47 protein-coding genes and 1 pseudogene (2 of these 48 cut by a window edge) are annotated in these 57,671 nt (G+C 69.9%); 23 read left to right on the forward strand and 25 right to left on the reverse strand.

Annotated features, from left to right (window positions below; genetic code table 11):
• Positions 1-219: the start of a solute symporter family protein gene (locus tag H1226_RS21180; protein ID WP_224957831.1), read on the reverse strand. It extends 1,395 nt beyond the left edge of the window; only the first 219 of its 1,614 coding nucleotides appear in the window; the start codon lies at positions 217-219; the stop codon falls past the left edge of the window.
• Complete coding sequence (locus H1226_RS21185; RefSeq protein ID WP_258342204.1) at positions 219-635, reverse strand: DUF485 domain-containing protein; 417 nt, start codon at positions 633-635, stop codon at positions 219-221. Before H1226_RS21185 ends, H1226_RS21180 begins: the two co-directional genes overlap by 1 nt.
• Before the next feature lie 440 nt (positions 636-1,075).
• On the opposite strand from H1226_RS21185, the gene H1226_RS21190 reads away from it, so the two are divergent.
• Positions 1,076-2,578: an L-lactate MFS transporter gene (locus H1226_RS21190; protein ID WP_258342205.1), complete on the forward strand. Its 1,503-nt coding sequence runs from the start codon at positions 1,076-1,078 to the stop codon at positions 2,576-2,578.
• Between the two features lie 10 nt (positions 2,579-2,588).
• The gene (locus H1226_RS21195; RefSeq protein WP_224957903.1) at positions 2,589-2,726 is read left to right on the forward strand and encodes an MFS transporter small subunit; all 138 of its coding nucleotides are present in this window, start codon (positions 2,589-2,591) and stop codon (positions 2,724-2,726) included.
• 137 nt (positions 2,727-2,863) lie between these two features.
• Here H1226_RS21195 and H1226_RS21200 read toward each other — a convergent pair whose 3' ends face one another.
• The gene (locus H1226_RS21200; RefSeq protein WP_224957835.1) at positions 2,864-3,067 is read right to left on the reverse strand and encodes a cold-shock protein; all 204 of its coding nucleotides are present in this window, start codon (positions 3,065-3,067) and stop codon (positions 2,864-2,866) included.
• Between the two features lie 354 nt (positions 3,068-3,421).
• Between H1226_RS21200 and H1226_RS21205 the strand changes: the two genes are divergently transcribed.
• Together H1226_RS21205 and H1226_RS21210 are read left to right on the forward strand one after the other, a co-directional pair.
• Positions 3,422-4,735, forward strand: a complete 1,314-nt coding sequence (locus H1226_RS21205; RefSeq protein WP_258342207.1) for a sensor histidine kinase — start codon at positions 3,422-3,424, stop codon at positions 4,733-4,735.
• Positions 4,732-5,394: a response regulator gene (locus tag H1226_RS21210; protein ID WP_258342208.1), complete on the forward strand. Its 663-nt coding sequence runs from the start codon at positions 4,732-4,734 to the stop codon at positions 5,392-5,394. The genes H1226_RS21205 and H1226_RS21210 overlap by 4 nt, the downstream gene beginning before the upstream one ends.
• A gap of 100 nt (positions 5,395-5,494) precedes the next feature.
• Here H1226_RS21210 and H1226_RS21215 read toward each other — a convergent pair whose 3' ends face one another.
• Positions 5,495-6,385, reverse strand: coding sequence for a CPBP family intramembrane glutamic endopeptidase (locus H1226_RS21215; protein ID WP_258342209.1), 891 nt, complete (start codon positions 6,383-6,385; stop codon positions 5,495-5,497).
• Between the two features lie 186 nt (positions 6,386-6,571).
• Here H1226_RS21215 and H1226_RS21220 point away from each other — a divergent pair, with 186 nt between their 5' ends.
• From H1226_RS21220 to H1226_RS21235, 4 genes are read left to right on the forward strand one after another with little or no spacing between them, the layout of a single operon-like run.
• Positions 6,572-7,303: a GntR family transcriptional regulator gene (locus H1226_RS21220; protein WP_258342210.1), complete on the forward strand. Its 732-nt coding sequence runs from the start codon at positions 6,572-6,574 to the stop codon at positions 7,301-7,303.
• Entirely contained in the window at positions 7,300-8,322 is a 1,023-nt protein-coding gene (locus H1226_RS21225; RefSeq protein ID WP_258342211.1) for an ADP-ribosylglycohydrolase family protein, read from the forward strand. The genes H1226_RS21220 and H1226_RS21225 overlap by 4 nt, the downstream gene beginning before the upstream one ends.
• On the forward strand, positions 8,319-9,797 hold the full coding sequence (locus tag H1226_RS21230) for a purine-cytosine permease family protein (RefSeq protein ID WP_258342212.1): 1,479 nt from the start codon (positions 8,319-8,321) through the stop codon (positions 9,795-9,797). Before H1226_RS21225 ends, H1226_RS21230 begins: the two co-directional genes overlap by 4 nt.
• Positions 9,794-10,738 carry a PfkB family carbohydrate kinase gene (locus tag H1226_RS21235; protein ID WP_258342213.1) on the forward strand — a complete coding sequence of 315 codons (945 nt, stop codon included), beginning with the start codon at positions 9,794-9,796 and terminating at the stop codon, positions 10,736-10,738. The genes H1226_RS21230 and H1226_RS21235 overlap by 4 nt, the downstream gene beginning before the upstream one ends.
• 16 nt (positions 10,739-10,754) lie before the next feature.
• Here H1226_RS21235 and H1226_RS21240 read toward each other — a convergent pair whose 3' ends face one another.
• Both H1226_RS21240 and H1226_RS21245 read right to left on the reverse strand, forming a co-directional pair.
• Entirely contained in the window at positions 10,755-11,468 is a 714-nt protein-coding gene (locus H1226_RS21240) for a haloacid dehalogenase type II (protein ID WP_224957845.1), read from the reverse strand.
• Positions 11,469-11,634: 166 nt separating this feature from the next.
• Positions 11,635-12,525, reverse strand: a complete 891-nt coding sequence (locus tag H1226_RS21245) for a LysR family transcriptional regulator (protein ID WP_225044105.1) — start codon at positions 12,523-12,525, stop codon at positions 11,635-11,637.
• A 77-nt stretch (positions 12,526-12,602) separates the two neighbouring features.
• On the opposite strand from H1226_RS21245, the gene H1226_RS21250 reads away from it, so the two are divergent.
• On the forward strand, positions 12,603-13,760 hold the full coding sequence (locus H1226_RS21250) for a DMT family transporter (protein ID WP_258342214.1): 1,158 nt from the start codon (positions 12,603-12,605) through the stop codon (positions 13,758-13,760).
• Positions 13,757-14,545 (forward strand): alpha/beta fold hydrolase, encoded by a 789-nt coding sequence (locus H1226_RS21255; RefSeq protein ID WP_258342215.1) that lies wholly within the window; start codon positions 13,757-13,759, stop codon positions 14,543-14,545. Before H1226_RS21250 ends, H1226_RS21255 begins: the two co-directional genes overlap by 4 nt.
• Before the next feature lie 232 nt (positions 14,546-14,777).
• Here H1226_RS21255 and H1226_RS21260 read toward each other — a convergent pair whose 3' ends face one another.
• Positions 14,778-15,707, reverse strand: coding sequence for a quinone oxidoreductase family protein (locus H1226_RS21260; RefSeq protein ID WP_258342216.1), 930 nt, complete (start codon positions 15,705-15,707; stop codon positions 14,778-14,780).
• A gap of 173 nt (positions 15,708-15,880) precedes the next feature.
• Here H1226_RS21260 and H1226_RS21265 point away from each other — a divergent pair, with 173 nt between their 5' ends.
• Entirely contained in the window at positions 15,881-16,825 is a 945-nt protein-coding gene (locus H1226_RS21265) for an AraC family transcriptional regulator (RefSeq protein ID WP_258342217.1), read from the forward strand.
• Positions 16,826-17,178: 353 nt separating this feature from the next.
• Here the strand turns inward: H1226_RS21265 and H1226_RS21270 are convergent, their stop codons facing one another.
• Positions 17,179-17,751 carry a TetR/AcrR family transcriptional regulator gene (locus H1226_RS21270; protein ID WP_258342218.1) on the reverse strand — a complete coding sequence of 191 codons (573 nt, stop codon included), beginning with the start codon at positions 17,749-17,751 and terminating at the stop codon, positions 17,179-17,181.
• Positions 17,752-17,839: 88 nt separating this feature from the next.
• On the opposite strand from H1226_RS21270, the gene H1226_RS21275 reads away from it, so the two are divergent.
• On the forward strand, positions 17,840-18,805 hold the full coding sequence (locus tag H1226_RS21275) for an NADP-dependent oxidoreductase (protein WP_258342219.1): 966 nt from the start codon (positions 17,840-17,842) through the stop codon (positions 18,803-18,805).
• 242 nt (positions 18,806-19,047) lie between these two features.
• On the opposite strand, the gene H1226_RS21280 is transcribed toward H1226_RS21275, so the two are convergent.
• Both H1226_RS21280 and H1226_RS21285 read right to left on the reverse strand, forming a co-directional pair.
• Positions 19,048-19,374 carry a winged helix-turn-helix domain-containing protein gene (locus H1226_RS21280; RefSeq protein ID WP_224957854.1) on the reverse strand — a complete coding sequence of 109 codons (327 nt, stop codon included), beginning with the start codon at positions 19,372-19,374 and terminating at the stop codon, positions 19,048-19,050.
• Positions 19,371-19,835, reverse strand: a complete 465-nt coding sequence (locus tag H1226_RS21285) for a hypothetical protein (protein ID WP_258342220.1) — start codon at positions 19,833-19,835, stop codon at positions 19,371-19,373. The genes H1226_RS21280 and H1226_RS21285 overlap by 4 nt, the downstream gene beginning before the upstream one ends.
• A gap of 201 nt (positions 19,836-20,036) precedes the next feature.
• Between H1226_RS21285 and dnaE the strand changes: the two genes are divergently transcribed.
• Positions 20,037-23,627: a DNA polymerase III subunit alpha gene (gene dnaE, locus H1226_RS21290; RefSeq protein WP_258342221.1), complete on the forward strand. Its 3,591-nt coding sequence runs from the start codon at positions 20,037-20,039 to the stop codon at positions 23,625-23,627.
• A 677-nt stretch (positions 23,628-24,304) separates the two neighbouring features.
• On the opposite strand, the gene H1226_RS21295 is transcribed toward dnaE, so the two are convergent.
• The 3 genes from H1226_RS21295 to H1226_RS21305 form a co-directional block, all read right to left on the reverse strand.
• Positions 24,305-24,460 (reverse strand): hypothetical protein, encoded by a 156-nt coding sequence (locus H1226_RS21295; protein WP_258342222.1) that lies wholly within the window; start codon positions 24,458-24,460, stop codon positions 24,305-24,307.
• Positions 24,457-25,251, reverse strand: coding sequence for a M24 family metallopeptidase (locus H1226_RS21300; RefSeq protein ID WP_258342223.1), 795 nt, complete (start codon positions 25,249-25,251; stop codon positions 24,457-24,459). The genes H1226_RS21295 and H1226_RS21300 overlap by 4 nt, the downstream gene beginning before the upstream one ends.
• A gap of 135 nt (positions 25,252-25,386) precedes the next feature.
• The gene (locus H1226_RS21305) at positions 25,387-26,247 is read right to left on the reverse strand and encodes a helix-turn-helix transcriptional regulator (protein WP_258342224.1); all 861 of its coding nucleotides are present in this window, start codon (positions 26,245-26,247) and stop codon (positions 25,387-25,389) included.
• Between the two features lie 314 nt (positions 26,248-26,561).
• Here H1226_RS21305 and H1226_RS21310 point away from each other — a divergent pair, with 314 nt between their 5' ends.
• From H1226_RS21310 to H1226_RS21335, 6 genes and pseudogenes are all read left to right on the forward strand, one after another.
• The gene (locus H1226_RS21310) at positions 26,562-26,696 is read left to right on the forward strand and encodes a hypothetical protein (RefSeq protein ID WP_258342225.1); all 135 of its coding nucleotides are present in this window, start codon (positions 26,562-26,564) and stop codon (positions 26,694-26,696) included.
• The gene (locus tag H1226_RS21315) at positions 26,672-27,499 is read left to right on the forward strand and encodes an SDR family NAD(P)-dependent oxidoreductase (RefSeq protein ID WP_258342226.1); all 828 of its coding nucleotides are present in this window, start codon (positions 26,672-26,674) and stop codon (positions 27,497-27,499) included. The genes H1226_RS21310 and H1226_RS21315 overlap by 25 nt, the downstream gene beginning before the upstream one ends.
• A gap of 604 nt (positions 27,500-28,103) precedes the next feature.
• Positions 28,104-28,541: an SseB family protein gene (locus tag H1226_RS21320; protein ID WP_258342228.1), complete on the forward strand. Its 438-nt coding sequence runs from the start codon at positions 28,104-28,106 to the stop codon at positions 28,539-28,541.
• A 35-nt stretch (positions 28,542-28,576) separates the two neighbouring features.
• The gene (locus tag H1226_RS21325; RefSeq protein ID WP_258342229.1) at positions 28,577-28,906 is read left to right on the forward strand and encodes a hypothetical protein; all 330 of its coding nucleotides are present in this window, start codon (positions 28,577-28,579) and stop codon (positions 28,904-28,906) included.
• A 39-nt stretch (positions 28,907-28,945) separates the two neighbouring features.
• Positions 28,946-30,139, forward strand: a pseudogene (locus tag H1226_RS21330) (putative T7SS-secreted protein); the annotation flags it as partial.
• Positions 30,136-30,513: a hypothetical protein gene (locus tag H1226_RS21335; RefSeq protein WP_258342231.1), complete on the forward strand. Its 378-nt coding sequence runs from the start codon at positions 30,136-30,138 to the stop codon at positions 30,511-30,513. The pseudogene H1226_RS21330 and the gene H1226_RS21335, both read left to right, overlap by 4 nt.
• Positions 30,514-30,563: 50 nt before the next feature.
• Here H1226_RS21335 and H1226_RS21340 read toward each other — a convergent pair whose 3' ends face one another.
• From H1226_RS21340 to H1226_RS21365, 6 genes are all read right to left on the reverse strand, one after another.
• On the reverse strand, positions 30,564-31,241 hold the full coding sequence (locus tag H1226_RS21340) for a GntR family transcriptional regulator (protein WP_258342233.1): 678 nt from the start codon (positions 31,239-31,241) through the stop codon (positions 30,564-30,566).
• 83 nt (positions 31,242-31,324) lie between these two features.
• A complete protein-coding gene (locus tag H1226_RS21345; RefSeq protein ID WP_258342234.1) occupies positions 31,325-32,710 on the reverse strand; it encodes an MFS transporter in 1,386 nt (461 codons plus the stop codon).
• 51 nt (positions 32,711-32,761) lie between these two features.
• Positions 32,762-33,682 carry an amidohydrolase family protein gene (locus tag H1226_RS21350; RefSeq protein WP_258342235.1) on the reverse strand — a complete coding sequence of 307 codons (921 nt, stop codon included), beginning with the start codon at positions 33,680-33,682 and terminating at the stop codon, positions 32,762-32,764.
• 60 nt (positions 33,683-33,742) lie between these two features.
• Positions 33,743-34,426 (reverse strand): 4-carboxy-4-hydroxy-2-oxoadipate aldolase/oxaloacetate decarboxylase, encoded by a 684-nt coding sequence (gene ligK, locus H1226_RS21355; protein WP_258342236.1) that lies wholly within the window; start codon positions 34,424-34,426, stop codon positions 33,743-33,745.
• A gap of 31 nt (positions 34,427-34,457) precedes the next feature.
• A complete protein-coding gene (locus H1226_RS21360) occupies positions 34,458-35,483 on the reverse strand; it encodes an amidohydrolase family protein (protein WP_258342237.1) in 1,026 nt (341 codons plus the stop codon).
• The gene (locus tag H1226_RS21365; RefSeq protein ID WP_258342238.1) at positions 35,480-36,661 is read right to left on the reverse strand and encodes a 4-oxalomesaconate tautomerase; all 1,182 of its coding nucleotides are present in this window, start codon (positions 36,659-36,661) and stop codon (positions 35,480-35,482) included. Before H1226_RS21365 ends, H1226_RS21360 begins: the two co-directional genes overlap by 4 nt.
• 235 nt (positions 36,662-36,896) lie before the next feature.
• On the opposite strand from H1226_RS21365, the gene H1226_RS21370 reads away from it, so the two are divergent.
• Entirely contained in the window at positions 36,897-37,631 is a 735-nt protein-coding gene (locus H1226_RS21370; RefSeq protein WP_258342239.1) for an SDR family NAD(P)-dependent oxidoreductase, read from the forward strand.
• Positions 37,632-37,874: 243 nt separating this feature from the next.
• Here the strand turns inward: H1226_RS21370 and H1226_RS21375 are convergent, their stop codons facing one another.
• From H1226_RS21375 to H1226_RS21385, 3 genes are all read right to left on the reverse strand, one after another.
• Complete coding sequence (locus tag H1226_RS21375; protein WP_258342240.1) at positions 37,875-38,462, reverse strand: TetR/AcrR family transcriptional regulator; 588 nt, start codon at positions 38,460-38,462, stop codon at positions 37,875-37,877.
• Positions 38,463-38,681: 219 nt separating this feature from the next.
• Positions 38,682-39,107, reverse strand: coding sequence for an HIT family protein (locus H1226_RS21380; RefSeq protein WP_258342241.1), 426 nt, complete (start codon positions 39,105-39,107; stop codon positions 38,682-38,684).
• 36 nt (positions 39,108-39,143) lie between these two features.
• Positions 39,144-39,806: a stage II sporulation protein M gene (locus tag H1226_RS21385; RefSeq protein WP_258342242.1), complete on the reverse strand. Its 663-nt coding sequence runs from the start codon at positions 39,804-39,806 to the stop codon at positions 39,144-39,146.
• A 554-nt stretch (positions 39,807-40,360) separates the two neighbouring features.
• Here H1226_RS21385 and H1226_RS21390 point away from each other — a divergent pair.
• From H1226_RS21390 to H1226_RS21400, 3 genes are all read left to right on the forward strand, one after another.
• Positions 40,361-41,110: a response regulator transcription factor gene (locus tag H1226_RS21390; RefSeq protein WP_258342243.1), complete on the forward strand. Its 750-nt coding sequence runs from the start codon at positions 40,361-40,363 to the stop codon at positions 41,108-41,110.
• Positions 41,111-41,115: 5 nt separating this feature from the next.
• Positions 41,116-42,219 carry a sensor histidine kinase gene (locus H1226_RS21395; protein WP_258342245.1) on the forward strand — a complete coding sequence of 368 codons (1,104 nt, stop codon included), beginning with the start codon at positions 41,116-41,118 and terminating at the stop codon, positions 42,217-42,219.
• 741 nt (positions 42,220-42,960) lie between these two features.
• Positions 42,961-44,178 carry a hypothetical protein gene (locus tag H1226_RS21400; RefSeq protein ID WP_258342246.1) on the forward strand — a complete coding sequence of 406 codons (1,218 nt, stop codon included), beginning with the start codon at positions 42,961-42,963 and terminating at the stop codon, positions 44,176-44,178.
• Positions 44,179-44,378: 200 nt separating this feature from the next.
• Here H1226_RS21400 and H1226_RS21405 read toward each other — a convergent pair whose 3' ends face one another.
• From H1226_RS21405 to H1226_RS21415, 3 genes are all read right to left on the reverse strand, one after another.
• Complete coding sequence (locus tag H1226_RS21405; protein ID WP_258342247.1) at positions 44,379-44,999, reverse strand: type VII secretion system-associated protein; 621 nt, start codon at positions 44,997-44,999, stop codon at positions 44,379-44,381.
• Positions 45,000-45,029: 30 nt separating this feature from the next.
• Positions 45,030-46,310: a YrhB domain-containing protein gene (locus H1226_RS21410; RefSeq protein ID WP_258342248.1), complete on the reverse strand. Its 1,281-nt coding sequence runs from the start codon at positions 46,308-46,310 to the stop codon at positions 45,030-45,032.
• 276 nt (positions 46,311-46,586) lie between these two features.
• Positions 46,587-57,671 carry the end of a DnaJ domain-containing protein gene (locus H1226_RS21415; RefSeq protein ID WP_258342249.1) on the reverse strand. Its footprint extends 21,756 nt past the window's final position, so the window shows 11,085 of its 32,841 coding nt (coding positions 21,757-32,841); its start codon lies beyond the right edge, outside the window — the gene reads right to left on this strand; it ends in the stop codon at positions 46,587-46,589.

Consider the following 57,671-nt stretch of genomic DNA (forward strand, 5'->3'; position numbering starts at 1 on the left):
GACGCCGAGGAACGAGGCGGCGGAGAGCCAGTCACCGGCCAGCGCGATGCCGTTCTGCGCACCGGTGAGGTTGCCGCCCGCCACGTAGTAGTCGGAGGCGGTCGTGTTCCGGTTCGACACCCGGTACACCACGAACAGCGTCAGCAGCACGAATCCGGCGAAGACGCTGACGGTGGTCGTCGGGTCGCCGACGGCCCCGGCCGCGATGGTGGTCGTCATCAGCGGTCGGCCCCTTCCTGCTCGCGCAGCTGGTCCACCAGCGGATCGATGCGCCTGCGCACGTACCGCCCGTAGAGCACGGTGACGATCGCGGTGGTGACGAACTGGAGCAGGCCCAGCACGATGCCCATGTTCACGTAGCCGTACACCTGCCGGCTCATGAAGTCCTCGGCGTAGGCGCCGAGCGCGACGTAGGTGAAGTACCAAGCGAGGACGAGCAGCGTCACCGGGAACACGAACCACCGGAATCGACGCCGGACCGCGACGAAATCGTCGCTTTCCTGAATTGCGGCGAAATCGGTTCCACCCGAGTTCGCGGGGCGCCGGAGGCTGTGTTTCGAGATGTTGCCGAATCGTGGCTCGGCGTACTGACCGTCAAGCCGGTCTCGGCTTCGGTTCTCCGACGTTCGGGGCATGCTGTGGATCCTTCGGGCTTGCTCGCGCGTCAAGGAATCCGGAGTCTATCCCCTCGGGGCCAAAGAAACACGCGCGGGCACTATCCGAACTTCCAGCTACATCAGCGCAAATAATTGGTCTCGAAATGGTCACAACATTGGTCACGGGACCAACACGATGCGCTACACGGCGTAACCGAGACTGAGGCGTTTTGTAATTAATACGTACGTTTCGCCCGACTCGAACGGGCACTTTCCCGTGCGTAGCAAGGCCCTTCCCGCCCACCAGCAGCGATCACGAATCGTGACGGGTGATCCGGACCGCAGCGCACCCCGCCTCGATTGTTCGCCAATTTCCCGTTTGACCAGGCAGGTAGCATCTCGAATTCGTGCGCCCCTCACGTGCCGGGGCGCGTTTCCGGTACCAGCCACCGGAACCCTTGCACCAAGGAGGTTTACTTGTGACAGTGCGTGACGGATTCTCGGTCGTTGCGCCACCGACCTGGAACCGTTGGCTAGTCCCACCCGCCGCGCTGGCCATCCATCTTTCCATCGGGCAGGCCTACGCGTGGAGCGTTTTCAAAAGCCCGCTGGAATCGAGCCTCCAGATTTCCGGGACCGGTAGCGCGCTGCCGTTCCAGGTGGCCATCTTCTTCCTCGGGCTGTCGGCGGCGTTCGGCGGCAAGTTCGTGGAGTCCCGCGGCCCGCGCTGGGCCATGCTGGTCTCCACCATCGCCTTCGCCTCGGGCTTCCTGATCTCCGCCCTGGGCATGTACCTGGGGCAGTACTGGCTCGTCGTCGTCGGGTACGGCGTGGTCGGTGGCATCGGCCTCGGGATCGGGTACATCGCACCGGTGTCGACGCTGATGAAGTGGTTCCCGGACCGCCCAGGTCTGGCCACGGGCATCGCCATCATGGGCTTCGGCGGCGGCGCGATCATCGCCTCGCCGTGGTCGACCGCGATGCTCGACGCCTTCGGCAAGACCACCAGCGGCATCGGCAGCACGTTCCTGGTGCACGGCATCGTCTACGCCGTGTTCATGACGCTCGGCATCCTGCTGGTCCGGGTTCCCCCGCCGGGCTGGACCCCGCCGGGCTGGACCCCTGCCGCCGCGGCCAAGAGCACCAACCCCATCAAGGTCTCGGCCAACAACGCGCTCCGCACGCCGCAGTTCTGGCTGCTGTGGATCGTGCTGTGCCTGAACGTGACCGCGGGCATCGGGATCCTGCAGAAGGCCTCCCCGATGATCCAGGACTTCTTCGCGGGGACCAGCACTCCGGTGGCCGTCGCCGCGGCGACCGGGTTCGTGTCCCTGCTGTCCCTGGCCAACATGGGTGGCCGCTTCGCGTGGTCGGCGCTGTCCGACCGCACCGGGCGCAAGAACATCTATCGGGTCTACCTCGGAGTGGGTGCGCTCGCGTACCTGCTGCTGCTGTTCGCGGGAGACAGCAGCGTCGCGCTGTTCGTCGTCGCCGCCATGCTGATCATGTCGTTCTACGGGGCGGGCTTCGCGACGATCCCCGCCTACCTGAAGGACCTGTTCGGCACCTTCGAGGTCGGCGCCATCCACGGCAGGCTGCTCACCGCCTGGTCGGTGGCGGGCGTGCTCGGGCCGGCCATCGTGGACGCGCTCGCCGACTCCGGCGAGGCCGCGGGCAAGTCCGGTGCGGACCTGTACACGGTGTCGTTCTACCTGATGACCGGCGCGCTGGTGATCGGGTTCGTGGCGAACGAGCTGATCCGTCCGGTGCACTCCCGGTTCTACGAGCCGGAGCAGGCCGCGGCGGAGGCCGAGTCCGGTTCCGGCGACGCGGCGGAGACCGCCGAGTCCGAGTCCGCGGACTCCGCGAAGTCCGAGCAGGCCGACGCGGACGACTCCGCGGCGGAGAAGGCCGACGAGTCGACGGACGAGTCGACGGACACCGCGAAGGCGTCCAGCACGTCCGGCGAGCAGAGCAGCTGAGGGGCGAGAGATGACCGAGCAGAAAACCGCACCCGAAGGCGGGATCGGGGTCAAGGCCCTCCTCACCGTGTCCTGGCTGTGGGTGGGCGTCCCGTTCGCGATCGGCGTCTACCAGCTCGTGATCAAGGCGGCGCAGCTGTTCGCGTGAGCGGCGCCGCCCGGTGATCGACCGGGCCCGAAAAGCACTGAGGCCGACCGTCCAGCTGGACGGTCGGCCTCAGTTGTGATCACCCCCGGATCGCGGGGAGTCCCCGGCCCGGGTTCACATCGCCTGGAAGGCGAAGATCAGACCACGCGCACGGACTCGGCCTGCGGGCCCTTCGGGCCCTGCGTGACCTCGAAGGAGACCGTCTGGTTCTCCTCCAGGGTGCGGAAGCCGGCGGCGTCGATGGCCGAGTAGTGGACGAAGACGTCGGGTCCACCCTCGGACGGCTCGATGAAGCCGAAGCCCTTCTCCGAGTTGAACCACTTCACGGTGCCCTGTGCCATGTTCCTGCTCCATCCTGGTAGCTGGTCGGTTCCGGTGCCAGGTCCGGCACCGGGGTCGCGGATCTCAGACGGCGACTACTCCAGCTACTCCCAAGACAGCAGCTCGCCCGCATCAGCACTCCTGCGAGCGTGCGAAAAACACGAACCCAGAAACAACGACCGCCATCGAGAATACACGTCGGCCCGCGGAGGTCCGAGCCCTCGACGGCCCCGCCCGCGCCGCGCACCAGGCGGAGGCCGGTCTCCGCTGCGGATTCAGCCCGTGGCGAACCCCCGATCGTGGCGGAGAACACCGCCCGCCGAGCCGCGATCCGCGCTCCCCCGGGCGGCTCGGGCCCCCGCTAAGATCGCCGCGTGCCGCCGATCGGCGCGGACGCCGGGCCGCGGATCGTCCGCCGCGGCGCGGAAGGAGCACGGATGCGCATCCCGCCGAGCGCGCCGCGGCCGCTGAACCCGATGGCCGCCGCCGGGTGCGGAGTGGTCTCGCTGGCCCTGTTCCTCGCGATCCCGCTGGCCGGTGCCGCGGACCCGACGCTCGGCGACCTGCCTTCGCCCGGCGAGGGCCGGTGGTGGCTGCTGGGCGCGGTGCTGCTGGTGCAGGCGGTCACCGCGGTGCAGGTGAACCGCCGCCCCGAGGTGGTGCTGCCGCTGGTCGCCGGGGTTCCGCTGGTGGCGGCCTGGTTCGGTCCGAACGCGGCGTTCAGCACCACCGCGGTGACCTTGATCGCGTCGGTGTACCTCGCGGTCGTGGCCCGGATGCGGCGGCCGCGGGTCGTGCTGCCCGCCGCGTGGCTGCTGGTGGCGACCGCCCAGGCCTGCAACGAGGTGCGCGGCGGAGCGCTGGCGTTGCCGGAGGCGCTGCTGGCCGGCCCGGCGCAGGCGCTGGTCGTCGTCGGGCTGCCGCTGCTGGCCGGGTCCGTGGTCGCGGCGCAGCGGGACGCCCGCGACGCCCGCGAGCAGGAGGCGCGGGCGCTGCGGCGCGAGCAGGGCGCGCTGCTGGAGGCCGCGGTGTCGCAGCAGCGCGCCGCGATGTCCCGGGAGCTGCACGACATCGCCGCGCACCACCTGTCCGGGATCGCGCTGATGGCGGCGGTGATCGACCGCCGGATCGACTCGGACCCGGCGGCGGCGAAGGAGGCGGCCCGCGAGATCCGGCAGCAGAGCACCGCGGTCCTCGACGACCTGCGGCGGCTCGTCGGGCTGCTGCGGGAGGATCCGGGCGCGGAGTCGCCGGTCGCAGCGCTGGAAGCGGTGCCGGAGCTCGTCGCCCAGCGCCGGGCCACCGGTGCGGAGATCGACCTGGTGCTGCCCGAGTCGGGGACCGACGGCGTCGGCCCGCTCGCCCAGCTCGTCGCCTACCGCGCCGTCCAGGAGGCGCTGGCCAACGCGGCGGCGCACGCGCCGGGCGCGCGCTGCGCGGTGGAGATCGGCGCCCGGGACCGGGACCGCGTGCAGGTCGTCGTCCGCAACGGCTCCCCCACCGCCGCGGGTGCGGGCCCGGGCGGCGGGTACGGCCTGCTCGGCATGGCCGAGCGCGCCCAGCTCGTCGGCGCCGACCTGGACTACGGCCCCACTGCGGGCGGCGGCTGGGAAGTGCGCCTGCTGCTGCCCCGCGAAGACCCGTCCCTCGCGGCGTCCGCGCCGCCGATCCCGGAGGCAACGGCGTGATCCGCGTCCTCGTCGCCGACGACCAGCACCTGACCCGCGCCGGGCTGTCGGCGCTGCTGGGCGGCGAACCCGACATCGAGGTGGTGGGCCTGGCCCGCGACGGCACCGAGGCGCTGGCGATGGCCCGCGAACTGGTGCCCGACGTGGCGTGCCTGGACGTCCGGATGCCGGGTCGCAGCGGCATCGAGGTGGCGGCCGAGCTGTGCGCCGCGGACGCCGACCCGCAGGTGGCGGTGCTGGTGCTGACCACGTTCGACCTGGACGACTACGTGTTCGGCGCGTTGGAGGCCGGCGCCTCCGGGTTCCTGCTCAAGGACGCGGAGCCGGACGCGATCGTCGGCGCGGTCCGCCAGGTCGCCGCCGGGCAGGGCACCATCGACCAGAGCCTGACCCGGCGGATCCTGCGCGAGTTCGTGCACCGCCGCCGCCTGCAACCGGTGACCGCGCGCCGGGCCGGGGACCTGCTCACCCCGCGGGAGCACGAGATCCTGCTGCTGCTCGCGCAGGGCATGTCGAACGAGGACATCGCCCGCGCCCTCGTCGTCGAGGTGTCCACGGTGAAGTCGCACCTGGCGCGGATGCTGCCGAAGCTCGGCGTGCGGTCCCGGTTGCAGGCGGTGGTGTGGGCGTACCAGAACCACGTGGTCGCGGTCCCGTGACCGGCTCCCCGGTCGCGGGCCGGGACAGGTCCTCGGCGGCGTCCGCGCGGGAACGCCGCCGAGGACCCGCTGGGGCGCAGCGAGCACCCGTCGGCCCGGGTCAACCCCGGTAACCGAGCCTGCCCTTGGTGCCGACCAGCACGAGCAGGGAGGCGACGACCGTCCCGGAGGCCATCGCGATCATCGCGAGGTCCACGTCGATCGTCGGGAACATCTCCGACCACACGAGCGTGGAGAAGTTGTTCGCGCTCACGTGCAGCAGCATCGACAGCGGCAGGCTCTCCCCGGTGCGGTTGAACACCCAGGTCATGACGATGTTGAACGAGATGCAGAAGACGGCGAACGCCACCGGCAGGGTCCAGTGCGCGTGCGGCCAGCGGCCCCATTCGGTGAAGAACAGCGGCAGGTGCCACACGGTCCACAGCGGGCCGAGCACCATCGAGCCGGCCAGCGGCCCGAACCGGCGTTGGAGGCGGGGCAGCGCGAAGTCCCGCCAGCCCGGTTCCTCCGCCAACCCCGTCGTGATCATCTGGATGAGCAGTCCGGGCACGTAGGCGGCGACCACCATCATCGACGGCGCGTGCACCTGCCCGCCGGAGAAGGCGTACCCGGCGGCCAGCATCGTCACCGGCACGCCCAGCAGCGTGATCGCGTACCAGTGCCAGCGCACCCGCCACCGCCACATCCGGCCGACCCAGCGGCGCAGCCCGGGGCGCCCGTCCGCGATCGCCGTCACCAGCAGCGCGGACCCGATCGGTCCGAGGTAGGCGCCGGGCAGCATGCCGAGGAGCTGGCTGGTGCCCAGCACCTCGGGGAAGCGGAAGTCCCACACCCCGATCCCGTTGCGGGACAGGATGTAGGGCACCCAGGCCGACCAGCTCAGGCCGTTGGCGAGCAGGAAGAAGCTCAGCATCGGGCGGCGCCGGATCAGTCCGCGCAGCCCCTTCGTCGGTTCCGCGGTCTCCCGCGTGGTGATGTCCGTCGTGGTCACGTACTGGAGCCAACCAGCGGAGCCCCGCCCGCTTCGAGTCCCGGAAGGTCGAACCCGGGCCCTGCCATCGAAAGTTGCAAGCGGTGTCCACTGCGGACGGGCCGCCGCCGGGAGCCATCGGCCCGGCGTCCCAGGTCGTCGGACTCGCGGTTGCCGGCACCTCCGGCATGCTGTACATGTACCTACATGTATAAACAGGTCTCGCCGGGGAAGCGGCAGCAGATCGTCGACACCCTCGCGCAGCGCATCCGCGACGGCCACTACCGGCTCGGCGAGAAGCTGGACGGGGAACTGCGGCTCGCCGAGGAGTTCGACGTCTCGCGCGGCACCGTCCGGCAGGCGCTCAACGAGCTCCAGCACCTGCGGCTCATCGCCACCGAGAGCGGGCGCGGCTCGTTCGTCATCTTCAACGGGCACCAGCTCAGCCAGGACCGCGGCTGGGCCCAATCGCTCGCCGACACCGGCAGCGAGATCACCGTCGCCGTCCTCGGCCTCGAACGCGTGGCGCGCGCCGACGTGCCGCTGCTGCCGCCCGAAGTGCGGCTCGACCGGGGCATCGCGATCCGCCGCGTCCGCATCCTCCGCTCCGCGGACGGCGTCGAACCGATCTCCTTCGAGCGCTCCACCGTGCCCGCCGAAGGCACCCTCGACCAGCTGCCGGAGACCGGACTGGTGAAAGGCTCGATCTCCCAGACCCTCGCGCAAGCCGGGTACCTGCTGACCCGCGGCACCCAGCGCGCGGACGTGCACTGGCTGGACGAGCGGGAAGCCGGGATCCTGCACCGCGAAGCGGGCAGCGCGTTCCTGCGCACCGCCCGCACCTCGTTCACCGACGACGGCCGGTTCGCCGAACACGTCGTCTCGCTGCTCGACCCGCGGTACTTCACCCTCGCGCTGAACTTCGGCGACCAGCGATGAACGCCGAGCACGACCCGGCGTTCGACCGCGCGCACGGCGCCCTGCTCGGCCTCGCCATCGGCGACGCCCTCGGCATGCCCACCCAGTCGATGCCGCGGGACCTGGTGCGGGCGCGCTACGGCCGGATCGAGGACTTCGTCGACGGCGCCGCCGACCAGCCGATCGCGCCCGGCATGGCCGCGGGATCGGTCACCGACGACACCGACCAGGCGATGATCGTCGCGCGGCTGGTCGCGGACGGCGACGGGGGCATCGATCCGCACGCCTTCGCCGCGGAGCTCATCGCCTGGGAGCAGGTGATGGTCGAGCGCGGCTCGCTGGACCTGCTCGGCCCCTCCACCAACGCCGCCCTGGCGAAGCTGCAGGCGGGCGCCCCCATCGAGGAGACCGGCCGCTACGGGACCACGAACGGCGCGGCGATGCGCATCGCCCCCGTCGGCATCGCGCACACCCCGGGCGAGCGCCTGCTCGACGCGGTCGTCGAAGCCAGCCGCGTCACCCACAACACCGGGCTCGGCATCTCCGCGGCCGCCGCGATCGCCGCCGCCGTGTCCGCGGGCGTCGACGGCGCGGACGTCCCCGGCGCCCTCGCGGCCGCCGCCACCGCGGCCCGCGACGGCGAATCGCGCGGGCACTGGGTGGCGGGCGGTTCGATCGCCGCCCGGCTGGAGTCCTTCCGCGCGCAGGCGCGGCGGCTCGGCACCGCGGAGTTCGCGACCTTCCTCTACGAGGTGGTCGGCACCTCGGTGCAGTCGCAGGAATCGGTCGTCGCGGCCCTCCTGCTCGTCGAACGCGGCGCCGACGACCCGTTCGCGGCGCTGTGCACCGCTGCTTCCCTCGGCGGCGACACCGACACCGTCGCCGCCATGGCCGGAGCGGTGCTGGGTGCCGTGCACGGCGCCGCCGCCTTCCCCGCAGCGGCGGTCCACCGGGTCCTGGCGGTCAACGCCCTGGAACCGGCACCACTCGCGCGGCGGCTCCTCGCCGTGCGGCGATCGTCAACGGAGATGATGAGATGACCCCTGTGTCCGAGACCAGATCCCCGGCGGCGAGCGCGCCGGAAGCACCCCCGGCCGGCGCGCTCGGAGCGGTGGAGCAGCGCGGCATCGAACCGGTGCCCGCCGCCGAACGCACCGGGAACCCGCTGCAGCTGTTCTGGGTGTGGTTCGCGGCGAACATCTCCGTGGTCGGCATGCCCCTCGGCGTCAGCCTCGTCGCCCTCGGCCTGTCCGCGTGGCAGGCGGTCGTCGTCGCGTTCCTCGGCTCGTTCGGCTCCTTCGCCGTCGTCGGCCTGATCTCCGTCGCCGGGCGACGCGGCGGGGCGCCGAGCCTCACCCTGTCCCGCGCCGTGTTCGGCACCCGGGGCAACGCGGGGCCGACGGCGGTCGCGCTGGTGTCGCGGCTCGGCTGGGAGACGGTGAACACGTCCACGGCCGCGCTCGCGATCGTCACCATCGTCTCGCTGCTCGCGGGCACCGGCGGCGACGCGAAGTCCGCGCCGGTCGTCGCGGTCGTGGGCGTCGCGCTGTTCGTCGGCTTCACCGTCGCCGTCTCCGGGATGGGCCACGCCGCGATCCTCGTGGTGCAGAAGTGGTCGACCTGGGTCTTCGGGGCCGCGAACCTGGCGATCCTCGGCTTCCTGGTCGTCAACATCGACTGGGCCGAGGTCGGCCGCGCCCCGGGCGGGGACCTCGCCGCGGTCCTGACCGGCATCGGGACCATCGTCGCGGGCACCGGCATCGGCTGGGCGAACTCCGGGGCCGACATGGCGCGCTACCAGGCGCCGAGCGTGCGCGCGGTGCCGCTGGTGATGTCCGCGTCGGCCGGTGCCGGCATCCCGCTGGTGATCATGATCGGCATGGGGTCGGTGCTCGGCTCGTCCGATCCGGCGATCGCCGCGTCCGCGAACCCGCTGGACGCGATCCGGGACACGCTGCCGCTGCCGGTCGCCGTGGGCTACATGCTGATCTCGTTCGTCGGGCTGCTGCTGTCGAACCACCTGTCGGTGTACTCGGCGGGGCTGACCACGCTCACCCTCGGGCTGCGGGTGAAGCGGGTGTACGCGGTGATCGTGGACGTGGTGGTCACGACGGTCGCCTCGCTGCTGTTCCTGCTGGTCGCGGACGGGTTCTACGGGCCGTTCACCACGTTCATCTCGCTGCTGGCGGTGCCGATCTCGGCGTGGGTGGGGATTTTCCTCGTCGACATGCTGCGGCGCCGCGAGTACGACCCGGTGGCGCTGCTGGACCTGACCCCGCGCAGCGCCTACCACTACCGCGGCGGGGTGCGGTGGGCCGCGTTCGGCCCGTGGCTGGCCGCCATCGTCTTCGCCGCACTGTTCATGCAGGTCACGCCGGGTGATGTGCCGTGGTACACCGGGCCGCTGCACGAGACCTGGATCGGCGTGAACGGCATGGCGTGGCTGGCGGCCGCCGTCGTCGGCGGGCTGCTGTACGCCGCGTTCGGCCTGCGCTCCGCGGCGGGTCCGCGATGAGCGGCCGCGTCATCCACACCGGGCAGGGCGTCGTGGACCTGGTGCTGCGGGTGCCCGCGGTGCCCGCGCCCGGCGGTGACGTGTTCGCCTCCGGGCACGAGTTCCTCGCCGGTGGCGGGGTGAACGTCATGCTCGCCGCCGCGCGCGACGGGGCCCGCGTCGTGTACGCGGGCGGGCACGGGACCGGGCCGTTCGGGGACGTGGTGCGCGCGGCGCTCACCGCCGAAGGGGTCGAGCTCACCGCACCGGCCGATCCGCGCCGGGACACCGGGTTCAGCGTCGCGCTCGTCGACGACGGCGCGGAGCGGACGTTCGTCTCCACCGCCGGAGCGGAGTCCGAAGTGGACGCCGAGCAGCTGCGCCGCACCGCACCGGACGACGCGGACGTCGTCTACGCGTCCGGCTACTCCCTGGTGCACGACGCCAACCGCGCCGCGCTGCTGGAGTGGTTGCCCACCGCCCCTGGCCGCGTCGTCGTCGATCCCGCCCCCGTGATCGGCGACGCCGACCTCGACGCGGTGCGCGTGCTGCTGGACCGCGCCGACGTGTGGACCACGAACGAGCGGGAGGCGCGGATCCTGCTGCGGCGCTTGGGATCCGAGTCCGCGGACGACGCGGCCGGAGTGGCGGCGGCGCTGGCCACCACCACGGGCCGCACCGTCGTGCTGCGCGCCGGGCCGCGCGGCGCGCTGCTGGCCCGCCCCGGTGGTGACGTACTGCTGTGCCCCTCCCCCGCGGTCGACGCGGTGGACACCAACGGTGCGGGCGACGCGCACGCCGGGGTGATGGCGGCGCGGCTGGCCGCCGGAGCGGACCTCGAATGCGCGGTCCGCCGGGCGAGCGTCGCGGCCGCGATCGCGGTCACCCGCTCCGGTCCCGCCACCGCGCCCACCGCCGCCGAGGTCGATGCGGTGATCCGCACCTCGACCGCCGGCGGCTAGGCCGGGCGCGGCCGGGTCAGCAGCCGAGGCGGGTCGCGAGCTCGGCGGCCGAGGTGGCGGCGATGTCGCAGGTGACGTCGGCCGCGCGGTCCGCCTCGCGGTGCGGCCCCTTCTCGCCGGGCCGTTCCAGGAACGCGGTGCGCAGCCCGGCGGCCCGCGCCCCGTCGACGTCCCAGCGGTGCGCGGCGACCAGCAGCAGCTGGTGCGGTGCGACGTCCAGCAGGCGGGCGGTCGTCAGGTAGGCGGCCGGGGACGGCTTGTAGCTGCGGGCGAGCTCGGCGGAGGTGATCGCGTCGAAGGTCAGCCCCGCCGCCTTGACCAGGTCGGTCAGCAACCGGAAACCGCCGTTGGACAGCACCACCACGGTGTAGCGGGCCCGCAACCGCGCCACCAGGTCCGCGCTGTCCGGCCAGGCGGGCAGCCGGTGCCAGGCGCGCACCAGCCGGGCCCGGTCGTCCTCGCCCATCGCGCCGGCGACCCCGTGCTCGGCGAGCAGGTCGTCCAGCGATTCGCGGTGCAGCGCGTCCAGGTAGGCCCACTCGCGTTCCCCGCGGTCGACCCGCGCCATCGCGGGCAGGTAGCGCCCCCGCCAGCTCTCGGCGAACGCGGCGGGATCGAGCTCGACCCCGCGATCGGCGAAGACCGCGCCGACCTGCTCGGTGATGCCGCTGTACCAGTCCACCGCGGTGCCGAAGATGTCGAACGCCACCACGCGCACGTCGTCGAGCATGCCGCCTCCTCGCCGGTCGTCCCCAGTTCGCTGACCCACCAGTCACACCACGTGGCGGAGCCCGGCGCAAGCGGTGCCCGACCGACCGACGTGGCGGCCGCGCGGCGACGCCACCGCGGAGCAGGCCGTTCGGCGGGCGCCCCCACCGCACCGACCTGCCGCGGAGCTACCGGTCGCGGGTGCCGCGGCGCAGTTCGGCGACGAACTCCACCGCGGGCGCGGAGGCGTTCTCCGCGGTGGCGACGGCGATGCTGCGGGTCAGCGCCGGGGTGCACGGCACGTGCCGCACTCCGGGCGGGCAGGGCGTCCGGGCGATGCGCGGGATGAGCGCGACGGCGAGGCCCGCGGCGACCGCGGACAGCTGCGTCGCGTAGTCGGTCGCGCAGTAGGGCACCTCGGCGTCGATGGAGTGCGCGCGCAGCGTCTGCACCAGCGCTTCGTGCGCTTCGGTGCCCGGCGGCGAACTGGCCCACCGCTGCCCGCGCAGTTCGCCGAGGTGCACGGCGGGCCGCTGCGCCAGCGGATGGCCGTCGGGCACGGCGAGCCGGACGTCCTCGGCGAGCAGTTCGGTGAGCGCGACGCCGGGCGGCATCCGGGCGGGCAGGCTCGTCCAGCTCTCCAGCACCACGGCGTCCAGCCGTCCGGCCCGCAGCGCGGGGATCAGCTCGATGACCTCGCCGTCGCGCACGCTCGGACTCACCCGCGGGTGCTGCCCGGTGAGCGCGCGCAGCGCGTCGTGCACGAACGAGCGCAGCGCACTGGGGACCGCTCCGACGCGCAGCGGCCCGATGAGCTGCTCGTGGAAGTCGGCGAGGTCCCGCTCCGCGTCCCGCACCGCGGTCGAGGCCGTGCGCGCGGCGGCGGCGAGCACGTGCCCGGCGGCGGTGAGCCGGATGCCGCGGCCATCGGGTTCCACCAGCCTGCAGTCGATCTCCCGCTCCAGCTTGCGCACGTGCTGCGACACCGCGGGCCGCGTGAGGTGCAGCGCCTCCGCCGCGGCGGTGATCGACACGTGTTCGGCGACCGCGGCGAACACCCGCAGCCGTTCCCAGCTCATCACGTCAGCGAGGCTAACGCGTGCGGGTAAGAACTGGTCAATGGTGCTACTCGGTCTCGGCTGCGACCGTGGAAGCCATGGTCACCGATCGCACGGCACCCTCCCCCGTCCGCAGCCCGGCCGCCCGGCCGGTCGCCGCCCCGGTGCTGCTGGTCGTGGCGGGCGCGGGCTGCCTGTCCGGGTCGGCGCTGTTCGTGAAGCTCGCCGAGGCCGGGTCGGGCACCGCGGCGTTCCTGCGCTGCGCGATCGCGCTCGTCGCGCTGGTGCCGTTGGCGGTGCGCGAGCACCGCGGGCACGGCCCGCTGGAGCCCGCGCTGCGGCGCTGGGCGGTGGCCTCGGGCGTCCTGCTCGGGCTGGACTACGTGCTGTGGACGCAGAGCATCCTCGACGTGGGCGCGGGGATCGCGACGGTGCTGAACAACGTGCAGGTGCTCGCGTTCCCGCTGCTGGCGCTGGTGTTCGGCGGCACGCCGATGGCGCGGCGGTTCCTGTTCGCCTGCCCGGTGATGCTCGCGGGGATCGCGCTGACCAGCGGCCTGCTCGCGCCGGGCGCGCAGGCGGCGCACCAGGGGCGCGGGGTGCTGCTGGGCGTGGCGTCCGGGGTCGCCTACGCCGGCTACCTGCACCTCAACCGGCTCTCCGGGCACCGCAGCCCGCGGCACGTGGTGACGCCGGTGTGCCTGGCGACGGCGGCCGCCGCGGTGGTCACCGGTGGGGCCGGGGCGGTGACCACGGGGATCACCGTGGACCTCCCGGCGACGTCCTGGCTGTGGCTCGTGCTGCTGGCGCTGGTGGGACAGGTCGCCGCGTGGCTGCTGCTGGCAGCGGGCGGTCGCGGGCTCGCGCCGGGCACGTCGGCGTCGTTGTTGCTGCTGCAGCCGGTCCTCGCGGTCGGGCTGGGCGTGCTGGTGCTGCGCGAGTCGCCGACCGCGGTGCAGCTCGCGGGGTGCGCGACCGTCGTCGCCGCCGTCTGGTCCGCGAACCGGCCGTCCACTTCGGACATATGGCCTCGCGGCGGATTCGAGTCCACATCGGACGGACGGCTGCCGCCGACCGTCCCACCAGGTGGACGGACGACGGCCGCCACCGGCACCCGTCCCGGTACGATCGGCGACAGGTGCGGGCCGGAGCTCGCCGGGACCGGATTCCGCTGCCAGCGCGGGGAATTCGGCGTGCAGACCCCGCCGCGGCCGGGCTCGTCCCGCGCGGCGGAACACGAGAGGACCCTGAGATGACGACGACGTGCCCGACCGCGAACCGGGAGGTCCAGCGGCCGAACGACACGACGATCCGGTACGCGGCCACCGGCCCGGCCGACGGACCGGTCCTGGTCCTCGTGCACGGCTGGGGCTGCGACCGTACCGATTTCGACGCCCTGATCGGCTTCCTCCCCGGCCACCACCGCGTCCTCGCCGTCGACCTCGCCGGGCACGGCGAATCCCGGTCCGCGCGGGAGGACTGGACGATGGCGGAGTTCGCCCGCGACGTCGCGGCCGTGCTCGCCGCCGAATCCGTGGACACCTGCGTCGTGGCCGGGCACTCGATGGGCGGCGCGGTGGCCGTCGAGACCGCCCGGCTGCTGCCCGCCGTCGTCACCCGCGTGGTCGCGCTCGACGCGCTGCACTACCTGTCGTTGTTCCCCGCCCAGCAGGAGCAGCAGGTCGACGCGGTCGTGCGCGCGTTCCACGAGGACTTCGCCGCGGCCACGCGGGCGATGGTCGCCAGCGGCTCCCCCGAAGGCACCGATCCCGCGGCGCAGGAGGCCTACTTCGAGCGCATGGTGGCCGTGCCCCGGCAGGTGGGCCTGGACGCGATCGAAGGCCTGGTGCGCTGGGACATGGATTCCGCGCTGCGCGACGCCCACCAGCCGATCACGGTGTTCGCGGTCCGCGAGATCCTCGCGCGGGACGCCGTCGACCGCTACGGCGACCGCCTCCGCATCGTGCCCGTCGACCTGGGCAGCCACCACTTCCACGTCGAATCCCCGAAGGCCACGGCCGCCCTGCTCGCCGACGCCTGACCGGCGCCCACCCGCTGCGGATCCGCACGTCCCCTCCGGCCGCCGGCCCCGCCACCGCCACGGCACGCCGCCGAGCAGGCCGGGCTTCGCCCTCGGCCGGGGAACCGCGTTCACCCGCCGGAATCGACCGGCCCGCTCGTCGGCCCCGGCGCCAGCACGCCCTGCACAGCGCTCCCGACGAGTTCGACCAGGGTCTCCTGCTCCGCTCCGGTACGGCGGCGGGAATCCCGGTTCAGGGCCGGGTCAGGACGATGCGCTTGCTGCTGTCGGCCGGCTGCGCCCAGGCGCGTTCGACGTCGGTGAGCGGGATCGGGTCGGCGTCCACGGCGAAGGTGCCGCGGGCGATCTCCGCCAGCACCTCCGGCGCCGCGGCCGCCATCTCCGCTCCGCTCAGCGAGCCCTGCCCGCTGCCGATCACGTCGATCCGCGAGGACCGCAGCGCCCCGGCGGGCAGCGCCGCCCGAGATCCGGCCATCTCACCGAGGTTGATCCAGGTCAGCGGACGTGCCGGTTCGGGCCGGGCGGAGACCAGCGCTCCCAGCGTCGTGGCCGCCGGTTCACCCCAGAGGAAGTCGAGGACCACGTCGACGTCCGGGGGCGGCGGGTCGCCGATCAAGGCCGTCCCGGTGGCGCCGCGCACCGCGGCCAGCCGTTCCGGGTCGCGCCCCACGGCGGTCACCTGCGCGGCGCCGAACAGCCGGGCCACCGCCACGGCCATCCGCCCGGTGCCGCCGGTGGCGCCGAGCACCAGGACGTTCTTGCCCGGTTCCAGCGCGATCCGCCGCGTCAACGCGAGCCAGGACGCGATCACGCAGTTCATCGTCGCCGCCACCGCCACCGGGTCGGCCCCGTCGGGGAGGACGATGCTGCGCCGGGTGTCGATGACCGCTTGTTCGGCCATCGAACCGCTCCGGCCCCCGAAGGTCGCGAAGAACCAGAGCCGGCCGTCCGGACCGCGCCCCACGCCGTCGAGGCCCGGCACCAGAGGCAGCTCGTCGGGGGAGCTCGTGTAGTGCGAGCCGTCGGCCTGCATCCGGACTCGCGGATGGAGCCCGGCGGCCAGGACGTCGACCACGATCTCGTGCTCCTCGGTCGCTCGCGGGGAGGGCGTGTCCGCGTACCGCGGGCCGGTGCCGTACGCCGTGACCACTGCAGCTTTCATTCTCGGAAGTCCTTCCAGAGTCAGGAACGGGTGGACGAATGTCCGGAGGGAGGGGAACCGGGTCCGCAGGTCGTGGGCGGCCCCTCGCCGTCATGATCGAAACTCTAAGCGGGCGCGGATGCGCCGCCTATGCTCGAAGAACCGACTTCTGTTCGCGATCGTCCGGAGGGCCGATGGATCCGCTGAGCGAGGTGCTGTCGCTGCTCCGGCCGCGGAGTCCCAGGACGGCCGAGGTCGACGCGGGCGGCGCGTGGGCGATCGAGCTCGACGACCTCGCCGGGCAGATCAAGTGCTACGCCGTCGTCGAGGGCTCGTGCCGGCTGATGGTCGAGGGCAGATCCGCAGAGCTGTCCGAAGGCTCCTGCTTCGTCATGCCGACCGGCCGCGGCGCCGTCATCGGCAGCGGACCGGACGTCGAACCGGCACTGGCCTCCGAACTGCTCGGCCCGGCCCGCAGCGGGAAGGTCATCACGTACCAGGGCGGCGGTGACGCTCGCGTGATCGGCACGCGGTTCGAGTTCGACAGTCCGAACGCGCCGGTGCTGCTGCGGTCGATGCCGACCCTCATGCGGGTCGACGCGTCCCGTGATCGCGCCCGGCTGCGGGGCGCGATCGAGCTCATGGCCGAGGAGGTCCGCGAGGCACGCCCGGGTTCGCACCTGGTCGCGCAGCAACTGGCCCACCTGATGCTGGTCCAGGCGCTGCGGCTGCACATGGCCACTCGGGCCCCGGACGACGTCGGCTGGTTCGCCGCCCTGGCCGATCCCCGGTTGAGCACCGCACTGGAGGCCGTGCACGCCGACCCCGCCCACCCGTGGAGCGTGCAGAAGCTCGCCGCCCGGGCCGGCATGTCCCGCACGACGTTCGCCGAGCACTTCCGGGCCCGCGCGGGTGAGACCCCGATCGCGTACCTGACCCGGTGGCGCATGATCCTGGCCGGCGAGAAGCTGCGCACCGGCGAGGACACGATCGCCCGGATCGCGAGCTCCCTGGGCTACCACTCCGAGCACGCCTTCAACGCGGCCTTCAAGCGGGAGGTGGGGATCCCGCCCGGCCGCTACGCCCGCGCCGCCCGACCCGATCCGAACCTCGACCGGGCCGCGGACGCGGGCAGCTGAACCACCGAGGATTCGTCCCGCTCACATCGCGCCGACCGTCGAGGCGGTCAGCTTTCCGCACGGCTCGCACTCGGCGGCACGACAACGTCCACAAGGGACGGAATCCGCGAACCGCGGCTGGACCACGCGCGGTCGGTCGGCGCGGGGAGCCCGACCCGGAGGTCGCGTTCGGGTTGGAACGTTCCCGCGCGGCGGCCTCGTCGGGTCGTCCGACGACCGGATCGGCTGGTTCGGCTTCCCCAGCCGCGGTGCCAACGCCGCGGCGCTCGACCAGATCGCCGCGTGGGACCGGTCCCCGGCGGACGGCTCCGGCCACGAGTGCACGCCGTCGGCACGAACCCGGCCCGAGCGGCTCAGGGCTCGGGTCGCAGACCGCGCATCAGCAGGTCGAGCAACCGGCCGGCCCTGGCACCGTGCTCGGGGAGGGGTGCCACGGTGAAGATGCCGATGAGGCCGGCGGCCACGTCCTCGGCCGCGACGTCGCCGCGCAGCTCACCTGCCGCGTCGCCGGCGCGAAGCACCTCCTCGATCGCCGCGATCAGGTCGGCGTGGGTCCGGGCGTGCGCGATCTCACCGGACTCGATCATGGTGAGCAGCGTGCCCAGCATGCCGTTCTTGGTCGCGATCCAGTCCCCGAACAGGTCCATCCAGCGCCGCAACGCCTCGGCCGGGGGCAGCTCCGCGAGCAGCCGGCGGGCGCCGTCGGTGAGCCGCTGGACCTGATCGCCGTAGACCGCGGCGACCAGGTCCTCGCGGGTGGGGAAGTGCCGGTAGAGGGTGGCGATGCCGACCCCGGCTTCGCGCGCGACCTCGCGCAGCGACGGCTCGGTCTCGGCGGACGCGAAGACGCGGGTGGCGACCTCGAGGAGCTGCCTGCGGTTGCGGGACGCGTCCGCTCGCGGCGCGCGGGTGTCTGACCTCTTCAAAACGGAACACGCTCCGGTTGTGCTACGGTTCGTCGAAACGGAGCATAGTCCGCTTCCCATCCGCATCCCTCCCCGGAGTCCGATCAGCATGAGCACGTCCACCAGGACCAGCAGAGCCGTCCAGTTCGTCGAATCCTTCGGAGGGCCCGCGGCCCTCGACCTGCGCGAGGTGCCCGTCCCGGAGGTGGCAGCGGGACAGGTCCGCGTCCGCGTCAGCGCGGCCGGGCTGAACCCGATGGACTGGTTCATGACCTCGGACGCGGACGCCGCCGCCCGCTTCGGGCTGAGCTTGCCGTGCGGGTTCGGGAACGACTACGCGGGCGTCGTGGACGAGGTGGGCGACGGGGCCCGCGACGGGAACGGCGTCCGGTTCGAGGTCGGCGACCGGGTGTTCGGAGCCGCTTTCTCGCGCAGCGTCGCCGAGCACGTGGTCGTGAACGCGCCCGGCCGCATCGGCGAGGGCGGCGACGTCCACCGCACACCGGACGGACTCGACGACCGCACCGCAAGCGCCCTGTCCATCGCGGGGTGCACGGCCGCCGCCGCGCTCGCGGTGGTCGACCCCGGCCCGTCCGACACGCTGCTGGTCGGTGGCGCGGGAGGCGGGGTCGGCGTGTTCGCCGTCCAGCTCGCCCGCCGCACCGGCGCGCGGGTCATCGGGACGGGATCAGCGACCTCGGCCGACGCCCTGCGGGCACTGGGCGCCGAGCCCGTCACCTACGGCGACGGCCTGGCCGACCGGGTCCGCGAGCTGGCTCCCGACGGCATCACCGCGGCCGTGGACCTGCACGGCACGGACGTGATCGCGGTGGCGCGCGAGCTCGGCGCACCCGACTCCCGGCTGACCACGATCGCCGCCGTCGTGGACGGCGTTCTCCCGGCGAACGGTGCCAACGCCGCTCCCGGCGCCATCGAGGAGATCGCCCGCCTGGCCGCGGAAGGCCTGCTGCGCGTGCCCATCGCGGCGACCTTCCCCGTCGAGGAGGTCCGCGCCGCCGTCGAGCTGCAGGCGGGACGGCACGTGCACGGCAAGGTCGTCGTCGACCTCCCCTGAGGGGCGCAACCGCCGCGAGGTGGCCGCAGACCGGCTTCGAACCGACGCCCCGCGCTCGTGCGGATGCCGCGCTCCTCCCAGCCCACGGCGCTCGCACGGTCCGATGAAGCCACGCCGGAGCAGGAACCCGCGAGGCCGTCCGGAGGCGGCCCGCAGGGTCGGGGCGCGGGCGAACGGCCGCCGAGATCACCCGCGCCCCGACCCGGATCTGCCGCAGCGCTCTCGCGGCGCGACCCGGACGCCTAGCGCCCTTCATCCTCATTCCGCCAGGAATGACGCGCGGGGTCGGCGACGATGGCGTTGAGGGCGGCGATGTGGCGCCGGTACGCCTGCCGCCCAGCCGGGGTGATGCGGTACCAGGTGGCGCCGCCTCTGCCTCGCCCGGTCTTCTTGACCTTGACGTAGCCGGCGTGCTCCAGCGTGTTCATCTGCTTCGAGAGGTCCGAGTCGCTGATGCCGAGGTGGTCACGCAGGAAGCCGAAGTCGGCGTGCTCACCGCCGGCCAGGACCGACATCGCCGCCAGGCGCTTGGGAGCGTGGATGACGGCATCGAGGTCGGAGAGATTCATCCCTCGCCCTCGACGCGTCGGCGGGTCCGCGCCGCTGCGTGTTCGTACGCCTTCTCGTACCACAGCAGTCCTCCCGTGACGCCCACGAACGTCACGGCCGCCGCCACGACACCACCGGCGAACACGGCGAGCAGCGCGATGGTGGCCGTCAGTACCGCCGCGCCGATCAGGTAGGCCCTGATGGCGGGCTTGAACTCCGCCGGTGCACCAGCGACGTCCGGCCATGCACCGCGCACCCGGCGGTACCGGACCTGGGCGATCAACGCGACGGCCACCAGCGCCAGCAGCGCCGCGGCGCTCCACAACCCGTGCAGCTCGGTCACCGCGAGGACGAGCGCGCAGGCCCAGGCCCCGGCCGCGGGGTAGTACCACCAGCGGGTCGGCGGGTAGTCGATCCAGGTGGCAACGGCGCCGCGCTCGGCCTCAGCCAAGGCGCGCCGCGGCGTGAAATCACTTTCCATGGTGGAAAACATATTCGATCGCTTTCCACTTCTGCAAGTGGAAAGTGGTGGGCGGCGCCTGCCACCGATCCGACCGCTCCACAGGCCCGGTGCGGCGGGGCGGCAACACTCGCTCGACGCAGCCCGGCTACACCGGGTAGGACGACTAGAGTTGACCCGCCACCGACCCAGCCCCTACCCGACGCTCCCGGAGATGCCCGCGTGTCTGATCGGTTCGTTCACCTGCACGTGCACACCGAGTTCTCGATGCTCGACGGTGCCGCCAAGCACAACGCACTGTTCGCCGAGGTCTCTCGGCTCGAACAACCCGCGGTGGCGATGACCGACCACGGCAACATGTTCGGCGCGCACTCCTTCAACGCGCAGGCCAAGAAGTCCGGCATCAAGCCGATCATCGGCATCGAGGCGTACGTCGCTCCGGCGAGCCGCTACCACAAGAAACCGGTGTTCTGGGGCGAACGAGCACGAACCGGCAAAAAAGAGGTCGACGAGTACGGCGAGAGCGGCGATGTCTCCGGCGCCGGCGCGTACACGCACATGACCATGCTCGCGCAGAACTCGACCGGGCTGCGCAACCTGTTCAAACTGTCCTCGCTCGCGTCCATGCAAGGGTTCTTCCGCAAACCGCGCATGGACAAGGAGCTGATCGCCGAGCACGCGGACGGGATCATCGCCACGAGCGGCTGCCTCGCCGGCGAAATCCTCACCCGCCTCCGCCTGGGCCAGAAGCAGGAGGCCGTGCAGGCCGCCTCCGACTACAAGGACATCTTCGGGCCGGACCGCTTCTTCATCGAGGTCATGGACCACGGCATCCAGATGGAGCGCAACATCCGCGCAGAGCTGCTGGACATCGCCCGCCAACTCGACCTCCGGACCGTGGCCACGAACGACAGTCACTACGTGACCGCGGATCAGGCCGGCCACCACGACGCTCTGCTCTGCCTGCAAACCCGCTCAACGCTCGCCGACACCGACAGGTTCAAGTTCAACGGCGACGGCTACCACATCAAATCATCGGCGGAGATGCGCGAGTACTGGGACACCGAGGTTCCCGGTGCCGCCGATAGCACCTTGCTGATCACCGACATGGTCGAGGGTTACGACGAGGCATTCGCACCCACGAACCGGATGCCGCAGGCCAAGATCAAGCCCGGCAGCACCGATGTCGAAGTGCTGCGCGAAGAGGTCGAGGAATTCATCCCGACCCGATTCCCAGGCGACAGCTTCACCCAAGACTACCGCGACCAGCTCGAATGGGAGCTGAAGGTCATCACCGAGAAGGGGTACAGCTCGTACTTCCTGGTCGTCGGTGACATGATCCGGTGGGCCAAGAACAACGGCATTCGCGTAGGGCCGGGACGTGGCTCGGCCGCGGGCGCGCTGCTGTCCTATGTGCTGCACATCATCGACATCGACCCCTTGCAACACGGGCTCCTGTTCGAGCGGTTCCTCAACCCCGAGCGCGACTCGCCACCCGACATCGACATCGACTTCGACGAGCGCAGGCGCGATGAGGTCATCGCCTACGCGAAGGAGAAGTACGGCGAAGAATACTTCGCCAAGGTCATCACCTACGGCACGATTAAAACGAAAGCGGCGTTCAAGGACGCCGCCCGCGTGCACCTCGGGCAACCTGGATTCCAGCTCGCCGACCAGTTCAGCAAAGCACTACCGGCGCCGATCGCGGCGAAGGACATCCCGCTGTCCGGGATCGTCGATCCACAGCACGAGCGCTACACCGAGGCCGCCGAAGTTCGCTCGCTGATCGAGAACGACGCGCAGATCGGCAAGATCTTCGATACCGCACGCGGACTGGAAGGCTTGATCCGGAACGCAGGCGTGCACGCCTGCGCCCACATCATCTCCCGCGAACCACTGCTCGACGTGCTGCCGCTGTGGAAACGCGATGACGGTGAGATCATCACCGGCTGGGACGGGCCGCAGTGCGAAGACGTGGGCCTGCTCAAGATCGATATTCTCGGCCTCGTCAACATGACCACGATCGACGACACCGTGCGCATGGTGAAGGCCAATCACGGTGTTGAGATCGAACCGCTCGAGATCCCTCTCGATGACGCCCCCACCTTCGAGATGCTGAGCAGGGGCGAGAGCTTGGGCGTGTTCCAGCTTGAAGGTGGCGGAATGCAATCGCTGCTCAAGCGCATGGCCCCCACCCGGTTCGGCGACATCGTCGCCTGCGTCGCCCTGTACCGGCCGGGCCCGATGGACGTCAACGCCCACCTCGACTACGCCGACCGCAAGAACGGCAAGAAGCCCGTCGAGCCGATCCACGCCGAACTCGACAAACCGCTCGAAGACGTGCTCGGTGAAACGTACGGCCTGATCGTCTACCAAGAGCAGATCATGGCCATCGCCCAGCGAGTGGCGGGATACACGCTCGGACAAGCCGACTTGCTCCGACGTGCGATGGGCAAGAAGAAGAAGGAGGTGATGGACGAGCAGTTCGCCCGGTTCGAAGCCGGGATGGCCGAACGGGAGTACAGCAAAGAGGCCATCGACCAGCTCTGGGCGACCGTGCTGCCCTTCGCCGGATACGCGTTCAACAAGTCCCACGCGGCCGCCTACGGCTTGGTGACCTACTGGACCGCCTACCTGAAAGCGCACTACCCGGCCGAATACATGGCGGCACTGCTGACCGCCAACGCGCACAACAAGGACAAGACCGGCATCTACCTGTCCGAGTGCCGCCGAATGGGAATCCGCGTGCTACCGCCGGACGTGAACGAATCCGTCGTCGGGCACGCGGCCGTGGACGGTCGAATCCGTTTCGGGATGGGAGCCATCCGCAACGTCGGCACGAACGTGGTCGAGTCGATCACCAAAACGCGTGAGACCAAGGGCCGCTACTCCTCGTTCACCGATTTCCTCGACAAGGTCGAGATCACCGCGTGCAACAAGCGGGTCATCGAGTCGCTGATCAAGGCAGGCGCCTTCGACTCGCTCGGAGCCACTCGCATGGCCCTGACCCAACACCACGAGGCGGCGGTCGACGCCGTGATCGGCCTCAAACGCCAAGAGGCGATGGGGCAGTTCGACCTGTTCGGCGGAGGTGACGACACCGCCACCAGCCCCGATTCCTCCCCGCTGGCGCACCTCCAGTTCACCCAGGAGGAATGGCCGCGCAAACAGCTCCTGGCGTACGAGCGGGAGATGCTCGGCCTCTACGTCTCCGCGCACCCCCTGGACGGCGCCGAGCGGTTGTTGCGGCCGTACCAGGACACCACCATCGCAGAACTCGTCGGTGGAGAACGCGAGCCCGGCCCCAACGGCAAGGAAGAGGCCAAGATCGCTGGAATGATCTCGGCGATCCAGCGGCGGCTCAACAAGAACGGGCAGCCCTGGGCCATCGTCACGCTGGAGGACTTCGACGCCAGCGTGGAAGTGCTGTTCTTCCCGAAGTCCTACGAGCTGTTCTCCGACTGCTTGGCCGAAGACACCGCGCTCGCCGTCAAGGGCCGGGTCAACGAACGTGAAGGCGAGATCAGCGTGTTCGCCTCGGACGCCGTACCGGTGGACATCGCCGCGGCCGAGCACTCGCCCGGATCAGCGCCGCCGTTCGTGCTCCGCGCCGATGCCAAGAAGATCGACAAGGAACTCATCGGAGAACTCCGCAACACGCTCGGGACCTATCGTGGCGAAACCCCGGTGCACGTCCACTTGGGTGCGACTCGACTCGAACTGCCGGCTTGGCCGGTGAAGGTGTGCACCGAGCTCGTTTCCGAGCTCAAGTCACTGCGGGGAATCGCGATCGAGCGCGTGGGCTCGGCCTGACGGACAAGCCGGGGCGGAGCCGGCGCCGCAGCACCCCTGCGTCCGCTGAGCGGCTCCGGCCCCGGCCGCCGCCACCGCCGTCCGCACACCCGGCGCCGACCACCCCGTCGAACACACCCGCTGATCTAGCACGAAAGTGCTGGGTCAGCGGGCTTTTTGATGTCGCGTCATCGATCAGATCCCCTGCCACGCCGTAAACCGGAGTGAACGAAAACCAACCCTGTCGCGATAGAACACCAGGTCAAGAAGTGTCGGCCCCGCGCACGCGGGGATCGTTCCTGATTGGTCGCGGGGTCGCCCCCGATGCAGTAGTCGGCCCCGCGCACGCGGGAATTGTTCCCCGGCGATCCGACGCTCTTCGTGGAGAGCACCGTCGAGCCCGCGCACGCGGGGTATCTCCCCCGTCGGCCGCCATCACGAGAACGAACACGCAACCCGGGCGACCGACCTAGACCGTTCTCAAAAGAACATCGTGCATCGCCTTTCAGGGCCACGGCCGAACGTAGCTCTGTCGATCGATGACGTCGAGTGACCGCTACCACGTCAAGGTAGTGGCCAACGGACCATCTCACTGTGAACCGGGGCCGAGGTCGGTGTCGTTGCCGATCACCGCCGGGCAATGCGGCGAAGTCGGCCGATCCAACGTCGAACCAACCCACCACCGCCGACAACACCGTTCAAGCGATGGTCCCGTCACCAGTTCCTGTCGCGTGCAGGAGTTGTGCCGAGTACGGGTTGAGTTCGATCGCTTTGTCCTCGCCGACGATCACCGTGCCTCCGAGGTGGGCCAAGTGACGGCCGAACGCGTAGTTCGGTTCGAAAGCGAAGCTCATTCCCTGGAGAACACCTCGGCATAGATGACATCGCCGTCTTGCAGCACACGCGGGGTTCGCGCGCGCTGACCCCAGTCCGGTGGTCCTGCCGCCACCACATCCGCCCCCGACCACAGGTGCATGGCAGGAGGCAACGACCCGAGGCTATACCCGGCGGCCATACCCGCTGCGTACACGCGGCTCTCCGGGACTCCGGGCGCAGCAGTGGCCACCATTGCCTGAACCATGGCGTCACCGATGCTTGCCGAGTGCCGCAGCACGGCGATCTCCTCCTCCCCAAGCTGCATGATGAGTTGGCCGAAAGGGAGGTCGACCGCTTGGAAGACCGCTTCGGGGAAGCGACACAGCACGTTGTTCCAGAGGTTGTAAGGGATGATTCCCTCGGGGTGCCACGGCATGTGGGAACCGAGGCCGACGACACCAATGGCCGACTCGGCCAAATCCAGCTCGTTGAGTGTTTCGATGATCGTTGAGGAATGCCGGGTGCCACGCAGGCGCTGCGCGGGGATCCAGGGGGTGTCGCCGCGTCGGTGGGATTCCAGGTGGTCCATGATGAACATAGGCCCTGGGAGGAGGGCGACCGGCTCACCGGCCCGAGGGAAGACCACTGTCGTACCGGCGCGGCCATTGGTGAACCAAGTGTCGTAGGCAACCGGCGCAGGACCCGCGTCCTCGTGCTCGCCGAAGACCAGCAAGGCATCAAGTCCTTCGCGGGCCATGAATTCTCTCGCCAGGTTCCATCGGCGGTCGCGTTCAATCGTGGAAAAGACCGGTAACCGCATTTCGGTCATCTTCATCTCCTTGTCAGGTCATGCGCTAACCCGGCAGGTCAGCGGGAACGGTGTCCCCGCGTCATCCATGGGATCGGCGTCCTTGACCAGAGTGAAGCCTCCGTCCGTGGGGAGCCAGGACCGCTCTGTCCCCCGCTACGCGTGGGAATGCGGGTACGGGTGGAAGCCCTGCGTTCCGATCGTCCGCAATAGTGCGATCTTCTCGCGTGCGTCAGTGCCCTCTGTCGGAAAGAACGCGAGAACCTTGGTGTCCGCTTCGGGCGATAGCAGGGCCTCGCAGGTCAGGTGCAGGACGCCGACCTCGCGGTGCAAGAACCTCTTGCGATCGAAGCGGTGCACTGCCACTTCATGGTGCGCCCACAGGTCGCGGAACTCCTCGCTTTTCTCCAGCAGACCTGCGACCAGGTCAGCGACGTCGGCATCGCCGCCGCGCCGCGCGGAGGTCGCCCGGAGGTCATTGACGTGTGCGAGCGAGTGCTTTGGCCAGTCCTCCTCGGGAAAGCAGTTGCGCAGGTCAGGTTCGGTGAACCACCGCCACACGATGTTCGTCGAGCGATGGGAGTCGCTCCTCGTGGTCCAGCCCAGAGTGATCGCGGCAACGTCGTTCTGCCAAAGCATTTCGCCCAGATCGCTGACGACACATGCCGGAATATCACCGAGCCGATCCAGCAGACTCATCACCCCGGGCCGTACATAGCCACCCGAGTAGCGGAGCGGGGCCGAGAAACCGGCCAGGTGGTACAGGTGGTCGCGCTCGTCGGGATCGCATCGCAGAGCACGGGCGAGCGACGCCACGATGGCCTGGGAGGGGTTCGCGCCGCGGCACTGTTCCAGCCGGGCGTAGTAGTCCGTGGAGATATTGGCCAGCTGGGCCACCTCGTCGCGCCGCAGACCCGGCGTACGCCGCCGCACACCCTCCGGCAGACCTATGTCGGTCGGTCGCAGCAGCTGCCGGCGACGTCGGAGGAAATCGGCAAGTCCAGGACGATCAATCATGCCTCCAGTACACCCCCGCCCGCTTCTTCCGAACAGTCGGCACCCAGGGACAGGCCGTCCCTGGCTGCAAGGTCCCGCGTTGGGTGATCCTGGCCTGGCCCGGGTTCGTGACCTGCCTGGGTGCTGAGAACAGGGCAGACGACTCCTGTGCGTCGTTGATCGAGGTGAGACGTTTCGCCTCTCTGCCTGCTACTGCCCCGCCACACGCGTGATGCCGTCATTAGATCGGGGCCCCACCTCATCAAGAGCGGCGCTTCGGACGACGGTTCCCGTCATCGGCACCATCGAGAACCAGAAACACGAAAGGAACGCCCATGACTTCGATTCTGATCACTGGTGGCAACTCGGGAATCGGGCTCGCCGCGGCACGGGTGCTTGCCGCGCAAGGCATCGAGCTCGTCCTGCGGGTCGCAGCGTGGAACGCATGCAACCGGTCGTCGACGAGCTGAGCGCGCAGTACGGCGCGTCGGTGACAACACTGACACTCGACACCTCGTCGCTCGCCTCAGTCAGGGCGGCCGTCACGCAGTTCCGTACGATGCTCGTCTCCCGTGAGGTTTCCGAGCTCGACGCGATCGTGTGCAACGCTGCCGGTCGTTTCGACGGAGACGTCTCCTACAGTCCCGACGGGTACGAGATGACCTTCGCTACCAACTGCCTGGGCCACTTCCTCCTCGTCGAACTATTGTTCCCGAGCCTCTCCGAAAAGGGCCGGGTCGTCTACACCGCCAGCGGTACCCACGACTGGGACTCGACGGACGGCCGACTGGTCGGGGCCACCGTGGAACCAGACGCCGCCGCACTGGCCACCAACGGCAAGGACGGCGGCAAGGCACTGTCCGCCGGCAAGCGCTACTCCACCTCGAAACTGTGCACCGTGATGTACGCCTACGAGTTGGACCGTCGGCTCCGCAGGTCCCGCAGTTCGGTCTCGTCGATCGCCTTCGACCCGGGATCCGTTCCCGAAACCGGATTTCTCCGCGACATGCCACGGCCCGTGCAATGGGTTTCGAACACGGCAGCCATGAAATGGGTTTCCAAGCGCATGGGCGCTGTCACATCGGACGCGGAGTTTTTCAGGAGCCGCGCTGGCAACACTCGCCGCCGACCCCGGCTATGCGCAGGAATCAGGCAAATACTTCCAGGCCCAGGACAAGTCCCTTTCGGCCGTGCGCTCCGCGCGCCTCTCCTACGACGAACGGCGCGCAGCTCAGCTGTGGGACGACACCAAGCTTCTCGTCCACCTGACTGATGACGAAGAGCCGATGCAACTCCGGTAGGGCTCATCGCACGAACCGTGTTTTCGGTGGCGGTGAAGGTGTCCCCGCCGCCACCCGACGACGCGCCCGACACGGCCGGCCACCGGCGCGCGAAACGAATCCTCCCAAAATCCCCCCACCAGCGGCCCGGACAGCACTTTGGGTCCACTAAGGACATAAATGCAAGATCATCGCCCCGTAAGAAAAAGCCCGCTGACCTGGACATTCGGTCCAGATCGGCGGGCTTCTCGTGCGGTGGGCGCAGCTGGGTTCGAACCAGCGACCCCTTGCTTGTAAGGCATCCGCGCCCCAGCGGTGTGCGTGACCAGGAGATTCCTGGTCAGCGGCGAGCGTCCGACCCACAGTTAAGGGGTCGCAGAACGATCTTGCTCAACGTCTCGGAAATCCCACCCGAACAGACCAGCCACGAGGCGCACGACCCAAGCCTCTCCCCTCCCCGCCAGTGGCTGCCGCGATAGACGCTTACCCAGGCGAGCCTTGCGTGGGCCGATGCCTAACGAGATCCCCTCTAGCGACCGCCGCTTGCACGTGGATCCAGCGGTCTGCAACTCGCTCTCCGGGTAGCTTTCACTCGCTATGAAGTATCCGAACCTCGGTGAGCAGCCTGAACCCGACCTCGTCCTGATCGCCCTCGATGTGCGGGCACGGCGGAGAGACCCTGGCGAGTTCGACGCGGCGTTCGCGGGGGCGGCGTTGTACGTCCGCCGCACGCAGGATCGGGTAGGCGTGATGGCCGCGGAGTTGCCGGGGAAGGGGCGCTGGGTTCTCGCTTTCTCGTCGTTGGCTCGGCTGGCACGCCATTCCGGCGACGTGTCCTGGCTGTCGACTACGGGCGCCGACCTTCTTGATCAACTACCGCGTGGTCTCGGCGTGCTCGTGGATGTCGACGACCCGCACGGGCTTCCGCTGCTCCCCCAGCCGCACGGCGGTCGCGCACGGTTCGGTGGCGCCTCCCTTCCTCCGAGACCCGCCGATATGCCGGAACGGCCTCCCGGAACGCATCCCGTCTGGTAACAAGATCGGCGGCAAGGCCTCATGGAAGGGGTGCGATGACCCAGGGCTTCGACGTGGACCTGCAAGTGCTGGACAGTGCGGGCGAAGCGGTCGCGCAGACGATGCACGACATGCAGTCCTGCAAGGTCGAAGACATTTGCGGGGACGAACAGCAATACGGGCACGCCGGTCTGCACGACGCCTTCGAGCACTTCTGCGACAGGTGGCAGCACGGCGTCGAGGTCCTGATCGAGGACGGCGACACGATCACGCAAGTCCTCAACAAGGTCGTCGACACCTACGTCGAAGCCGACGCGGCCAGCGAAGAATCCATGCGCGCCGTCGGCCGGGGCGAAGACCCCGCAGCCGGGGTCGCAGATGGCTGAACTCGGCGAGACGTCCGACCCGAGGCGGGGCTCGTCCCAGGTGATCCCGACGCGATCGACGACAACGTCGTCGCGATCCGCGGGCGCGGCCAGACCATGGAGCAGGGCGCCGACAGCCTGAAGAAGATCGACACCGGAGCGTGGACCGGCGCGGCGGGCAACACGTTCCGCGACCAGTTCGGCTACGAGCCGACCCGGTGGTTGCACGCAGCCGATTCGTTCACCGCCACAGCGGCAGCCCTCGAGGAGTACGCGGAAGTCCTTCGCTGGGCCCAGACGCAGGCGACCGAGGCGATCGCAGTCTGGCAAGAGGGAGAAGCGGCAACGCACGAGGCGCAGGCAGCCCACGAAGCATCGGTCGCGGAGGCTGATCGCCACAACCGAGCCAACGCGGAATCAGGCGCACCCGGCCGCGTCGACCCAGGACCGTTCTCCGACCCCGGCGAGGCCAAACGACAGGCAGCTCGTGACACTCTCTCTCGCGCACGGGAACAGCTCGGATCAACCGGAGATCGCAGCGCTGCCAGCATCCGCGCAGAGGGCGACCTCGCGCCGGAGCAGTCGGGCTGGGACGCCTTCCAGGACGGGGCCGGCGCGGCACTCGGCTTCGTCGGTGACGTCGGCCTCGGCCTATGGGACGGCCTGAGCGGCACCGCTGGCTTCCTGTGGGAACTGAGTCCTACCCATCTGATCGATGATCCCGACCACTACGCCGACCTTTGGGCAGGAGTGACGTCCGCGTGCTCGTTCGCGGTCGACCACCCGGTCGAGTTCGGCAAGCAGATGATCAACTACGACCAGTGGAAGACGGAACCGGGCCGCGCACTGGGAAACACCGCGTTCGGCTTCATCCCTGTCGCCGGGGCACTGTCGAAAGTCCGCAAGTTCAAGAAGCTCGACGACCTCGGCCACAAAGACAAAGATCACCTCAGCGTCAAGGCGAACGTCGACGAGTACTTCACTGACGGGGCGAAGCCGAACGCCAGCGACCTCGAGAAGTACGCCGAAGCCCAGGGATGGACCAAGGCTCAAACCGAGAACGGCCCTCCGAAGTACGTCGACGACAACGGCGTACCCCGCATGACCCTCAAGGAAGGCAGCGGACGCGCCCCCGGAAGCGACAGCCCCCACGTCGAGCTCAAGGATGAGAACGGGCAACGGATCGACCCGCAAGGCAACCCCGTGACCAGGAAGAGCCTCGGCAATCACACACCGATCGAATGGGACTGGTGACCATGGACTACTCAGAGATCCCGGGCCTGGCCCCGTACTACCTCGAAGACAGCTTCGTCCTGGCGATCGAGGAGAACGAGCAATCCCTGACGTTCGACCTCGAGCTCGTGCTGACCGAGAAGCACCCCGACTACAGCCCTCCGAAACCAGGCGAGCAGTACTGCTACGCCGACGGGAGACTCGTCTTCAACCGCCCCGCAGGCATCGACTGGATCAGCCGACACTTGCGCACCAACACCGACGCGGCGGGGGAAGAAGATCTCGGCAACATCGACTTCCTCAAGCAGGAGGGCGGCACCTGGCGACTCGGCGGCGACTGGGGAGAGGTACTCGTCACGACCGACGCCACGCCGTCGATAACCCTGCACCGGTAGACACAAGGTGCGATCCCGCTGCACTCCTTTGCACAGCCCAGGAGACGGGGTCAGACGGCGTTGAAGCGCGTCCCGCCCACCTCGGGCAAGGCGTCGAGGACGCTGCGCAGGTGCTCGCGCATCGCCTGCTCGGCGGCCGTCGGGTCGGCCGCGCAGATCGCCTCGATGATGGCCAGGTGCTGCGGCAGCGACACGGTGGGGCGGCCCGGGTGCATGGCCAGCCGGAACTGGTGGCGCACGTTCTGGCCGCGCAGCCTGCTGAGCACCTCGTGCGCCGTCTGCTGCCCGCTGACGCGCAGGACCAGCGAGTGCAGCCGCTTGTTCAGCTCGGAATAGCCCCACACGTCCCCGCCGGAGACCGCGGTGCGCATCTGCTCGCCGATCTCGCGCAGCTCGGCCTTGTCCTCGTCGACGACCCGCTCGGCGGCCCGCGCCGCGCACAGGCCCTCGACGACCATGCGGACTTCGGTGATCTCGATGGCCTCTTCGAGCGAGACCGCGCGCACCCGTGCACCGCGGTTCTGGACGCGCTCGACCAGCCCTTCGGTGGCCAGCTGCACCAGCGCGTTGCGCACCGCCGCTCGGCTGGCGTCGCACTGCTCGGAGAGCTCGGCTTCCACCAAGCGCTGGTTCGGCGCGAACTCGCCCCTGGTGATGGCCTCGCGGATCACATCGACCACCGGCTGTCGCGGGGCCGGCTGCTCGGCGTCGCGCTTCGCTGTCGTCACTCGCCCTACCCCGTACCGATTATTCGCAACAATTTTGTGCACCAATCCTAACGGGCAGGGGCGAGCCGGTCATGACGTGCTGCTCAGGCGGATTCCGGGGTGGGGGTCCCGCCTTCCGACGCGGCCTGCATCCGGATCTTGCGGGTCGCCGGGCCGAACAGCGCCAGCGCGAGCGCACCCACGACCCAGGTTCCGGCGATGAAGTAGAAGACGGTCCGGTACCCGTAGCCGCTGTACAGACCGGCGATGATCAGCGGACCGATGGCGTTGGACAGGCGGCCGACGCCGTAGGAGATCGACGTGCCCAGCGAGCGACCTCGGGTGTCGTAGAGCTCCGGCGAGTAGGCGTAGGCCAGCGAGGTGTAGCCGCGCTCGAACAGGTTGACCGTGAAGCCGAACACGACGACCAGCGCGGGGACGAAGGTCAACCCGTACAGCAGCCCGGATCCCGCGATGACCAGGCCGAACACGACCAGGCACCACTTGCGCTCGAACCGGTCGGTGACCTGCGCCGCCAAGAACGAGCCCAGCGGAGCTCCGACGGTGGTCAGCGCGACGAAGAAGATGGAGTCCTCCACGCTGACGCCCTCGGCGGCCAGCAGCGTGGGCGCCCAGGACGAGAAGCCGAAGAAGCCGATGGTCTGGGTGATCCACAGCACCGACAGCAGGATGGTCGGCACGAGGAACTTCTTGTCCTTGAGCACGCCCAGCCCGGGCTTCGTCGCGGTCGTGGCGACCGGTGCCCCGGCGACCGGCAGTTCGCCGTGCTCGGCCGCGGCCCTGCCTTCCAGGTCCCGCAGGACCGCCTCCGCTTCGTCGTGGCGGCCCCGGGATTCCAGCCACTGCGGGGATTCGACGAGCTTGCGCAGGAACAGCAGGAAGAACACGCCCATGGCGCCCCACAGGTAGACCAGGCGCCAGGTCTGCTCCCCCATCGGCACCACGAACGCGGCGATGAGGTTCGTGACCGGGGTGCCGCAGATGCCGATCATGATCACGTAGGCCTGGAACTTGCCGCGCTTGGCCCGCGGGTAGAACTCGTTGATGTAGACGACCGCGACCACGGTCATCGCCGACAGCCCGGCGCTGGTCAGGACGCGGAACAACCCCATCGACGGCATGTCCCAGGCGAAGACCGTCGCCAGCGACCACACGGAGAACCACGTCGTGGTCAGCGTCAGGGTCCGCTTCCGGCCGAGCCGGTCGGCCATCGCACCGGCCACGACCGAGCCGATGAACATGCCCACGAACGACAGCGACGTCACGTAGGCGATGTGGCTGACGTCGGATCCCCACAGCTCGCGCACCTTGGGCGCGGTGATCGCGAACGTGTTGATGTCGGCGAACTCGAAGAAGTAGGCGAACGCCAGCGCGACCATCGTGGTCTTGTGGAACCTGGAGATCGGCAACCGGTCGAGCCGGTTGGCCGAGTTGGTGGCCCGGTCGGCCGAATTGGCGGAGTGCTGCATTGCGTTCTCCTCGCGGCGGGCGTCGTTGCCCGGCCGTCGCTCTGGTGCGGCTCAGGCCGATTCGTCGGGCCAGTACAGGCGCATCGGGTTGTCCACGAGCAGCGCCTGCCGCTGCTCGGCGGTGACCGCGATCCGGGGGACGTGGTCCACGAGCAGCCCGTCGTCGGGCATGTGGCCGGTCAGGTTCGGATGCGGCCAGTCGGTGCCCCACAGGACGCGGTCGGGGAACGCCTCGACGACCCGGCGCGCGAAGGGGACGACGTCGGCGTAGGCGTGCCGCTCGCCGTCGAGGGCGGGCGGGCCCGTCCGCGACAGGCGTTCGGGGCAGGAGACCTTGACCCACGCGCCGCTGCGGGCGACGAAGTCGAGGAATCCGGCGAACTCCGGCCCTGCGGGGTCCTTCGAGACGTCGGGGCGCCCCAGGTGGTCGACCACGATCGGCACGGGCAGGGACAGGAAGAACTCCTCGTGGGCGGGCAGGTCCTCGGCCTCGAAGTAGAGGACGACGTGCCAGCCCAGCGGGGCGATCTTCTCGGCGATGGTCCGCAACGTCCGCGTCGGCGCCGCGTCGACCAGCCGCTTGACGAAGTTGAACCGCACGCCGCGCACCCCCGCGGAATGCAGGCGCTCCAGTTCGCCGGGCGTCACGTCGGCGTCCACAGAGGCCACTCCGCGGGCTCGGCCGTCCGCTGCCCGCAACGCGTCGACCAGGGCGCTGTTGTCCTTGCCGTGACAGGTCGCCTGCACGATGACGTTGCGGGACAGGCCCAAGTGGTCGCGGAGCGCGAACAACTGCTCCTTGCCACCGTCCACGGGGGTGTACTTGCGCTCGGGGGCGAACGGGAACCGCGCGGCGGGGCCGAAGACGTGGCAGTGGGCGTCCACGGATCCGGCGGGCGGGACGAACGCGGGACGGCTGGGGTCCGGGTGCCAAGGCGGCCATCCGGGGGTGACGTGGGGTGTGGTGCTCATCGGGTCTCCTCCTGCCGCCCGGCGGACGGCATGCGTCGTTGCACTTGAGGCGATCAGCCGTCAGTCGAGGTAGGTCAGCCCCAGGTCCTCTAGCTTCGGGCGCATGCCGTAGAGGTCCAAGCCGAGCACGCCGTCCTGGAACCGCGCGCGCTTGCCCGCCTCCCCGGCCTCGCGCTTCGCGGCGGCCTCCGCCACGTCGGCGGCTCTGGCCGCGGGCACCACGACGACGCCGTCGGTGTCGGCGACGATGACATCGCCCGGCTCGACCAGCGCGTTGGCCACCGCGACGGGCACGTTGACCGAGCCCAGCGTGGCCTTCACGGTGCCTTTCGCGTTGATGGCGCGGGAGAACACCGGGAAGTCCATCGCGCGCAGCTCGTCGACGTCGCGGCAGCCGCCGTCGATGACCAGTCCCCTCGCACCGCGAGCGCGCAACGAGGTGGCGAGCAGTTCGCCGAAGAAGCCGTCCTCGGACTCCGTCGTGCACCCGGCCACGACCACGTCGCCGTCCTGGACCTGCTCGGCGGCGACGTGCAGCATCCAGTTGTCCCCCGGCTGCAGCAGCACCGTGACGGCCGTGCCGCAGACCTTCGCGCCCTGGTAGACGGGCCGGATGTAGGGCCGCATCAAGCCGACCCTGCCCAAGGCCTCGTGCACGGTGGCCACGCCGAACTGCGACAGGGCTTCGACGGCGGCCCGATCGGCACGCCTGATGTGCTGGTGGACGACTCCGAGTTCGCGCACGGTGCGGACTCCTCTCCGACGGGGTGGTGGTTCAGCGGCCCTGGGCGGTCAACCGCGCGTCCAGGCGCGGGTAGACGCGTCGCGCGTTGTGCTGTTCGACCGCGTCCAGGGATTCGGTGGTGAGCCTGGCGTTCTCGACGTAGCGGCGGGTGTCGTCGAAGTGGTGCCCGGTGCGGGGGTCGATGCCGCGCACCGCGCCGACCATCTCCGAGGCGAACAGCACGGACGAGTGCGGGATCACGTCGAGCAGCAGGTCGATGCCGGGCTGGTGGTAGACGCAGGTGTCGAAGAAGACGTTGCCCAGCAACGCTTCCTCCGGCTCCGGCTTGCCCAGCGCCTGCGCCAGGCCGCGGAAACGGCCCCAGTGGTAGGGAACCCCGCCGCCCCCGTGCGGAATCACCAACCGCAGCCCGGGGAAATCGGCGAACAGGTCGCCCTGCAGCAGCTGCATGAACGCGGTCGTGTCGGCGTTGAGGTAGTGCGCGCCCGTGGTGTGGAACGCCGGGTTGCAGCTGGTGGAGACGTGCACCATGGCCGGGACGTCGAGCTCGACGAGCTTCTCCCACACCGGGTACCAGTGCCGGTCGGTCAACGGCGGCGAAGTCCAGTGCCCGCCGGAGGGATCGGGGTTGACGTTCACCACGACCGCGCCCAGTTCCCGCACCGCCCGTTCCAGCTCGGGAACGGCGGTGGCCGGATCCGCCCCCGGCGACTGCGGGAGCATCGCCCCGAACGCGAACCGCTCCGGGTAGAGCTCCGCGACCCGGTGGCAGAGGTCGTTGCAGATCCGCGCCCAGGCGGAGGAGATCTCGAAGTCGCCGATGTGGTGGGCCATGAACGACGCTCGCGGCGAGAACACGGTGACGTCGATGCCGCGCTCGTCCATCTGGCGCAGCTGGTGGGCCTCCACCGACTCGCGGATCTCGTCGTCGCCGATGACCGGGCCGGCCGGATCGGGCCGCCGCGACGGGTCGGTCAGCCCGGCGACCTGCTCGTCGCGCCAGCGGCCGAGCGGATCCGGGGCGGTGGTGTAGTGGCCGTGGACGTCGATGATCACGCGGAGCGCTCCTTCGCGACGGGGTTCCAGACAGACGACGGGACGAGCACGTCGCCGGACATCAGCAGGCGCGCGGTGCGCAGCAGCGCCGAGCGCACGACCCGCTGCGGGTCGGCGGGGTCGAGCACGAGGGTGACGCTGAACTCGCCGGAGGGGTGCTCCACCGAGACGACCGGTTCGGTCCCGGACACGCCGCTCGCGACGTCGTGGGCGACGCTGCCCTCCAGCACGCAGGCCGTCGCAGCCGTGACCGCCGCCAGCACGCCGATGGACCGGTGCGCGACCCGCGGGATGAGGCTCCGGGTGGACAGGCTGCCGCCGTGCCGCGGCGACGCCACCAGGGTCATCTTCGGGTAGTTCTTCGCCGCGACGTCGCCGAGCCCCATGGCGCGCCCGCAGATCAGGCGCAAGGCCTCCACCTTCGCCTTGAGCGCGTCGTCGCCGTCGATCTCGGCGGGGTCCTCGTAGCCGGTGGCGCCGAGCCGCCCGGCCTCGACGATCACCAGCGGCTGCCCGTTGTCGATCAGCGTCACGTCCACCGGCCCGACGTCGGGGACCTCGACGGTGTCGCGCACGTTTCCCGTCGGCAGCAGGGAACCCGCCACCGAACCCGCGGTGTCGAGGAAGCCGATCTCGATCGGCGCGGCGCCCCCGCGCACTCCGTCGATGCGCGCGTCACCCGCGTACTCGACGTGCCTCGTCCCGTCCGGACCGGCGGGCGTGCGGATCGCGATCTCGGCGACCATGCCGGTGTTGCGGGTCAGCACGCGAGCGGTGGTGCGATCACCGGCCGGGACCACCATGCCGGTCTCGACGGCGAACGGCAGCACGGCGGCGAGCATGTTCCCGCAGTTCGCCGTCACGTCCACGGCGTCCCCGTCCGGCTGGACCTGCCCGAACGTCCACTCCACGTCGACACCGGGCCGCGTGCCCGGCCGCACCATCCCGACCTTGCTCGTCAGCGGGTGCGCTCCCCCGACCCCGTCGATCTGCCGCTCGTCGGGAGACCCGAGCGCGGCGAGCAGCACGGCATCGCGGGTCGAGACGTCCGCGGGCAGCGCTCGCTCGTCGAAGAACGGCCCCCGCGAGGTGCCACCTCGCATGAACAGGCACGGGACCGCGGTCTGCGAACCACGGCGGCGCGACCGCGCGGCGACACCGTCGACGTCGACGGGCATGGCACCCCTCCAAGTCCTCCCGGCGCGGCGTCCCTCGCCGGCCTGCTCGGTAACCTAAACGACGAACACGATTGTTAACAATCCTTGCGACAAAATTTTTCGCGGATCGGCCACGCCAAAGCGCGGCCCCGCCGAATCGCACGTCATCGCAACCCCCGCCACCTTTGTTGACTGATCGGTCCAGATCGGGCAAAGTTATGGACGTTACAGTCCATAATCGAGGGAGGTGGGCGGCGTGGCCGTCCTGACGGACAAGGTCGCCGTGGTCACCGGCGGCAGCAGCGGCATCGGGCTCGCGATCGCACGGGCGTACCGCGACGAAGGCGCCCGGGTGTTCATCACCGGCCGCCGCGAGGAAGCGCTCGACGCGGCGCTCGCCGAGCTCGGCGAGAAGGTGACCGCCGTGGTCTGCGACTCCGCCGTGCCCGCCGATCTCGACGCGCTCTACGAGACCGTCCGCGAGCAGGCCGGACACGTGGACGTCGTGGTCGCCAACGCCGGCATCGGCATCGAGGCCGCGTTCGGCGAGGTCACCGAGGAGCAGGTAGACGCCCTGTTCGCCACCAACGTCAAGGGAACGATCTTCACCGTCCAGAAGGCGTTGCCGCTGCTGCGCCCAGGGGCGTCCATCATCTTGACCGGCTCGTCCGCCGCGACGCGCCCGCAACAGGGCCTCGAGGTCTACGGCGCGACGAAGGCCGCGGTGCGCAACCTGGCCCGCGGCTGGGCTCACAGCTCGCGCCAGCACGGCTTCCGGGTCAACGTGCTCGCGCCGGGCATGGTCCCCACACCGGGCCTGCTCGATCTCGTCGACGCGGACATCCGGGAACAGGCCAAGGAGATCATTCCGCTGGGCCGGCACGGCGAACCGGAGGAGATCGCCGCGGCAGCCGTCTTCCTGGCCTCGGACGCGTCGAGCTACGTCAACGGCTCCGAGCTCGCCGTCGACGGCGGAGTAGCGCAGGTTTGATGCCCGGCCGGGCTGGCGCGGGAGGGCTTCGCTCTCCCGCGCCAGCCCACGCCTTCGTTCGAACCACGAGCACCACGAAGAGTCGCGCACTCGCAGCCACCAGGCTCGCGCCCTGGCCGTTCACCGGTGGTCGGATCACAATCCCGGCGGATGGCAAAGAGGCCACGCGACCAGTGGCGATCTCGAGTCGCAGCGCGGGTTCTTCCAGGAGCGGGGCCGACGTTCGCCGGAGCACCCCGTCCCCTACGAGGGCAGCAACCGCCCCAGCGCGGATTCGGCCACGGAGGCGAGCACGTCGACGCCCATACCGGTCCGACCGAGCGCGACCACGCCGAGCTGGGCGGCGAGGACCGCGTAGGCGACCGGTTCGGCGTCCGCGCCGGGATCCACGTCGCCTTCGCGCTGGGCACGCTCGATCGCCTCCACCAGGACCTCGGCGGTCGCGTCGTAGCTGCGCCGGGCTTCGGCCGCGACATCCGGCATGCTCATCGCCAGTTCGGCCGTGCTGTTGGCCAACAGGCATCCGCGCTGAGCGGAGGCCCCGGTGGAGTCGCAGCTCGGACCTCGCACGAACTCGCGCACGAAGTCGACGCCGCGCGACGTGGACGCCAACCGCTCCTGGAGCATCCGAGCGTTGGCGTCGTTGTATTCGCGCAAGACCCGCAGGAACAAGGCGCGCTTGTCACCGAAGGCTCCGTACAAGCTGCCCTTGCCCAGTCCGCTGACGCGCATGAGGTCGTCGAGCGACGTCGCCGCGTAGCCCTTGTCCCAGAACTCCTGGCGAATCGCCTCGACGACGCGATCCTCGTCGAACTCCCGGGGTCGTGGCACACCGCGATGGTACGCGTTCTTGACCGACCAGGCCAGAAACCCCCGGTCAGCCGGACGAGACTGGAGCGACACCGAGCCGGGTAGCCCTTGAAGATGTCGCACCCCAAAACAATCCACATCGGACAGACCACGGCCGACCCCCTCCATCGTCCGCGCCTACCGGACCGCGGGCCGGTCGACCTTCTGGACCGGGAACGGTCGCTTCGAGCGAATTCCAGGTCAGTTCAGGGCTTTTTCGAGTCGGCCGCCCAGCTCGGTGATCGTGTCCACGTCGCCGGGCACGGGTGCCCAGGGCAGCGTGAGCCCGTCCTTGGACTTGTCGGTGTACCGGGGGATCACGTGCAGGTGGAAGTGGAACACCGACTGCCACGCGTCGGCCCCGCAGCAGTTGAGCAGGTTCACCCCGTCGGCACCGAATTCCCGGGCCGCCGCCTTCGCGACGCGCTGGGCGGTCAGCGTGACGGCGGCCAGGTCATCGGCCGGGATCTCGAACAGATCCTTGCTGTGCCGCTTCGGAACGACGAGCAGGTGGCCGTCGGAGGCCGGGTTGATGTCCATGAACGCGAACGTCGTCGCGTCCTCCGCCACCTTCACGCTCGGAACGTCACCGGCCACGATCCCGCAGAACAAGCACTGATCACCCATGCGGCCGAGGTTAGCCGGTGAGCGTCCGAGGCCGGATCACAGCAGCAGCTGGCTGAGCGGGTACACGAAGTACCGCAGCGAGTACGCCTCCCACACCGCGCCGACGATCAGCAGCACCAGCGCGGGCAACGCCAGCAGGCCGATCCGCTGCACGCCTCGGACATAGCCCTGGCGCCGGTTCCGCGCGCCGACGGCGTGCGGGAACAGCCAGTGCCTGCCCAACAGGTACGCGCCGAGCAGGAAGAGGATGTAGGCCTGGAGCTCGATGACGACGGTCAGCGAGTGTGGGATGAGCGCCACCCACCCCTGGGGAGAGACCGGAACGATCGTGATGCCGGTCTCGACCGCCCAATAGCCGAAGAACGCGAGTCCGGCGAAGGGCACGACGAGCGACGGCACCACGATGGTCAGCAGGCTGAGCCGGAACAGGTTGACCCCGAGGATCGTGAGCGCGAACAACGGCGGCGTGCTCACCAGCCAGCGCACCAGATCACCGGTGCCGTCCTCCTCCAGCGACGCGGACCGCGCCGCCTGGAGCTCCGGGAAGGCGAGTCCGATCGCGAACCCGATGACGAACAGGCCGTAAGCGGCCACGTTGATGAGGAGATAAGCGCGCCTGTTCTCGCGAACGAGCCGGAAGGGTCGCCGCCAGAACGAGATGTGCGCGGATTGCTCGACGCGAGTCGGCTCGAATGTCATGCCCCCATCGCATCCCACCGGCCACCGCGCGTGCAGTGGCGCGAGGTCACCGGCGGGCATGACACCACGTCATCTACCCCGGTCAGGCGGTAGGAGCGCAGACCGCGCTTCGGCGCCCACCGCGCCCTCGAACGCCGCTCGAGGCGGACTCGGTGCACCGACCTGGCCATCCCCGCGCGGTGGGCGAGGCCGGGGAGGGCGAACCAGCTACCCGTTGCTGTTACCTGACCGAGAGATGCCTGGTCACCGGCGAGCACCAGGCCCGCGACCGAGGACCCCCAGGAAGCTCTCGCGCCGCGCTGCGTTGTCCGTCGTTCCTGGCCAAGGGGCTCGCCAGGTCAGGGGGGTGGCAACGTCCCGCCGAACGTTGCACTGCACGGGCGCCACCAGGCTCAATCGCCCCGGGGGGCGTCCCGCAGCCGCCACCCGGTCAGCGTGGGGGAACACGATAGGGGGAAGATCTGAGCAATGCAGTGGCTCGATCGTCGTATCGTGCGCGCCTCGATGCGACGACGAGCGGCGCGGCGAGCTCAAGATCGAGAACAGGTTGGAAGATGACGCAGCCGGACCACACGACGGACGGCGGCTCACGCGCTGGGCAGCTGCGCGTGCTGGTCGTGGAGGACGATCACGCGGTGGCCCAGGTGATCTCCGATTACCTGAATCGGGCGGGTTACAGCCCGGTGGTCGTCCCGGACGGCGCGGTCGGCCTGGAACTGGCCCACCAGATGGCGCCCGACCTGGTGATCCTCGACGTGATGCTGCCCGGCTTGAACGGCATCCAGGTCTTGCAACAGCTGCGCACCCGCAGTCAGGTGCCGGTGATCATGCTGACCTCGCTGGGCGCCGAGGACGACCGGCTGCGGGGGCTGGAAGCCGGCGCGGACGACTACCTGACCAAGCCGTTCAGCCCGCGCGAACTGGTGATGCGGGTGCAGGCGGTGCTGCGCCGGACCGCCACCATGCCGGTCGCCGCGGCCAACAAGGTGGTGCGGGTGGGCGACCTGGAGGTGGACCAGGCCGCGCGCATGGTCAGCAAGGCCGGGCGGAAGCTGACGATGACGAACAAGGAGTTCGAGCTCCTGGTCTTCCTGCTCGACAACCCCGGCCGGGTGTTCCGCCGGGACGAGCTGCTGCGCGCGGTGTGGTCCTACGACTTCGGCGATGCCTCCACCGTCACGGTCCACGTGCGCAGGTTGCGGGCGAAGATCGAAGACGACCCCGCGCGGCCCACGGCTCTGGTGACCGTCTGGGGCGTCGGGTACCGGTTCGACCCGCCCGGCGAATCCGGGGCACCGCGGTGAACCCGGTGCTGATCACGCTGATCGCGATCTTCGAATCGGTCGGGGTCGGTTTGATCGGCGCGGCGGTGCTGCGCATGCTCAGGCGGTACTCGGTCGAACTGTCCTTGGTCGCCGTCGTCGTGATCACCGTGTGCGCGCTGAACGCGAGCATGCTCACCATCGTGCTGGTGGGGCGGTCGGATCAGCTGTCGGCATCAACGAATCTGGCGGCGAACTTCGTGGCCGGGATGGTGTCCATCGGGATCGGAGTGGCGCTCGGCCGCTCGGTCGTGCGGGGCAGTCGGCAGCTGACCGAAGCCGCGCGCGCGTTCGGTCAGGACCAGCGGTTCCAGCTGGCCGACGACCCGCCGACCGCGGAACTCGCCGAGCTGGCCCGGGAATTGCGCGTGACCAGTGCCAAACTCGCGGAGTCCCGGAACCGGGAGCAGGCGGTGGAGGCGTCCCGGCGGCAGTTGGTCGCGTGGATCTCGCACGACCTGCGCAGCCCGCTGGCCCGCTTGCGGGCGATGACCGAGTCCCTCGAAGACGGCGTCGCCGACGACGTACCGGGCTACCACCGCAAGATCCGGGCCGACGCCGACCGGCTGACCGGCATGGTCGACGACCTCTTCGAGCTGTCCCAGCTCCAGGCCGGCACCTTGCGCCTGACGCTGCGGGAGGTGGCGCTCGACGACTTGGTCAGCGATGTGGTGTCCGGTCTCGACGTGCTCGCCGACCGGCGCTCGATCCGGCTGCGACCGAACCGCGTTGAGCCGGTGACCGCCGCCGTGGACGACCGGATGATGACCCGGGTGTTGAACAACCTGCTGGTGAACGCGATACAGTACGCGCCGGCGAATACGACGGTGTCCCTCGACGTGCGGGCGGAGCACGGTTGGGCGCTGGTCTGGATCTCCGACCAGTGCGGCGGAATCCCGCCGGAGAGCCTCAACTCGGTGTTCGACGTGGGCTGGCGGGGCGAGCGGCGCTCACCCGGCACCGAGAAGGGCGGCGGACTCGGGCTGTCCATCGCGCAAGGGGTCGTGCGGGCCCACGGCGGCGACGTGTCGGTGCGGAATGTGCCGGGCGGATGCCGGTTCGAGGTCCGGTTGCCACTGCGCGCCGGCTGAGCACGCTCGACGAGGCGGTACCGCGGATTCCGCGGGAGGCGATACCGCGCGGCGGATCGCTCGGTCTCCGCACAAGTCCTCGAATGCTCCGCTCGACGGTGAACGATTTCTCGAATTGCCGCAAAGAAGCAGTCGAGGCGACTGGAACTCGAACCGATCAGCGCACATCATCGCGAATCGCGAATGCGGCACCGGAGAAATCGCACCGCTATGTTCGCCGATCGCGAATCCACCGCGACCACGATCCGGCCCGCCTCGGCCGAGCGCCACCGCGACGCGGTCCAACCTGGACATCTGTACACGTCCGGTAGCGGCGACGAACAATGCCGCTTCGGCACACTTCGCTGCCACGGCCCCGAATCCGACCGGTCGCGGAGCATCACCACCGGCGACGGCTGCATCGATCCACAACGGTTCGATCACGAGCTGGAGCACCCGCGAGGCCGGGCACGCACTAGGCGAATACTCCGACAACGCACCGCATTGCCCGTTCAGTGGCGGCCCGTTCAAGAAAGCGTCAACCCTGCGCCATTGACCGCCTCGAACAGTGGTAAATTTCATCTCAAATGGCCTAATGGCGCGTCGTGGAGGTGGCCAGTGCCTCTTTTCTCGGTCAACGATCAGTCCGGAAATTCTCTGCGCGGACGCGATTCCTCCGAGCCTGCCCGGTGGCTCGGGGCCGACGACGCTCCGACCATCCCGCTGCCCAAGATTCGCTCCCGGCGCAGTGATCGGAAGCGGTTGCTGGCGGTCTGCCTCATCGGAGCCGCTCTGATCGCGACGCCGTTCGCGCTGGTCGGACTCTTCGTGCCGAAGATGGTGAACGCGGATCTCTCCAGCGCGCCGGTCGGACCGCTCTCCGAAGGCACCATGGCCGGCGGATTCCGGCCCGACTACGCGAGGGAGCCGGCGGCGCGGGCGGTCCTGGACGGCAAGTGGCGGCTGACCCACGTGGCGAGGAGCAAGCACGGCACCGTGGTGCGGAACCACCAGCGCGTGCCCGCGCAGGACACCATGGCCGGATGGACCGACCTCGGCGGGAGTGCCGCTGGAAATCCGGTGATCGTGGCCGACTTGCACGAACGGATGGCGGCGTTCGTGGTCAGCGCCGACGGCTCGTTGTCGTACAACCCGCAGATCGAGGCGGACTCCGAATCTCCCGGCAGGTGGCAGAGCCTCGGCGGCGCGCAGCTGACCGGCACGCCCGCGGCGGCCCAGGACGCCGCTGGCAGGCTGCACGTGTTCGCCCGTTCCACCGCGGGAGGGCTCTGGGAGGTCCACGAGAACCGGGCAGGCGAGGGCGTCTGGAGTGGACTGCGCGAACTGCCCGGACCTCCGATCGCGGACGATCCGGTGGTGCACGTCGATTCGGAGCACGCGTTGAAGCTCTTCGCGCTGGGCAGCGACGGAGTGCTGCGGACGCACGCGCAGAACGTCATCGGCGGGGACGATTGGAACCCGGCGCAGGAAGTACCTGGCATCGCGGCCACCTCACCGGCGGTGGCCATCGACCACGAGGGCAGGTTGCAGTTGTTCGCCGGGGGCCCGAACGGTGAGCTCATGCAGAGCAGCGAGCTCACCCCCACGACCAATACCTGGACCGGTTGGCGGACCTGGCGCGAGTGGCGCAGCGGACCCGGCACCTTCGCCGGTCGGCCCGTGGTCGCCATGAACGCCAAGGGCGGGCTGGTGGTGTTCGCCCGCGACGCGAGCGGAGGGGTCCACGAGAGCTGGCAGGCCGCGGGGGAACGCACCAGGTGGTTCACCTGGCAACCCCATGCGGGCGATCTCGTCGAGCTGACCGCCGCGGTGACGGACTCCGCCGGGAAGATGGTCGTGTACGGGATCGGCGGGGACGGGCGCCTGACGCGCGCGCGCCAAGACGGCCCCTCGACCGGGCCGTGGCACGAGTGGGACGCGGACCTCGGCGGCGAGCTCAACGTCACCACCAACAGCTGAGCTTCGGCACGCACCGCGCCCACGACGTTCCGGGCGTCCCGGAAGTCGCCGAGGTCCACGCCGACTGCTCCGGCAGCGCGATCTCCTCGGCACGAGTGGAGCTTCCGCTGTCCCGCCCAGGCGATCCGAGTGCCGTCGCGGTCCGGGTGGAGTGCCGTTCCTTCCCGTGCACCCCAGAACCCATGACTTCGTCACCCGCATCAGCCGGGGCGCATCGGCTGCTCCTGTTCATCCGAGCTGCGTCCGGCCCCGGTCGCGAACGCGTCCTTAAGCGCTCCGGCCTCGATCCGCATCGACGCCGGAGCGCCGGGGTTCAGCAGCACGTCGAGGCCGGACTCCGGCAGCTCATCGGCCAGTTCGTCGACGGTCACCTCCAGCCACCGGGCTTCCGGCACCCGGCGCTGGTGCGCCGGGGAGGTGGCCACCAGCACCGAGAGCACGTCGTCGGGGGACTTGGTCACCACCGTCCTGCCCTCCTCATCGACCGCTAAAGCCAGCACCACCTGCGACAACCGCTCCAGCACTTCGGCGCCGTCGATCCGGTCCTCGACCGCCAGTTGGAGGGCGGCGTCGGCCGGATCGGTCGGCAGGCCCGGCCGGGAGGGTCGATAGCTCGGATTGGCCCGGAACAGGGCCGTCTCGCCGCCTCCGTCGACTAACCAGCCGCCGACCACGGCCGTGGTCGGCGGATCGTCCTCCTCCGCCCAAGCGGGGTCGAGCAGGAAATGCCACCGATCGCCTTCCCCGAACTCCGCCCGCTCGGCGGCGTCGGCCAGCGCGTCGTCCCAGATCTGCTCGTCGGTCCTGGCCTGTTCGCCCACCCGGTCTCCTCGGTCTCCGGTCCGCACCGACTACTCGAAACGCACGACGTGCAGTCCCAGCGGCTCCTGGTCGAAGGCGGGGAAACCCTGCTCGGCCAACGAATCGACCACGCGCACCCCGCCGTCCCGCTGCGTCGCCACCAGCAGGTTGCCCACCGTTTCGCGGTCGCGGGCGTCCTTGCGGCGAACCCACACCATCGCCCTGGCGCCCTCCGGCGCCTCCGACAGCTCCGACAGGACGTCGCCCCAGTGCTGGTGCACGGAGGTGCTCAGCGGTTCACCGAGCTCGCGCACCGTGGGCTCGTACCACGCCGCATGGGCGGGCAGCGGCGGTTCGGGAAGGTCATCGCGTCCTTCGTCCCACTGGGACAGGTAGGCCCACGGGTCGTCGTTGGGCAGTCCGAACGGGGCCTCGCCGCTCTCCTTCGGCACCACCAGCGCGGCGTCGAGCATCTGGTCCCGCCAGTCACCGGACTCCAGGAACCGCGGCGTGGTGCAGGCGAACAGCCAGCCCCGCTCCGTCTCGTCCGCGGCGTCCGGCTCGACGAGGACCGCCTCGCCGCCGTAGGTGTGGCCCAGCCAGCTCTCCGCCTTGCCGATCGCGGACTCCAGGTCAGCGGCGGCGCCCTCCCACGGCGCTGTGAGGACCTCGACCGCCCCGGGGAGGGGACGGTGGAAGCGGGCCACCGCGATCTGCGCGACCTCGTCGTCATCCAACCGGGCCAGCGTTCCCCGCTGGCCGTCGAGCACGATGACCTGGTCGTCGTCGTGGAACGCGTACAGCAGGTGCCCGGTGATCTCGACCCCGCCGAGCTGCCTGCGCAGCCACATCACGCCCCTGGTGCCCGGTCCGCCTTCGACGATCATGGAGGTGGCGTCCTGCCAGGTCGAGCAGGTGCTCAACTCGGCGTCCGGGAAGTGCGCGGCCAGCATCCGGCCCCACCAGCCCGGCGCCTCGTCCATCGGCTCCCACGGCAGGGCCGAGGCCGGGTAGCGGTCCACCGCGGCGTCCGTCGCGATCAGGCAGCCCCGCGCGTTGCTCCGCCAGCGCCACGAACCGGTGTCCGTCCCGGCCCCGTTGACCTCTTCGTTGAGCGGCTCCGCGTTGGCAACCGGGAAGGGCTCTCCGCCGTCCTTGGGCACGGCGATGGTGGCGGCCAGCAACGGCTCGGAGGAACCGGTCACGTAGTCGCACCCGAACAGCAGGTTGCGCTCGCCGTCGAACAGCGGCTCGTCGCCGGTGAGGGTCACCAGCCCGCCGTACGTGCGCTCCAGCCACTCCGCGGCCCGACGGGCGGAATCGTCACTCATCTTCACCTCAGTCACTCGTGAGAGCCTTCGTCGCGCGGGACAACCGTCTTGTCCCCATCGTGGACCGTGCGGATCGCGACGAAACCGGGTCGCGAACGGGAGGCGGGGAAACCCCCCACCGGAGGGCGAAACCCGGCGAACCGGTAGTTCCATCCCCGGCCACCGTGAAAGAGCCGGGGATGGTCTGCCGCACGGACGAGCAGCTCCTCCAGGATGGCGAACTCGCCCCGAAGCGCGAGGCATGCACGAAGGGCGGTCATGACCAACTCGTCCTCCTCACGGGTTCTTGAACTCGACGTTCGCCCGCGTGAACGGGACCTCTTTTTGCAGCATGGCCTGCGGGCGTACGAAGTCCTTGAGGAGCACCCGAACTAGATCGTCACCCGACATGCCGATCAGGACCTCGGCGACATCGGGGAGTTGGCGCTGCAAGCGGGCGACCTCGACGACGCAGCGCTGGGCCAACCCCGGGATGGCATCGGCGCCGACCAGGATGTTCGCGCCGAGTGGTTCCCGGTAGTCCCTCGTGCGCTGGTCGCCATGGTATCGGTTCACGCTGCGGAGATGTTCGTCCAGGTCTTCCCGGTAGATGCGCGCCTTGCGCGAGTAACGCCGGACGTCGGCCAAAGATTTGCGGCGAACTTCCGTCAATTCGGCGAGACGTTTCGAATCGATTTTCGAAATCTCCGCTTGCAGGTCCTCCTCCGCGACCCGGAGCTTCCGCATGCACTGGATCACAGAATCCAGGTTGTCGCGATCCCTCCCGTTGAGCAGCACGCGTACCGCTTCAGCCAGAACGGCCACCGACTTGATGCGGGGTTCCACCTTGCCGTAGATCCCCATGATGTCGTACACGGATTTCTTCAACTTTCCCGCCGGGGACTTCGCCGGCACCGAGTCGAAGTGGTCGTACCTCCCCAATCTACCCAGCTGCTTCCACAGGTCCTGGTGAGGTTTACGAGAATAAGAGAGGATCCCGCCCTCATCGTCGGCACGGATAGTCGGAAATTCCTGGTCGTTGAAATCGTTCAGCATTAACCACCCGTCGCCCTCTTCGAGCTTGTTGATCGGGAGCGTGACGCGAGCGGGGTCATCCCCACCGAAGCGACTGTTCCGAAAACCGTCGCCGGCCGGTTCGATGTAGAAAAACACGAACCCGTGGTTGGCCAATGCTACCTTGTCCCCGTCGTCGGTGTTGCCCCCCAGCGAGGTGCCCTCGTTCTCCAGCATCGCCATGGACTTGAGGACGCTGCTGGCGCCAGAAGCGCCCTGCGGGCCGAGGGTCCGCCTGAGACGATCGGCTGGCGAATAGTGCCGCAACACGCATTCCCGCAAGCTCGCCTCAAGCTTCCGCCGCATGCCGGCGATCCACGATTCCGCCGCGTCACCGGAATTCCCCTCGCCCACCTGCGACACCGCAGCCGAATCCCGCTGTGCGGCCGCGGCAACGTTAGTTTCGAGGCCCAAGGACATCAGGTTCTTTGCGGAAATATCCTTGAAGTGGCCGAGATAGGATCCACGGAACGGCCCCTTCTTCACGAACGGCTCTCTCCATACGGCACCAAAATGGTGCATCAGGAAGTAACCGTAGTTATTCCACTTCTCACGATTGATTTCGAGTTCCGCCTCGAGCGACTCGCGATTCGCACGCAGCCATCCCTCATTCTTGACGCACCACTGATCGACATCCTCCCTCGACGCCCTCAGATCGTTGATCTTCTGGAAGACCTCCATTGTTTTGATCGACTCGCTGAGGATCAGATCCGGCCGACTACCGCCCTGCAAATCGTCTCGCTCAAGGGCCTTCCGATGCTTGGCGGCCTCCTGGTCGTACTCAGCCCTGCGATGCTCGAGCTCCTGCAGGACGACTTGCAGCTCAGGCGGTGCGCCGTGCTCCCGATCAACATCGTCGTCAGAATCGGATCGGAGGTCTTCGGAATCATCGAGCGCTGCGAGCAGCTCATTTACGTCGGAATCGGAATCGAGATCTACATCCACATCGGACTCGGACGTGGCTCCGCGTCCCGCCAACAGGGGACCCGGCGAGTCCCCGCTCGATTCCGGCGAACCCCCGTAAGCGAGATCCATATCGACATCGGACTCGTCGTCCCCCTGCAGGGGGGCGCCGGTGTCGGCGGTGCCCCGCCCGACATCAGGCACCGTCACGGGCTCCCCGCCCAGGAACGCCTGCCCGCCCCGCCCGGAGGGGCCGGTGGGGGCGGGCAGATCCGCGGTCTCCCACGGCGTCGGCGACAGCTCCAGCACCTCGCCGGAGGTCACCGGAGCGACCCACACCTCCAGCGGGTCCGTGTCGAGATCCGCGAACCACCCGATCTGATCGTCCAGGAACACCGCCTGACCACCGATGTTCTTGACCCGGAAGAAGTGGCCCTCGCCATCGCCCTGATCCCGGTACACCACCGCCTGCGACCCCTCGGGCCGTCCCTTGACGTGGCCCTCCGCGCCGAAATACCCGTCCCGCTGCTTCGAGAACCGCAACCCCGTCTCGGCCTCCACCTCGTGCCGGTACTTCGGACCGCTCGGCTGCGCCTTGAGCTTGCCCGCCCGCTCCGGATGGTTGTCCGCGTTCACCCCTCGTGCCGTGGCCTCCATGCAGTTGGTGCGATGCCCCGGAACGCCCTTGAGGTAGTTGTCCCGATTCGCGTTGCCCAGGTTCGGAACGTGCTGGCTCAGGAACTCCGCACCAGTCGCGGGATCACTGGCGAACGTCTTCGCCGACACCACACCGGTCCGCGGAGGCAACGGTCGGGCACGTCCGCCGGCGGACTCGGTCAACGTCCCCGCCAAGTCCACACCGCCCCTGCCGAACCGAACGGCCGACTCCAAAGCCTGAAGGCCGCTACCCGCTTCGCGATTGACGGCAGCCGCACCACCCCGCGGCTGCGACTCCATCGAGGACGGGGGCGCGGTCCTGAACTCCCCACCATCACGCACGAGGAGACCACCGGACCCGGTATCCACCGTCACGACCCCGGTCGCGAAATGTATGCGCAGGTCAGGCCGGCCTAAGAGTTCCCGAATCCGCTCGACGAAGTCGTACGCCGCATGACCAGGGGCGAAATTCCTGCCGATTCGGCAGCTCAGCATCACCAGCGCACTCTTCGGATTCTCGGCGAGCGCGCGCCGGAACGCCGGTTTCGCGAACAACGTGTCGGCCATGGTCTTGCCGTCGACTTTGAGCAAACGCTCCGGAATCAACTGCCCATTGCTGAGCCCGATGGTGAAGTCCGAATCACTGCCATGCGCGTCAACGTAGATCGGCGGAGATTCCGGAATATCATCAGCGTACGGCGTCGGCTCCGATGTGATGCTCCCGTCCGGCCACTGCCGCTTGTACGTCTGCTGGGAAGCGGCAGTGATCCTCCTGTTCCAGATCGTCATACCGATCAGGTCGAAGTTGTCCCGGATGGCGAACAGGAGCGAGCTCTTCTCCAGCGGGTTCGACAAGTAATTGATCAGCGCCCGACTCGCCGAATAGGGAACCCATTCGTGCCCATCCCACCCCATGAGCATTTCTTCCTGCTCAGGAGCCGACGGGAACGACTCCTCCACCTCGGGACCGATGACAATGGCCGGTATCCCCGCACCGGACGCACCACCCCGCCCAGTGGGCTGCGCCCGCAACTCGGCTCCGCGCTCCGCCGCGGGACGGATCTCCCGCTGCGCCGGGGTTTCGGTGAGCTCGGCGGGCACGAAGTCCTCCACCCCGATTGCGGCTCGCCCGGCGTGTGCTCCGACCAGCAATTCCGGATCCAGCTTCGGGCCGGTGAACTCCCGCAGCACCGACTTGACCATCGGCACCATCGGCAGGATTCCCACCACGTTCTCCGGCCTGGCATCGGGCATCGTCGCGCGGTCACCGTCCAAGAACACGACCACCCCGTCCGGCGAGCACGCCGCGACAACGCCGTGCAGCATGCCCGCGGAACCGCGCAAGAACACCGGTGCCTTCACGTTCGGCAGCTGCAGCATGTGCGTGATCACCTCGTCGAACGAGGCTTCAACCGCTTCCGGCGGATGATCCTGCAACTGCTGGAGCTCGTTGATGCTGGCCTGCACGCCCTCCCACGCGTCGTCCAGCGCCATGACTTCCCGCTGCCGCTCGTCCGCGGGCAACTCCATGATTCTCCGCTGCTGCGCCTGCGACAGGCCGAAGCCCTGTCTCAGCAGTTCGTGGTTCCGCGCCCGCAGCGCGTCGATGCGGTCTTGGACGGGCAAGGTGCGAGCCCGCTCATGCCTCCCGAGTTTCCCGGCGTAGAGCTGCGCCTCCAACTCCGCGAGAGACCGGTGGAGGAGCAGCTCCAGAACCCGCTGCTGCAAGTGCCCGACGGTCATCGGGCCGCCCGCGTCCACAGCCACCGTCACATCACCGGCCAGCGTCAGCATCGTCGCGACCAACGACGCTCCGCACCTGTTCGCCCGCCGGCCTCTCGGATTGATCCCGAGCAGGTTCGGGAAGGTCGCTCTGAAGAACGCGTCAGCGTCCGCCGTGCTGTGGAAGCTCGAAGCCGTGAGCGCGGAGTTGGCCACCTTGGGACGCCGGAACGTCACGCCCCCGCTTCCCGGCGGAGGGGCGGAAAGCTCGCCGTACCCCGGCGGCCGGGCATAGGGCGGCGCGACGAGTTCGTCCAGCGCCTCGTCGGCCGGACCCGGCTCCTCGACCGGACCCGGTTCACCGGCCGGACCGGACGCGTCCGGAACCGAGCGCCCCAGGAAACGCCCGAAGGTCCCTCGCCGCACCGATCGCAAACCCCCGACGGCCGAACCCGAGGCACCGGCCGATCCCGGCCCGCTCGGGACCGAGCGCCCCAACAATCGCGAGACCAGCGCTGAACGGGTTGACCGCGAATCGTTCTCGCCATCGCGCGAGCCGCTCCCGCCGTCCACGGGGTACTTCTGCATCCCGATCAGCAGCTTCGAGTCCAGCGGCTCGCCCACGATCGGCACCGCGCCCGTCCCCGGCAGCGGCACGTATCCGACCACATCAACGGAATCGACCATCACCCCGCGCTGGGGATCCGCGAATCGGCCGTCGGCACCAGGTTCCCCCAGCACCGCGTGCAACATTCCGTCCTGGCCGTTGAGCAGCACCACGCCCAGCGCCCCCGCGCGCTGCCCCTCGATGTGCTCGGCCACCTGCTCGTGCGTCGCCGCCACCGGCCACGCACCCACGCGTGCCGCCAGCCGGCCCACGGTTTCCGCGCCACCCGGCGGCGCGACGACCAGCTCACCGCGAACGCGCGTCTGCCACGCCGCCAAGACCGACGGCACGCAATTCTCCCGGCGACCCCGCTCGCCACGCGCATACCGCTGCGCGTTCACACCCACGAACTCCGGATAGCGAGCCAAGAACTCCGGGCCACCCGCGACCGAATCCCGACCGGCCGAACCGGAGTCGAAGTCCTCCGGCTCGGAACTCTCGACGCCCTCCGAATCAGAGCTCGAATCCTCCAGCAACGGCCGCTGCCGACGAGGTGACTCGTCGCTCGACCCCTCCGACCCGGAACTCTCGTCCCGCAGCAAGGGCCGCCGGTGCGCCCCGGATTCGCGCGACGAGTCCGGGTTCGGCACCCGGGGACGCGACGAGTCGTCGGTCGAGTTCCGCGGCTCAGCTGGGAAGAGCCGGGCGTAGGCACCGCGCACGGCCCTCGGTTCGGCGAACAGCTCCGCCAGCTCGGCGTAGTCGCGCCGGACTCGCGGGGAATACGCGAAGAGCCGGTCTTCGGACGTGGTGGCCCGCTCGCCGTCCGCGTCGGTCTCGAAGTCCCCCTCGTCGCGCTCCGCCTGGTGCAACTGGTGCCACTCCACGAACACCCGCCGCACGTCCCGCACCGCATCGTCCGAGAGCCGACCCCGGGCCCCGTCCCGGCCGGTCAACCGCAACGCCGTCCGCGCGACGAACTCGAAGACCGAATCCGCACGGGTCGCCCCCGCGCTGAACTGCCCGAACGGATCGGACTCCACCAGCGTCCGGGCCACGTCCAGATCTCCCTCGGCGAAAAGGCCGCCGTAGCGCCCGACGAGGTCGGCCGCCACCGCGTTGCGCGGGACCACGTCGAGCCGCCGCTGGTGCGCCGCGGCTTCGTTCGCGATGAGCTCTCGCTCCTCGGCGTGATCCGGCGGTATGCCGTCGGCGTAGTTCTCCTGGGGCGGGAATTCGTCCTCGTACTGCTCGTACCGGGCGACCTGCTGCCGTTGCGCGCCGTCGGATCCGAGGCCGCGGAACAGGATCGCCTTGACCACCGCGTCCACCGGGATCACCCGGCCGGAGTCCGACTCCGCCCCCGCCAGCTCCTGGTACCGCCCCAAAGCGCGCCGCACCCGCTCCCGATGGGCGCTCGCCTGCTCGCCGCCGAAGTGCGGCCCGTCCCGGTGCAGGAACTCCGGAAGGTGCTCGCCGACCGTCGCGACGATTCGATCCGGGCCCATCCGGTCGCGCCACCGCGCGGTGATCGCCGCACCGGCCCTCCGTTGCCGGGCACGCTGCTCCGGCAACTCTTCCCGGAAGGCGGCGAACTCGTTGTCCGCGCCCTTCGCCGTGATGCCCAGATCACCCAGCATCCGGCCGTGATCCTCCGCCAGGGCCACCACGATCTCGGCCTGATCGGCCCACGGTCGCACCGTGCGTTCCATGAAATCGTCCAGGACGCACGGGCGCTCCGACGCGGTCTGGTGGTGCCCGGCGCAGTCCTCCACCTGGTTTTCGCCGAACCCGTGCTCGCCGAGGAAGTCCCGCAGCTCCTCGGTCCGCTGGTCGATCGGCACGAGCGAGTCGCCCCCGCGCAGCTCGACCGCCGCGTTCCGCCGCGACGGCGACACCAGTTCCAGCCAGGTCGAATAGTGCTGCCGCAGGCCGCGCGCGATCCGGCGAGATTGCCAGGTCGAACCGGCCTCGATCTCGTCCAAAGTCGGCCAGGCCCGCCAGTTCGGGCTGAGCTCCCGGTCCGTGCGCGGCACGCCGAGCCGGTCCCGCAAGCCGTCCACGTGCTCGACTGAACCCGCCCAGTCCCCGCGCAGCAGCCCTTCCTGCCCCATGCCCGAGGTGTAGGTGACCATCGAACCCGGCACGAGCTCGCCGACGAGCTCGGGCAGCGATTCCCGCGCAACGGTGAACAGGTTCGGGCCCGCCTTCGGCCACACGTTCACCGTCCGCCCGTCGTGCTGGTGCGGGAACTGCTCCCGCGCCGCCGCGTCCAGGCTCAGCTTCCGGACGAATTCCAGGGACGCCAGGTACGACCGGATCACCGGCGGATTCGCCGCACGCCACGGCTGCACCTCCGCCAGCACGTCCTCGGCAGCCGACAGCAACTGCACCGCCGAGAGCGGACGCCCCGCGATCACCGACAGCGGACGGCCCGCCTGCGAACTCAGCACGGTGATCTTCCCGTTCACCGGATCCTGCTGCACATCGCCCAGCGAAGCCGCGCTCGGCTCCCCGCTCAGGACGTCCAGCTGCGGCAACTGCACCGCCGAGACCACCGTGTACAACCGCACGTGCGGCACCCCGCCGACGACCTCCACCTCGAACTCACCGCGATGCACCACCGGAGGAAGCGGACGGTCCCCTCCCGGCTCCGGCTCGGAGAGCAGGCCGGGCCGGCTGGGGCCGGGATAGGAAGCCCCGGCCACCCCCAACGCGGAGCCCGGCACCTGCCCCCGCGACACCACCGGAGCCGACGACGACGGCGGCGGCGCGGCAGCCGGGCGCGGCCGGTAGGCCGGATTCGGGAAGTACTCGATCCGGCCCCCGTCGTACCGCACCTCGCAGCCCCGGATGAACTCCGGGCGGACGCCCCCGGGGAAGACCACCTCCTGCTGCTTGGGCAGCGCATACCGGTTCAGCGACGACACCAGGTCGATCCCGCCGGGAGCGTCGATCTCGAACACCTGGATGTGGTCGGCTTCTCGCTGGTTCGCGCCGAAGCTGTCGTTCCACCGATGATCGCCCCAGCCGACCGCGAAGTCCTTGCTCCGGCTGGAAGCGACGAAAGACGTCCGCTGGTCGATCGTCATCTGGTACTCGTCCAGCGAGGACGGCGACACCGACTCTTCCCACGGGACCAGGCCGACCCGGAAGACCGTTTCCCTGTCCCGGCTGTCCTCCCGGTGGAGCACCTCGTCGTCCACGCGCCACATGAGCCCGCCCGGACCAGCGGAGAGCTCGATCAACCGCAACTCCGACGAGTCCACTGCCCGCACCGCCGCGTCGAGCGCGTTCGCGGGCCGGATCGCCGAAACCCGGCGCGTCGGCGAGTCGTATTCGGCCTGATCGCTGCCGAAGAGCAGGTCCTTCTCCCGAATGCCGGCCTTCTTCGCGAGGAACCTCTCCAGCGGAGTGGACACCTGCTCGAAATCGGATTCGTAGGCCCCCTCCAGGTTGACCAACCCGTTGTAGAGCTGAGCCAGCGATTCGTACCGCTCACGGTCGATCGGCTGCCCGGGAGTCGCCTCCGCCCGCCAGGCGTACAGCTCGGTGAACAGGCGCCGGAAACCGCGCTGGACGCGCAGGTGCGCTCCGCGATGTTCGGTGTCGGCACCGAGATCGCCGAGCGTGTCCCCCATCAGGTCGAGCCTCGACTTCGCCCTCATGGCGTGGTTCAGCACGTCATCGATCAGCCGGTTGAGGCTTCTCCTCGTGGGCTGGCTCGGGTGATCCGGCCCATGGCTGATCTTCGGGACCACGCGGATGCCGCGCCGCCCCAGTTCGAGTTCCCTCTTCAGGGTTTCAACGCGGTTCTCCAACACGTAGGGCTCGCGAAGGGACTTCTCCCTGCCGTGCTCGGCGTTCCACCTCTTGAGCAGGTCCGCGCCGCTGTCGAGGAGGCCACGCCATTCCCGCTCGCTCCCCCTGCGGTCCAGTCCGTCCGCACCGCGCCAGACGTGGGTGCTGTCCGGTTCGCGGACGGCGAGGTAGTCGTTGATCTCGGCGAGGATCCGCTGCAAGCGGCGTTCGTTGAACTGGGTGACGGGGTCGTCGGCTGAGCTCGGTTCGGGGGCGTGCTGGCCGGTGGGCTCGTGGTCGGGCCCCCGATAGGACGTCGGGGAAGCCAGCGCACCCGAGACCACCCGGCCGATCCGGCTCAGGTGCCGCGACCGGATGTGCGGGACCACCGTCAGGTCGTGGGCGGCGACCCCGCCCATCACGTTCGTTCCCGCGTTCTGGACGTGCCGCACCGCACCGCCCCACGCGGCCAGGTGCCGTGCCACCGGGCGCTTGGACTCCCGGATGTGCTCGAGCAGGTCCTCCGGCAGCTTCCGCTCGCCCTCGTGCTCGTCGCGCAAACCGAGCCGGTGCAACACCTCGTGCCCGTAGGTCAGCGGGGACTTGCCCACCGGGAAGCGGTCGTCCAGCGCCCGCAACCCCGGCGGGGTCACCTCCATCCGGCGGTGCGCCGAGTCGTGCTCGGCGCGCTCGACCCGCACCAGCAGCCGCTCCCCGGCCAGATCCCCGCCCTCCGGGAAGGACAACCCCTGACTGTTGACCAGGTAGTTCACCCCGAACACCGTCGACCGCCACACCGCGTCGACCTGCTCATCGGTGACACCCCGGACCGGGTCCAGGTCGAGGCGCAGCGTGCCCTCCACGATCCGCTCACCGCCCACCTCGAAACGACGCGCGTCGAAGTACGCGCGGGTCCCGCCGCGATCTTCGGCCGGCAACGGCAACGTCAGATCGACGTCCACCGTGGTCACCGACGCCCGCTCGCGCGCCGCGTCGTACTCCGCCAGGTCGAGTCCCGCACTGCGCGCCGGATGCTCCTCCCGCAACCGCGGATCCGGGTGCATCGGCCAAGTTCCCGCCACGACCCCGGCGATGTCCGTGAGCTGCTCAAGACCGATCGCGTCCGCGCCGTCCTCGACCGGCTTCGCACCGAGCCGCCGCAACACGCCGTCCAGCAGCTCATCGCCGGTGCTCTCCAGCGACCACCGGTCGTCGGACGCCGGACCGTCGACGACGGTGAACCCGGCGTGCGCCGCACCATCCGTCCGATCGTCGCGCTGCAGGTCCAGCACGAAGCGCGCACCGCCGAAAGCACCCTCCGGGAACACCCGCCCGACGTCGTTGACCCGCCGTTCGGCCGCCTCCAGCAGCGACCGGTACATCGCGTCCACCCGCTCCGCAGACACCCCAGCGCCAGGGCGCAACCCCAACCGCACCGTCGCGGACAGGAACCGCTCCCCACCCGAGACGAACCGGCGCGCCTCGAACATGGGGCTCAGCCCGTCCGCCGACACCGGATGCGGCTTCGCCGACCGCCATTCCGGATCCTCCGGCGACGGCCGCACATCCGGAACCACCCGATCGCCGAGCCCGGCCGCCGAGTCCCGCACCGACGGCACCTGCGGACCGGACACATGCTCGGCCGCAGTCGGCGTGGCACCTCGCGAGAGCCCCCCGCCGACGAACGGGTCCTCCTGGGCCTCTTCCCCAGCACGATCGAGCGGGGGCTGGACACCACGCCGGACGGCGGCGTCGAAATGCTCCGAGAGCACCCGGTTCTCCGCCTCGTCGTCCAGGTGGGAGCCGTCGTCTCCGGTCAGCGACCGGATCAAGTCCTCGCGAACGGCGTGCCTGGCGAACGGGCCGCCACCCGCCGCCCGGTCGAGCTCGCGCGCCACCGCCAGCTCGTGCTCGTCCAGGTTCCGGTCGGGCGCCAGGCCGTACAACCGCCGCACCCGGTCCTGCTCGGCCACGTCGGCCTCGCCCGGCTCCCCGAGCTCCTTGCCCAACTCGACGGCCAGCTCCGGGCGCGCGGATCGCAGGTCCGCGGCCAGCTGTTCGGCCTCGGCACGAGTGAGGCTCGGCTGAGTGCCCTCATGGGCGCTGATGCGTCCCCAATTGATCACGACCTTCTCCGCGAAGGACAGATCCAACGGGCCGTGGATCTGCGCTTCCAGGTAGTCGTGGGTGCTCGGCCCCGAGGCACCCGCCAGCTCGGGGTCGTAGCGGAAATCGGTGGCCTCGGCCACGAGGTGCCGGACCAACTGCTCGTCGCCGTAAGCGAGCAACGTGTACAGGTGCTCTTTGTCGGTGTACTTGACCGCGTTCGCGTTCGCATCGTCGCTGAGCGCGAGACCGGTGTCTCCGGGCGTGAACGTGGTGCGAGCACGGACGTCGTCGTTCCAGTGCAGCACGACCGTGCCCCACTGGACGGCGGTGCCTTCAGTCCGGTTCGGCGGAATCACCGCGCCGTAGCGCGGCATCTCCGACGGATCCGCGGCCGTCGTGCCGTCGCCCTGCTGGAAAGCGGAGGAGTAGCCGAACCACCATTCCACGTTGGCGCGATGACTCGCGGCGGCGCCCTCCAGAACGCCCCTCTCCCACCCGTTCTGGACCGG

The sequence above is a fragment of the Saccharopolyspora gregorii genome (assembly GCF_024734405.1).
GTDB lineage: Bacteria > Actinomycetota > Actinomycetes > Mycobacteriales > Pseudonocardiaceae > Saccharopolyspora_C > Saccharopolyspora_C gregorii.

What these genes read in the sequence shown, in the direction of transcription:
- H1226_RS21185 (WP_258342204.1), bottom strand. Translation starts at nt 635, where the DNA reads ATGCCCCGAACGTCGGAGAACCGAAGCCGAGACCGGCTTGACGGTCAG.
- H1226_RS21195 (WP_224957903.1), top strand. Translation starts at nt 2,589, where the DNA reads ATGACCGAGCAGAAAACCGCACCCGAAGGCGGGATCGGGGTCAAGGCC.
- H1226_RS21200 (WP_224957835.1), bottom strand. Translation starts at nt 3,067, where the DNA reads ATGGCACAGGGCACCGTGAAGTGGTTCAACTCGGAGAAGGGCTTCGGC.
- H1226_RS21220 (WP_258342210.1), top strand. Translation starts at nt 6,572, where the DNA reads ATGTATAAACAGGTCTCGCCGGGGAAGCGGCAGCAGATCGTCGACACC.
- H1226_RS21225 (WP_258342211.1), top strand. Translation starts at nt 7,300, where the DNA reads ATGAACGCCGAGCACGACCCGGCGTTCGACCGCGCGCACGGCGCCCTG.
- H1226_RS21230 (WP_258342212.1), top strand. Translation starts at nt 8,319, where the DNA reads ATGACCCCTGTGTCCGAGACCAGATCCCCGGCGGCGAGCGCGCCGGAA.
- H1226_RS21235 (WP_258342213.1), top strand. Translation starts at nt 9,794, where the DNA reads ATGAGCGGCCGCGTCATCCACACCGGGCAGGGCGTCGTGGACCTGGTG.
- H1226_RS21240 (WP_224957845.1), bottom strand. Translation starts at nt 11,468, where the DNA reads ATGCTCGACGACGTGCGCGTGGTGGCGTTCGACATCTTCGGCACCGCG.
- H1226_RS21245 (WP_225044105.1), bottom strand. Translation starts at nt 12,525, where the DNA reads ATGAGCTGGGAACGGCTGCGGGTGTTCGCCGCGGTCGCCGAACACGTG.
- H1226_RS21250 (WP_258342214.1), top strand. Translation starts at nt 12,603, where the DNA reads ATGGTCACCGATCGCACGGCACCCTCCCCCGTCCGCAGCCCGGCCGCC.
- H1226_RS21255 (WP_258342215.1), top strand. Translation starts at nt 13,757, where the DNA reads ATGACGACGACGTGCCCGACCGCGAACCGGGAGGTCCAGCGGCCGAAC.
- H1226_RS21260 (WP_258342216.1), bottom strand. Translation starts at nt 15,707, where the DNA reads ATGAAAGCTGCAGTGGTCACGGCGTACGGCACCGGCCCGCGGTACGCG.
- H1226_RS21265 (WP_258342217.1), top strand. Translation starts at nt 15,881, where the DNA reads ATGGATCCGCTGAGCGAGGTGCTGTCGCTGCTCCGGCCGCGGAGTCCC.
- H1226_RS21275 (WP_258342219.1), top strand. Translation starts at nt 17,840, where the DNA reads ATGAGCACGTCCACCAGGACCAGCAGAGCCGTCCAGTTCGTCGAATCC.
- H1226_RS21280 (WP_224957854.1), bottom strand. Translation starts at nt 19,374, where the DNA reads ATGAATCTCTCCGACCTCGATGCCGTCATCCACGCTCCCAAGCGCCTG.
- H1226_RS21285 (WP_258342220.1), bottom strand. Translation starts at nt 19,835, where the DNA reads ATGGAAAGTGATTTCACGCCGCGGCGCGCCTTGGCTGAGGCCGAGCGC.
- H1226_RS21295 (WP_258342222.1), bottom strand. Translation starts at nt 24,460, where the DNA reads ATGAGCTTCGCTTTCGAACCGAACTACGCGTTCGGCCGTCACTTGGCC.
- H1226_RS21300 (WP_258342223.1), bottom strand. Translation starts at nt 25,251, where the DNA reads ATGACCGAAATGCGGTTACCGGTCTTTTCCACGATTGAACGCGACCGC.
- H1226_RS21305 (WP_258342224.1), bottom strand. Translation starts at nt 26,247, where the DNA reads ATGATTGATCGTCCTGGACTTGCCGATTTCCTCCGACGTCGCCGGCAG.
- H1226_RS21310 (WP_258342225.1), top strand. Translation starts at nt 26,562, where the DNA reads ATGACTTCGATTCTGATCACTGGTGGCAACTCGGGAATCGGGCTCGCC.
- H1226_RS21315 (WP_258342226.1), top strand. Translation starts at nt 26,672, where the DNA reads ATGCAACCGGTCGTCGACGAGCTGAGCGCGCAGTACGGCGCGTCGGTG.
- H1226_RS21320 (WP_258342228.1), top strand. Translation starts at nt 28,104, where the DNA reads ATGAAGTATCCGAACCTCGGTGAGCAGCCTGAACCCGACCTCGTCCTG.
- H1226_RS21325 (WP_258342229.1), top strand. Translation starts at nt 28,577, where the DNA reads ATGACCCAGGGCTTCGACGTGGACCTGCAAGTGCTGGACAGTGCGGGC.
- H1226_RS21345 (WP_258342234.1), bottom strand. Translation starts at nt 32,710, where the DNA reads ATGCAGCACTCCGCCAATTCGGCCGACCGGGCCACCAACTCGGCCAAC.
- H1226_RS21350 (WP_258342235.1), bottom strand. Translation starts at nt 33,682, where the DNA reads ATGAGCACCACACCCCACGTCACCCCCGGATGGCCGCCTTGGCACCCG.
- H1226_RS21365 (WP_258342238.1), bottom strand. Translation starts at nt 36,661, where the DNA reads ATGCCCGTCGACGTCGACGGTGTCGCCGCGCGGTCGCGCCGCCGTGGT.
- H1226_RS21380 (WP_258342241.1), bottom strand. Translation starts at nt 39,107, where the DNA reads ATGGGTGATCAGTGCTTGTTCTGCGGGATCGTGGCCGGTGACGTTCCG.
- H1226_RS21385 (WP_258342242.1), bottom strand. Translation starts at nt 39,806, where the DNA reads ATGACATTCGAGCCGACTCGCGTCGAGCAATCCGCGCACATCTCGTTC.
- H1226_RS21390 (WP_258342243.1), top strand. Translation starts at nt 40,361, where the DNA reads ATGACGCAGCCGGACCACACGACGGACGGCGGCTCACGCGCTGGGCAG.
- H1226_RS21410 (WP_258342248.1), bottom strand. Translation starts at nt 46,310, where the DNA reads ATGAGTGACGATTCCGCCCGTCGGGCCGCGGAGTGGCTGGAGCGCACG.